This is a genomic window from Ensifer sp. 1H6 (genome assembly GCF_001976035.1).
Taxonomy (GTDB): Bacteria; Pseudomonadota; Alphaproteobacteria; order Rhizobiales; family Rhizobiaceae; genus Ensifer; species Ensifer canadensis.
In genome coordinates, this window is record NZ_MOAI01000040.1 from 1 (window position 1) to 52,361 (window position 52,361).

Consider the following 52,361-nt stretch of genomic DNA (forward strand, 5'->3'; position numbering starts at 1 on the left):
CGGGATAGAAAGTTACGTCGTCGATCCAGCCTCGATAGCAACCTCGCGCAGGCGCCGGCGAGCGAAGACGGACAAATTGGATGGTGAGGCGCTGGTCCGAGCGCTGTTGGCTTTCAAACGCGGAGAGTCGCGGCCCGACCGCGTATCGTATCCGGTGGCGGCATCCGTGCCGCCACCTTCCATCTGAAGACAGAAATGCCAATGCGGCCGGCCCACATGTCGCCCGCAAGAGGAATACCCATGCCCCAGCCATCCGTCGTCGCCGCTCTTGCAGATATAGTCGAAGAGTTGAAGCCTGAATTCGCAGCGATGAGCGACGCGATCTGGGACTATGCCGAACTGAGCTTTCGCGAGCACCAGTCGGCGGCGACGCAAATAGCGATGCTGGAAAAGCACGGGTTTCGCATCACGCGGGGAACGGCCGATATCGAAACCGCCTTTACCGGTGAAGCCGGCGCGGGTGGCCCGGTCATTGCCCTTCTCGGTGAATTCGACGCGCTTGCGGGCTTGAGCCAGATCGCCGGCGTCGTCGAGGCAAAGGCGCTTGAAGAGGGCGGCACCGGACACGGCTGCGGGCATAATCTGCTCGGCACCGGCTCGCTGCTGGCTGCAGTCGCCCTTGCCCGTTATCTCCGCGAGAACGATCTGCCAGGCACCGTTCGTTACTATGGTTGCCCCGGCGAAGAGGGCGGCTCGGGCAAGACTTTCATGGCGCGCGCCTGCGCCTTTGCCGATGTCGATACCGCACTCACCTGGCACCCAGCACCCTTCAATGGCGTGCGCTCGACCAACAATCTCGCCGTCCTCGAAATCTACTATCGTTTCAAGGGGGTCGCCGCCCATGCCTCGAACGGCGCCCATCTTGGACGGAGCGCCCTCGATGCGCTGGAGCTGATGAATATCGGTGTCAACTTCCTGCGCGAGCACATGCCGCAGGATTGCCGCGTGCACTATGCGATCACCGACGCCGGCGGCAAGGCGGCCAACGTCGTCCAGGCCCGCGCCGAAGCGCTCTACCTTGTGCGTGCACCGCAAATGCCTGAGGCGCTTGCGCTGGCTGCCCGCATCGACAAGGTCGCCAGGGGCGCTGCGATGATGACCGAGACGGAGGTCGAGATCGTCTTCGATCGCGCCGCCACCAATCTTTTGCCGAACATCACGCTCGAGACGGCGATCCACCAGAACATGGTCGCGCTCGGACCGGTTCCCTTCGACGAGGCAGACCTCGAATTTGCCCGTGAGATCCAGAAGACGATGACGCCGGAGGCGATCGCCAGCAGCATCCGGCTTTACCAGATCAAGGGCGACGTCTTCTCCAACAGCCGCATGGACGGATCGAGTGGTCTCCACCTCGGCCTTCGCGATTTCGAGGGCCAATCGCATTTCCGCGCCGGCTCGACCGATGTCGGCGATGTCAGCTGGGTGACGCCGACGGCGCAATGCTGGGCGCCCGCCTGGGCGATAGGCACCGCGCCGCACACCTGGCAGGTGGTAGCGCAAGGCAAGAGCCCCGCGGCACACAAGGCTTTCGCCCACGCGGCCAAGTCGTTGGCGACGACCGGTCTCGATCTCATCCTCGATCCGGAACTGCTGGCGCAGGCAAAGGCCGAGTGGCGGGAAAAGACCGAAGGCAAGCCCTACCAGTGCCCGATCCCCGATCATATCGGTCCCAAGCTCTGATCCTTCGACGGCAATCGCGTTCACGCGACGTCACGACGAGCCGCCGCCCTTGGGCCGGCGGCCTTTTTGTCTCTTCCGTCTCGCAAGCGTGCAGGATCTTGCCGGCCGGGATGTTCGAATTCGGCTCGATGCCTTGACGCGAATCATTGTCTGCGGCATCTCTGTTACGGAATTTTGTGAATATGTGCCGTTTAGGCGTATCTGAATTAAATCTCTGTTAGTGCATCCCGGTGTCAATGGTGCGGGAAAGCGCGCAAGGAGCATGGCGGGAATGGACATGACGGTAACACAGACGCGATCCGGGACGGACCCTTCCCACGCCCGCCAGCCAGCCGACGAAGCGATCGCGGCCGATGCGCGCGCCCTTTCCGAACAGCTGAAGGCGATGCGCGAGCGGCTGTTTCCGCCAACGGCGATGAAGACGCTTCGCAGCTTCACCTCAGGCGAGGCGGCCAAGCTGATCGGCGTTTCCGACGGTTACCTGCGCCAGCTGTCGCTTGCGGGCGAGGGGCCTCAACCCGATACCGGCACCGGCGGTCGCCGCTCCTATTCGCTGTCCGACATCAACGCGCTTCGCCGCCACCTTGCCGAGCAGGCACTTGCCAAAGGCAATGCCGCCAAGGCGCGCAGCTACCTGAAGTGGCGCGACCGCGAGCGCGGCGAGCACCTGCAGGTCATTTCCGTCACCAACTTCAAGGGCGGTTCCGGCAAGACCACATCGTCGGTCCATATCGCGCAATATCTCGCCATGACCGGCCACCGGGTTCTCGCCGTCGACCTTGACCCGCAGGCGTCGCTTTCGGCGCTCTTCGGCTACAGCCAGAGCTGGACCTCACCGGCAACGACACGCTCTACGGCGCCATCCGCTACGACGCCGAAGCGCGGCCGCTGAAAGACATCATCCGTCCGACATATTTTGACGGGCTCGACCTGGTGCCCGGCAATCTGGAACTGCAGGAATTCGAGCATACGACGCCGCAGGCACTCAGCGCCCGCCACAGCGGCTCCGATGCCGGCCCGCTGTTCTTCGCACGGGTGCAGTCGGCACTGGCAAGCGTTGCCGACGATTACGATGTCGTCGTCATCGACTGCCGCCGCAGCTCGGTTATCTCACGCTGTCGGCGCTTTGCGCCTCGACGTCGGTTCTCGTCACCGTGCATCCGCAGATGCTCGACGTCGCGTCGATGAACCAGTTTCTCTACATGACCTCGGACCTCCTGAGCGTCGTGCGCGAGGCGGGCGGCGAACTCAACTTCGACTTCCTGCGCTATCTCGTCACCCGCTTCGAGCCGAACGACGGGCCGCAGGCGCAGATCGTCGGTTTCATGCGCTCGCTGTTCGGAGACCGTGTCCTGACCTCTGCGATGGTCAAGTCGACCGCCGTTTCCGATGCCGGTCTGACGAAGCAGACGCTCTACGAAGTGGGTCGCGAGAATTTCACCCGCGCGACCTACGACCGCGCGATCGAATCCTTGAATTCCGTCAACGGCGAGATCGAAGCTCTCATTCATGCGGCCTGGGGGCGCTAAAATACATGGCTGGCAACCGCAAGAACGAACTGCGCGCACTCTTTTCCGGAAACGTAGCGCCTGCGCCTGGCGCCGAACCCAATGCGACGAGCTCCGCTGAGATAACGACGCTGACGCCTGCCGCACCTGCTGCCGATACGCCGCGTGCGGCCTCGGGCGCCATCAAGGCCATGGGCCTTTCGCTTGGCAGCATCACCCGCGAGGCAGAAGAGGCGCGATCGCTGCGCGAGGCGCTGCATCAGGGCGAGCGCGTTGTCGAACTTGATCCGGATCTGGTCGACGCCTCGTTCGTCGGCGACCGCCTGACCGATGGTGAGCTCGACGATCCGGACTTCCTGGCGCTTGGCGACAGCATCCGCGAAAACGGCCAGCAGTCGCCGATCCTCGTGCGCCCGCACCCGGAAAAGCAGGGCCGCTATCAAACTGCCTATGGCCACCGCCGGCTGAACGCCGTCCGCAGCCTCGGCATCAAGGTCAAGGCCATCGTCCGGTCCCTGACCGACGACGAACTTGTATTGGCGCAGGGCAAGGAAAACGCCGAACGCCGCAACCTGTCTTTTATCGAGCGGGCGCTGTTTGCCTCGGCCCTGGCCGAGCGCGGCTTTGATCGAAAGGTGATCGGCGATGCGCTCGCCGTCCAGAAGAGCGAGTTGTCGCGGCTGATCCAGGTCGCCGAAAGCGTTCCAATGGCAATCGCACGGGCAATCGGTCCGGCGCCCAAGGTCGGTCGCGAACGCTGGATGGCGATCGGCGGCCTGCTTGAGGGCGAGCAGGCGCTGCAGAAGGCGCAGGAAGAGATTGGTCTGAGGCGTTTCCTCGAGGCTGACAGCGACCAGCGCTTCCAGTTCGTCTTTGCGCGTCTGTCGCGTACCGAAAGGCAGGATCCGGCCAAACCCGAGGTTCTCACCGACGAGAACGGCCAGGCCTTTGCCAAGCTGAGACGAGACGGAAAGAGTGCACGGATCGAGTTTTCGGCCAATGTCAGCCCGGCGTTTGTCGATGAAGCGATCGAGCTTCTGGCCAGGCATCACGCGGCTTTCGTCGCTGCGCGCCGGAGCTGATCGCTCGGGAATTTGCCGAGCCTATGGCGGTCATTCTCGCGCGTGACAATGTCACGCCGGCCCGATTCGTTATGGTCCGTATCTCCGACCGAAGCGGTTGCCCCTGCTGCGCCGCGACGTGCCAAAATGACAATCCGGAAGAAATATTTTCGGCCAGGTTCTGCCAGCGACAGAATGGCGCGATGCCCTTGAGCGGGATGGGGATTGCGGCCGTTTCACCGACTGTTTTGCTGGATTGAACGGCGCGCCTGTTGTCTTTCAAGCGGCCTTTGGAAGGGACTTGTTAACCTTCATTTTCTATCGCTTAGCAGGCCCCTCGGCGATGTCTCTAGCTCTTCCAGGACCCATGCGTATTCCCAGGACAAACTTCTCTCAGGCAGCTTTGCATGATGCAAACCAGGCGGATTACTATGACGATCCGCAGGACGGTGCGTTGAGCGATATGCCCACCCATGACGTGGATCCAGTCGATCCCTACCAGTTGTACGAGGCGCCTGCCGCGCCTCGCAAACCAGCCAACCAGCAATCGGACGCGACGGCGCATGTCGGCCGCGCTGCCCGGCTCTATGGCCAGGGCACGGCCTATGCGCGGCCCAGGTGACGACGTCGACCGACGAGCCGCTGCCGACCCTGTCGGAGATCGCTGGCCACTACGGCGATTCAACGTGGGAGAGCCACTTCTTCCTGGCGCCGAACGTGCGGTTTACCCGCACGCCGGAACGGGAGTTTACCAAGCGCCGCGCGCCTTCGGACAGCGACAGCGATGTCGCATCTGAGGAACAGATTGCCTCAAGCGAAAATGTCGTCGCCGCGGCAGAGCCCGTGGAAGCAGCGTCTGCGGCCATCGAAGCCGTCGCCCCCGTCGAATCGCCGGACATGGTCGATGTCGTTCCCGTGCGTATGCCCGCACCCGTGCCTGAGCAGGCCCTGCCTTCCTACAGCCCCTCCGAGCTGCTGCGCGTTCTCACGAGCCAGCTGCCGCATTGGTCGTCGGCGCCAAAGGCAGGCGCGGCCAACCTGGCGCCCAACGCTACCGTTGCTGGCTCTGCAATCGGCCCGAGCCTGCCGGCACAGTCCGCGAACGAGGCGCCTGTGGCGATCGCAATGCTGGCTGCACCCGTTGAACCGACGCAGATAGTCGAGCCAGCGGCGGCAGTAGAAGCCCCGGCCGACACGCGTCTGTCGTTTCTGTCGGACTTCGCCTTCTTCGAGTTTGGCCCCTCCACCCTGGATGACGGCCCGGCAGAGGCAGCCATTGTGCAGCCGAAGCCATTCGTCGACACAGCGGTGCCCGCTTCCTTCACGCCCGCAGCTGTCGTGTCGATGCCGGCACCGGCCCCGGCCCCGGCCCCAATTCCCGTCAAGGCAGTCGAAATCAAGCGCATGCCGCCGACGGCGATCACGTCGCTGTTCCGCGTTGTCGAATGCCGCCCGGCAGCTGAGGTGCCATCGGTGCCTGCCGCCGTTGTGCCCGCACTAGCAGAACCCGTATCGATGGAACCCACGCGCGATGCGGCGGAGCCGATGATCGTGCCGTCCGAAATCGCGTCCGTGCCACCTGTTGCGGTCGAACCGGCCGAGATCACATCACTTATGGCCGAGGAAGAGCCTGTTCGCACCGTTGCGACAGTCTCAAAGGCGGCTATCACCATGCCCGCCCAGGTCTCGCGCGCACCTTCGCTTCTGCCGCCGATCGGCGCGACCGAGCGTTTCGCGCACGCCGACGGCTATGAATTTCCGGCCGAAGACCTGTTGCAGGAACCGCCGGAAGGCCGCGGCTTCTTCATGTCGCAGGAGCAGCTCGAACAGAATGCCGGGCTGCTCGAAAGCGTGCTCGAAGATTTCGGCGTGCGTGGCGAGATCATCCATGTCCGGCCAGGGCCGGTTGTTACGCTTTACGAATTTGAACCGGCGCCCGGCGTCAAATCCTCGCGGGTGATCAACCTGGCCGACGACATCGCCCGCTCGATGTCGGCACTATCAGCCCGTGTCGCTGTTGTGCCCGGCCGCAACGTCATCGGCATCGAACTGCCGAATGCGACGCGCGAGACGGTCTATTTCCGCGAGCTGATCGAATCCGTCGATTTCCGCAAGACGAACTGCAAGCTGGCGCTTTGCCTCGGCAAGACGATCGGTGGCGAGCCCGTCATTGCAGAACTCGCCAAGATGCCGCATCTGCTCGTTGCCGGCACCACCGGTTCGGGCAAGTCGGTGGCGATCAATACCATGATCCTGTCGCTGCTCTATCGGTTGAAGCCGGAAGAGTGCCGCCTGATCATGGTCGATCCGAAGATGCTCGAACTCTCCGTCTATGACGGCATCCCGCATCTGCTGACCCCCGTCGTCACCGATCCGAAGAAGGCCGTCATGGCGCTGAAATGGGCGGTGCGCGAGATGGAGGACCGCTATCGCAAGATGTCGCGCCTCGGCGTTCGCAATATCGACGGCTATAACCAGCGTGCTGCCGCTGCCCGCGAAAAGGGCGAGCCGGTGATGTGCACGGTCCAGGCCGGCTTCGAGAAGGGCACCGGCGAGGCGCTGTTCGAGCAGCAGGAAATGGATCTGGCGCCGATGCCCTATATCGTCGTCATCGTCGACGAGATGGCCGACCTGATGATGGTCGCCGGCAAGGAGATCGAAGGTGCTATCCAGCGGCTGGCGCAGATGGCGCGTGCTGCCGGTATCCACCTGATCATGGCGACGCAGCGCCCCTCGGTCGACGTCATCACCGGCACGATCAAGGCCAACTTCCCGACCCGTATCTCCTTCCAGGTGACGTCGAAGATCGACAGCCGCACCATCCTTGGCGAACAGGGGGCCGAACAGCTGCTCGGCCAGGGCGACATGCTGCACATGCAGGGCGGCGGGCGGATCGCCCGTGTCCACGGACCGTTCGTTTCGGACCAGGAAGTGGAGCACGTCGTCGCCCACCTGAAGACGCAAGGCAGGCCCGAATACCTCGAGACCGTTACCGCGGACGAAGAGGAAGAGGAGCCCGCGGAAGAGCAGGGCGCTGTCTTCGACAAGACGGCGATGGCCTCGGAGGACGGCAACGAACTCTACGACCAGGCCGTCAAGGTGGTGCTGCGCGACAAGAAGTGCTCGACCTCCTACATCCAGCGCCGGCTGGGTATCGGCTATAATCGTGCGGCTTCGCTCGTCGAGCGCATGGAGAAGGAGGGCCTTGTCGGCGCTGCCAACCATGTCGGCAAGCGTGAGATCATCCATGGCAATCGTGACCATGCGATTGCGCCTGATAACGACGACATGGATTGAGAAGGCGCCCGCACGGCGCAGTGTGATGTGCCGTGCGTCTCTACTCTGAATATCGATGAAGAAGGCCGCGAAGGGAATGCTTCGCGGCCATTTTTCATTCGTGGGATTTTACCTGGCTGCAAAGGTCTACTGCCGGTTCCCTTAAATCCTATTCGATTTAAGGACAAAACATGCAGCCATTCAAAGTGCTACAGCGACCTTTGCGCGTCCAATGAGACGCGCGGCGCTGTAGTCTTCGGCGGGTGTTGATCCGCAAGTCCTTTGGGTTCCGCTCCGGCGCAAAGCACACCTTCCTGGCCCATTAGGCAGTCTTGGTAGTAATTTCTTTGACGTCGAACTTCTCCCCATATGATAATAAAAACGTTTTTATTTTTCTTGAAAACGTTTTTATTGACTGTTACGCATATGTTCAGAGTGAGCCAACGGCCTGGGAGGGTGCATGGCGGCGCATATGCACAGAACCCGGCGTACACCGGTGCCGACGATCAAGACACTGGCCGAGATCACCGGCTATTCCATCGCGACGATCTCGAAAGCGCTCAGGGATTCGCCCGTCGTTGCGCCTGTTACCCGCGATCTCATCTTCAAGGCGGCGCGCGAAGTCGGCTATCAGGCCAATGCGCGCGGCATGGCGCTTCGCACCGGAAAGAGCTTTCAGGCGGCAGTGCTGATGCCGGTTACCGCGGCACGCGATTACGAGTGGGACGGCGTCGAATATACCCAGATTTTGAGCGGCGTCAGCCAGGCGCTGGATGGTACGGACTACCGCATGTCCGTGCATGTCATCCGCGATGCTGCCGACGGCGCGGAAACGGCGCGCCGCATCGTCGATCAGGGTCTGGCCGACGGCTTGATCTTTTCCGGCATTCTTGCCGACGACCCGCGCATCGATCTGCTGGTCGACCACCATTTCCCATTTGTCTCGATGGGGCGTTGCCGCAAGGATCTGGATTACGCCCATGTCGATATCGACAACGAGTGGGCAGCCCACGCTGCCACCGCCCGCTTGCTTGCCGGCGGCCATCGCCGCATCGCGCTCGTCAACCCGGAGCGTCTGCTCTCCTATGCGTTGGACAGGCTGGACGGGTTTGCCCGCGCCTTCCGCGAAGCCGGCGTTACCGCCTCTGCCGATCTCGTTGTCGAAGGCGATCTTTCGACCCATTTTGGCCGGCAGAGCGTGATCGACCTTTTGCAGGTGGCGGAGCCGCCGACTGCCTTCGTCTGCATCAACGAATCGACGACGCTCGGCGTCCTTTCCGGTCTCGGCAGTCTCGGGCGGCAGGTTGGCGTCGATGTCGACGTGATCGCCTATGACGACATCAACGTCAGCGCCTATTTCACGCCGCCGATCACCACCTTCTATCAACCGATCGAGGTCCTCGGACGGACGCTCGGGCAGTTCCTGCTGAAGCGCATGGAGGGTGAGGACCCGAAGGCGCTCCGGCAGGTCTTCAGGCCAACCCTGATCGAAAGGCAGCCGGACAATCTCGGCGGCAGGCTGGCATGAACATTCATCATCCAAGGAGGAGAACCATGAAAAAACTGATTATTGCCCTGACATTTGCGGCTCTTTCCGCAAGTGTGTCCCACGCTGCCGATCTCGGCGGAAAATTGCTCAAGGTTGGATCCGACACCACCTCGCCGCCGATGGAAAGCGTCGATCCGGCCAGCGGCCAGATCGTTGGCTTCGACGTCGATGTGGTCAATGCGGTCTGTGCCAAGATCAACTGCCAGGCCGAGTTCATCACCACCGGTTGGGACGGCATCTTTGCCGCACTCGATCAGGGCAATTTCGATCTCGTCGCCTCCGGCGTCTCGATCACCGATGAACGCAAGAAGGCGATGGACTTCTCCGACCCCTATATCGTCAACAGCCAGGCGGTGCTGATGCGCGTTGAAGACCAGGACATCACGCTCGATCGCTTCAAGGAGGCCGGCAGAAAGCTCTCCGCCCAGGCCAATACCACCGACGCTCAGGTTGCCGAAGGTGTGGTCGGTAAGGAGAACGTTGCCGCCTATGACACCTTCAGCGCCGCCATCATCGCGCTCAAGAACAAGGACGTCGACGGCGTCGTCATCAATGGCGCGAATGCGGCGGCTTACGAGCGCGAATTTGCCGGCGAACTGGTGGTGGCGATCAAGGATCTGGAATCCGATCCGCTCGGCCTCGTCTTCCGCAAGGGCGACGAGAATGTCGCGGCCTTCAACGAGGGCCTGAAGATGATCAAGGACGATGGCACGCTCGACCAGCTGGTCAACAAATACTGGGGCCTGAAATAAGCCTTCCGCAATTTCCCCGGAGCGCCGAGGCGGCCGCTCCGGGGGCTAGCCTTTTCAACAGCAATACCCCGGAGGAATGAATGTCGTTCCTGAGAAGCGTGCGTCCGAGCAATCTCATCATCCTGACCGCGCTGCCCTTCATCATCTATCTTTTCGTATCCTCCGGAGACTACCAGCGGTCGCTTCGCGCCATTCTCGGCGTCGAGAACGGCTCGTCTGCCTTCGTGCCCGGCTTTCTCGCGCTGGCGATCGCTTTTTCGGCGGGCCTTTGCGTGCTCCTGTTCTCGCGGGCCAAGGCGAGCCGTCCGAAGTGGGCGGTGGCCGCGGCCATACTGAACCTCGGCGCCGCCGTCGTCCTGCTGCTCGGGCATAACATTCACCCCTTCATCGCCTCGGTCGTGGCAAACGGCGTCGATGCGTTCAAATCGGACCTGATCGTCAAGGGCGTGACGCCGCGCCAATTGACAGAGGCCGCCGATCTCTGGCTTCGTGGTGTCGAGTCCTGGCTGTTCCCGGGATATCTGGTGTCGAGCACCCTCGGTCTCGGGCTGTTTTTTGCAGGCGCACGTGGCGGCGAGCCTCTGGACAGTCCGTTCAGACGTGTCGGGCGCTGGATCCTCGGCGTCGTCAACGGCGCCGGGCTGGTTTTCGTTCTCTTCTTCGCGCACATCGCCTTTGCGGCGGGGGTGGCGACCACCATTCGCGCCGCGATTGCCGCCTACATCCTGGCGGCAGTGCTTGGTCTCGTCTGGGTCGGCCTCCTGCAATTGCGCTCGACGGTGCGCACCAGCCTCTATTTTGCGGTCGCGACCCTGGTTCTGGCGCTCGTCGCCGCCTGGTTCCTGCTGCAGCCGCGTGACACCTACGTGCTTGCCGGTTCGCTCGAGGGCAAGGTCGGCATCGTCACCAACACGCCGGCGGGTCTGATCGGTGCGGTGCGGTTCGGCCAGTATGACGGCGCGCCGCAGACGGAAACGCCGGTTCGCACCTTTGTCGGCCCGACCGAAGCACTCGCTTCCATGGCCAAGAACGAAGGGGTCAGCGCCGCCCTGCTGCCGGCCGCCTCGGCGCCTGCCGATCTGCCGGTGCTCTGGAAGACCGAAGCGCTCAACGACCGCGATCGCGCAACCGGCATTACGGTTGCGGTGCTGGCGATTATCCTCGGGCTTCTGACCTTCGGCGGCTACCTGCACCAGCGCCACCCGCTGGCGGTCGGCTCCGAATTCATCGTCGATACCATTCGCGGCATTCCGATGCTGGTCATCGTGCTCTATGTCGGGTTGCCGCTCAGCGGCGCGTTGAAGGACGCGACGCAAGGCGTGCTCGACCCACCCAATCTGGTGCGCGGCATCGTCGCCATGGCGCTTGCCTATTCGGCCTACCTCGCGGAAATCTTCCGTTCCGGCATCAACGCCATACCGGTCGGCCAGGTCGAGGCGGCGCGCAGCATCGGCCTCAATCGCTGGCAGACAGCGCGCCTCGTCATCCTGCCGCAGGCCTTCAGGATCATCATTCCGCCGCTCGGCAACGAACTGATCGCGATCCTCAAAGACACCTCGCTGCTGTCGATCCTGTCGATCCGCGACATCACCCAGCGCATGCGCGAGTTCCAGTCGGCAAGCTTCCTGCCTTTCGCGCCCTATAACTCCGCCGCGATCTTCTACATCTTCCTGACGCTTGCTGCAGCCAGCCTCGTGAACATGGTCGAGAGAAAATATGACATCAAGCATCGATAAAACGGAGGTACGACGCACCGTGCTGATCACCGGTGCCTCGCGAGGTCTCGGGCGCGAGCTCGCGGCACTCTATGCGGCCGACGGCTGGCGGGTCATTGCCTGCGTCCGAGGGGAAGCGTCTTTCGAAGGTGCCATTGAAGCGCAATCGCTTGATGTCTCCGACCCCGCTTCGATCATGGCCCTTGGCAGAGCGCTCGAAGGTGTGGCCATCGACGTTCTGATCAACAATGCCGGCATCCGCGGCGACACGGGTGGGCTTGCGACGCTGGACAGCGATGATTTCCTCGAGGTGATGCGCGTCAACGCGCTCGCACCTTTGCTCCTGGCACGTGCGCTGCATGCGAACCTTCTGGCCGGTGAACGCTGTGTTATCGCCAACATCAGCAGTCGTGCCGGCTCGCTTGCCGAAGGCACGCTGGACGATGATGACGGCGACTATGCCTATCGCTGCTCGAAGGCGGCGTTGAACATGGCGACGGTGAAGCTGGCACAGGATTTTCGCAAGGACGGCATCACCGTCCTGTCGCTGCATCCCGGCTGGGTCAGGACCGACATGGGTGGCGGCGAGGCAAATGTTCCGGTGGCAACAAGTGCCGCTGGGCTGAAAGCGATTATCGACGAAGCGGACATGGCCGACAGCGGCAGCTTCTGCAGCTACGACGGACGACGGATTTCATGGTGACGGGACAAGCAGCAGGCATGGCACAGGAAGACTTGAAGGCTGAGCAGGAACTGGCGGCAATCCGGGCGCTGCTCATCGAGACCTATGGCATCGAAGGGGATATCTCGCCGCTGCCGGGCGAGCACGACCTCAACTATCGCGTTCGCGCGCAAGACGGCGAGCAATATCTCCTGAAGCTGCACGCGCCAGGCGATGCCGATGAACTTGACATGCAAGTCGCGGTGCTCGACCACCTCGCAAAAACGGCAGTCGATCTGCCGGTCTCGCGGCCAGTGCCCGGTCGCGCCGGCGCGTCAACCGTGAAAGCGATGGTGCGCGGCGAGCGCACCGCGCGGCTCCTGACCTGGCTACCCGGCGATATCTGGGTGAAATCCGCGTCCCGCGGTCTGACGAGCGCGGAAACGCTCGGGCACCTGCTCGGCCAGCTCGACCAAAGCCTCAAGGGCTTTGCCCATGCCGGCACGAAACGCGTCTATGCCTGGGATATCGGCCGTGCCGATATGCATCTGAACCACGTGGGTCTGATCGACGGCGACGACAAGCGGGAAGCGGTTCGCGCCATCCTCGAACGGTTCGCGTCGTCCGTCCGGCCAAGCCTCGAAAGCTGCCTGCGACAGGTCATCCATAACGACGCCAACGACTACAATGTGCTTTTGGACCACGAGGGACGCGTCAGCGGATTGCTGGATTTCGGCGATATGGTCGAAACGTGGCGCGTCGTCGAGATCGCTGTCGCTGCCGCCTATGCGCTGATCGGCACGGCGGATGCGGTCGGCACCATCGCAGCGCTCGCGGGCGCCTATCACCGAGCGAACCCGATCAGCGAGGCCGAGACGGCTTTGATCTTCGATCTCGTTCGCACCCGCTATGCCGTCAGCATGTGCATGGCGGCCAAGCAGATCCGCGACAACCCTGAAAACACCTACCTGCTTGTCAGCCAGGAAGACGTCTGGCGTGAGCTTCAACGGCTCGAACGCGAGAACCGCGCGATTGCGATCGCCCGCATCCGCGACGCCTGCGGCTTTGCGCCGATCGCGCATGCGGCGTCCGTCGTGCGCTGGCTGGAGCAGAACGCCCATGACTTTTCCGCCATCGTCAAGCCGTCCGTCGCCAAGCCCAAGGTCGCCGTCTTCGATTTCTCCGCCTCCAGTCCCGAAGCGGCACAGTGGGCGGCACTGGATGCCACGGCGGCAGAGGCGCTGATCGCCGCGCGTATTCGCGAGCAGAATGCCGACTATGGCATCGGCCTTTACGGCGAGGATCGCGCGATCTATCAGGGCGACGCCTACGAAACGGCAACCGCCGGTGAGCGCCGTTCAGTCCATCTTGGCGTCGATATCTTCGCGCCGGCATTGGAACCGGTGCATGCACCGTTCGCTGGCAAGGTCGCTTTCCTTCATGACGATGCCGTCGCCTTCGGCTTCGGCCCGACCGTCCTGCTGGAACATGTCACCGATGCCGGGGATATCTTCTGGACGCTTTACGGCCATCTGTCGCGCGAGACGATGGCGAAGTTGACGGTCGGCCAACCGATCGCCACGGGCGAAAGCTTTGCGAGCCTTGGTGCCACCCAAGAAAACGGCAACTGGGCGCCGCATCTGCATTTGCAGCTGGTGACCGACCATCTGGGGCTGGTGGGCCGCATGTTCGGCGTCGGCGTGCGTGATCAATGGCAGGTCTGGCGCGAGGTCAGCCCCGATCCGAGCGTTGTGCTTGGGCTGCCTGTGCCGGCTTCGGTGATCGTCGCCCGCGACAAGGATTTTCTGGTGCGTGAGCGTCACCGGCGCATCGGGCGTTCGCTCAGTATCGCCTATAGCACAGCGCCGCTGAAGATCGTCGGCGGCGAGGGCGCTCATCTGATCGACGAGGACGGCACGCGCTGGCTCGATATGGTAAACAATGTCTGCCACGTCGGCCATTGCCATCCGCGCGTCGTCAAGGCGGCGCAGATGCAGATGGAGAAGCTCAACACCAATTCGCGCTATCTGCACGATTCGCTGGTCGAATATTCGCGGCGGCTGGCCGCGCAGTTCCCCGACCCACTCAACGTCTGCTTCTTCGTCAATTCCGGCAGCGAGGCCAACGACCTGGCGCTCAGGCTGGCGCGTGCCTACACCGGAAACCGCGACGTCATCACCGTCGATCATGCCTATCACGGCCATCTGTCGAGCATGATCGACGTCAGCCCCTACAAGTTTGCCGGCAAGGGCGGAGAGGGCCGCCCCGCCCATGTCCAGGTCGCGGAAATGCCCGATCTCTATCGCGGCCGCTATCGCTATGGCGACGTCGATGCAGGCCGCAAATATGCCGAGGATGTGCGCAACCAGGTGCTGGCGCTTGCCGCAAACGGCCGCCGCCCGGCGCTGTTCTTCAGCGAGGGTATTCTCGGAACGGGCGGGCAGCTGACATTGCCGGAAGGCTATCTGCATGAGGCCTATGCCCATGTGCGTGCCGCCGGCGGCCTGTGCCTGGCCGACGAAGTGCAGGTCGGCTTCGGCCGCGTTGGCAGCCATATGTGGGCGCACCAGACGCAAGGTGTGACCCCGGATATCGCCACGATGGGCAAGCCGATCGGCAACGGACACCCGATGGCCGCCGTCGTCACCACCGAGGCGATCGCCGCCTCCTTTGCCAACGGCATGGAGTACTTCAACACCTTCGGCGGCAATCCGGTTTCGGCCGAGATCGGCCTTGCGGTGCTGGACGTCATTCGCGACGAACGGTTGATGCACCACTGCCGTGTTGTCGGCGACCGGTTGATGGACGGCGCCCGTGCGCTGGCCAAGCGCCATGCCATCATCGGTGACGTGCGCGGCTACGGTCTCTTCAACGGCATCGAATTGGTGCGCAGCCGCGAGACCCAGGAACCGGCCGCAAGCGAGCTCGACTTCGTCATCGCTGAAATGAAACGCAAGCATCGGATATTGCTCAGCAGCGAGGGGCCGCACCACAACGTGCTGAAGGTGAAGCCGCCGGCGCCGTTCAGCGCCGAGGATTGCGACCATTTCCTCAATGCGCTCGACGAGACGCTCGGACGCCTAAACCATTGATCAAGAAACGATACGGCCGGTCATGAACCGGCCGTATCGGTTTTGTGCCCTTTATCGCCCACAGCAATTTCTCAAGCACCGATTTTTTCGCTTTACAACAAAGTTAAACGTTTTTATCGTGCATATAAACGTTTAACACGAGCATGTGGTAAGGTAAGCGTTAAGCCGGCTGCCACAATGTTCGCCATCAGGGGAGGGCCCGTTGGCAGCTATCCGTATTGAAAATCTGCGCAAAGGCTTTGGTTCGCTCGAAGTCTTGAAGGGCATCAATCTCGATATCGCCGATGGCGAGTTCGTGTGCTTTCTCGGGCCGTCCGGTTGCGGTAAGAGCACGCTCCTGCGTTCGATCGCCGGTCTTGAGGAGCTCGATTCCGGTTCGATCCGCCTCGGCGATCGCGATATCACCGATCTGCGCTCGGCCAAGCGCGATATCGCCATGGTCTTCCAGAATTACGCGCTCTATCCACACATGAACGTGCGCAAGAACCTGTCCTTCGGCCTGGCGCTGAACGGCATGAAGCGCGACGAGATCGATCGCCGCGTCAACAACGCTGCCGACATCCTGCGCATCTCCGAACTGTTGCACCGCAAGCCCCGCCAACTCTCCGGCGGCCAGCGCCAGCGTGTTGCCATCGGCCGCGCGATTGTTCGCGAGCCGAAGCTGTTCCTGCTCGATGAGCCGCTGTCGAACCTTGATGCCGGCCTGCGTGTGACCATGCGCGTCGAGCTTGCAGCACTCCACGAGCGCCTTGGCGTCACGATGATCTATGTCACCCATGATCAGGTCGAGGCGATGACGCTTTCCGATCGCGTCGTCGTGCTCGACAAAGGCAAGGTCAGCCAGTTCGGCACGCCGCTCGAACTCTTCTATCAGCCGGCGAACCTCTTCGTTGCCGGCTTTATCGGCTCGCCGCGGATGAATTTCGTCACCGCGAACCTGGTCCGCCAGGACCGTTCCGAATTGACGCTTTCCGGCGGTGGTCTGGTTCGGGACCTGACGCTCGGAACGTTGTCATCCACCGTCGTCGCCAAGGACAAGCCGGTGACGATCGGCATCCGCCCGGACAAGCTTGAGCTGGTTTCGCCTGAGGAAGCGCACCTGATCGGCGACGTCCGCCTGGTCGAGCGGCTCGGCACCGAAAGCCATGTTCACATCGGCCTTGAGAATGGCTCCGACATGACCGCCGTCGTGCGCGGCACGCATCCGGTTGCCAACCGCGAGCGCATCCATCTGCGCATCCCCGCTGAGCATTGCCATCTGTTCGATGCCGACGGCAAGGCGATCGCGCGGGCGCTCGATCCCGAGACGCAGATGCTGATCAATCAGGAAAAAAGCAAAAGGGTCGCGTGACCCGAATGAGGAGGAGAAGCATGCAGAACAGGACGAAATCGCTCATCGGCTCGCTCATGGTCTTGGCCATGGCTGGAGTTGCCACGGCCCGCGCGGAAGAAACCTTGCGCTTTGCCACCTGGGACACGGATGAGAGCCTGGCGATCCAGCAGGCGATCGCCAAGAAGTTCGAGGAAAAGCACCCGGGCGTGAAGGTGCAAGTCGAGCCCTATGCCGATGGTTACGACCAGAAGCTGATCGCCGCCTTCGGCGCCGGCAGCCCACCCGACGTCATGTATATGTGGAATTTCCCGCAGTACTACACCTCGCTGATGCCGCTCGACGATCTGATCGCGCGCGACGCAGCCGAAGTGAAGCCGGACGATTTCCCTAAGGGCCTGATGAACACCACGCGCGTCGAAGGCAAGACCTACGGCATGCCGTCGGGCTTCACGACCCAGGTCGTCTTCTACAACAAGGACATGTTCGCCAAGGCCGGCGTCGAAGAGCCGAAGGATGGCTGGACCTGGGACGATCTGCGCGCCAAGGCCGCCAAGTTCCGTGACGAGAAGAACAAGGTCTACGGCTTTGCCGTCGACGCCAAGCCCGACCCTTACGACTTCGAGCAGTTCCTCTGGTCGAACGGCACCAAGTACATCTCCGACGATGGCAAGCAGATCGACGGCTACATGAACAGCGATGCGGCGGCCCAGGTGCTCGACATGTTCGGCGATATGGCCAAGACGCAGGAAGCGATCACGCTCAACCTCGGCGACGACACCTCGGGCAGCACGCTGTTCAAGGGCGGCAAGATCGCCATGTTCCAGAGCGCAATGTGGTCGAAGGCAGGCATCGACTCCTCGGGCATCAAGTATGGCGTGGCGCCGTTGCCGAAGTTCGGCGACAAGACCGCCCATTCGGCGCTCGGCGTCTCGGCGATCTCGATCGCCAAGGACGCAGCACACGCTGACCTCGCCTGGGAGTTCGTCAAGTTCTTCTCCTCGCCGGAAGCCGTTGCCATGCGGATCAACGACCTGCCGGTCCGCACCAGCGTTGCCGAAGAAAAGGGCATGACCACCGATCCGATCTACAAGCCGTTCTTCGACATTCTCGCGACCTCGAACACCGAAACCCACGCGTTCCTGAAGAACGCCAACTGGGGCAAGGTGCAGGACAATCTCGCGCGCGCCATCGAAGCAACCATGATCGACCAGGGCAACGCCAAGCAGCATCTGGACGATGCCGTCAGCCGTTCCAAGCGGTTGATCAAGTAAGCAAAGGGAGTACGGGGGATGGATATGACCTATGCCGGGGCAGAGCCCAAGGTGGCAAGGCGCAAGCGCTCAGCCATCGCGCGCTACGCAGCGCCCTATCTGTTCATCTCCCCGTGGATCCTCGGGTTCCTGTTCTTCACGCTCGGGCCGCTCGTCTTCTCCCTGACGATGAGCTTCTATGACTGGCCGGTGGTCGGTGAGCGGGCCTTTGTCGGTCTCGACAACTATAAATCGATGCTGTTCGACGATCCGCAGTTCTGGGAGAGCCTCTGGATCACGGTGAAGTTCGCGGCGATCTACGTGCCGTTCAACATCGTCATGTCGTTCCTCTTGGCGATGATGCTGCACAACATCACCTTTGCCAGCGGCTTCTTCCGCACCGCCTTCTATCTGCCGAGCGTCATTTCCGGCGTCGCGCTGGTGACGATCTGGAGCTGGATCTACAGCAAGGAATACGGCCTTTTGAACTTCATGCTGTCGCTCGTCGGCATCCACGGGCCGAACTGGCTCGGCGATCCGAATCTCGCGATCGTCGCGATTATCATCGCCAGCCTCTGGGGTCTCGGCGGCACCATGCTGATCCTTCTGACCGGCCTCAAAGCCATTCCGAAGGAGCTTTACGAGGCGGCCACCGTCTCGGGCGTTCCCGGCTGGGCACAGATGCTGTTCATCACCCTGCCGATGCTCGGGCCGATGCTGCTTTTTACCTTCATCACCTCGATCATCTCGGCCTTCCAACAGTTGACCATCGCGCTCCTCCTGACCAAGGGCGGCCCGCTCGGCTCCACCTATTTCTTTGCTATGTATATCTACGACAACGCCTTCAAATATTTCGACATGGGTTATGCCGCCGCCGGCTCCTGGGTGATGTTCATCATCGTTCTGGCGCTCAGCCTCGGCGTGATGCGCTGGTCGGCCGCCTGGGTCTACTACGAAGGCGAAGTCCGCCAGAACGATGGAGAAGGCCATGCGTAAGACGCTGCTCTATTCCGCGCTGATCCTGCTCTCGGCCCTGTTTATCGCGCCGTTCTACTGGACCTTCATGACGGCGATCAAAAGCACCGCCGATCTCTACCAGTTCCCGCCGGTCTTCTGGCCGTCGGAATGGCACTGGGAGAATTTTGCCGCCGCCTGGAACAAGCAGCCCTTCGGCACCTACCTGACCAACTCGGTCATCGTCGTCGTGTTTTCGACCATCGGGCAGCTGATCTCGAGCTCGCTGGTTGCCTATGGCTTTGCCCGCTTCCGCTTCCCTGGCCGCGACCCGCTGTTCATCGTGCTGCTCGCCACCATGATGATCCCGTGGGACGTGAAGATGATTCCGCTCTACATGGAATTCAACATGCTGGGCTGGATCAACACGCTGAAGCCGCTGATCGTGCCGGCCTATTTCGCCGACGCCTTCTTCGTCTTCCTGCTTCGCCAGTACATCATGACCGTGCCGATGGAGATCGACGAAGCGGCGCGCATGGATGGCGCCAACGCCTTCGACATCTATTGGCGCATCCATCTGCCGCTGATGATGCCAGCGCTGGTGCTGGTCGGTACCTTCCACTTCATGAACGCGTGGAACGACTATCTTGGTCCGCTGATTTTCTTGAACGACCAGTCGAAATACACGCTGACGCTCGGCCTTTCGATGTTCAAGGGCCTGCATGAAGTCGACGTGACCTCGATTGCCGCGATCACGGTGATCCTCTGCCTGCCGCCGCTGGCACTGTTCTTCGTCGCCCAGCGCTACATCATGGATGGTGCGGTCGGCTCGTCGGTGAAGGGGTAAACGATGCTGTTCGATATCGATCATATCCCCTTCAGCCGAAAAGGACGGTTTCTGACGCTGTCGATGATGAAGGTGCCGGGTGGCGACGGCGCGCGTGCTCTCTATCTGCGCTTTGTTGCCGGCGGTGACGAACGGCCCTCGCTCGGTCGCCTTTGCCGCGTCGAGTTCCTCGATGCAATGGGCAAGCCGGCGCAGGCAACCTTTGAGTTGACGCCGGAGCGGCTGGTTGCCCGCATCAATGCCGGATCGCTGACTTTTGTTATCGGCGAGGGCGAGCGGCTACATGTCCGCGGCGAGAATGCCGGCGTGCGCTTTCACCTGGAAGGATCGCGCTACGATTACGTCTATCGCACGCCCACCGGCGTCGATTGCCTCGTGGCAGCCGTCGAGAACGTGAAATTCATCCCGCGGGCTGTGTCTGGCACCCTTGACGTGTCGGGCGCCTGGCAGCGCGACCACTCGGCCGACGTTTCCTTCGCATTCACGGGCACAGGCATTTTCGAGGGCAATGTCGACTTCTTCCGCACCGTGCCGCCGACAGCGCCGCTTGAGAGCTTCGCGGACGCCCTTTCCGACGTCACTGTCGAGTTCGAAAAGTGGTACGGCAAGGTGCCGAGGGGCGCGCACGGTCAGGACGCGGCGCATCGGCTGGCAAGCTATCTGCTGTGGGCAAACGGCGTGCCGGTTGGCGGGCAGCTGACACGGCCGGCGATCTACATGTCCAAGAACCACATGATCAACATCTGGAGTTGGGACAACGCCTTTTCGGCACTGGGTGTGGCGGCCGTCGATGCGGACCTCGCCTTTGACCAGCTCGCAGCGATCTTCGACCATCAGGACGGCTCCGGTCTCCTGCCCGATTACATCAATGATCGTGACGTGCTCTTCGCCTTCACCAAGCCGCCGGTCCATGGCTGGGCGGTGTCGCTTATCGCGGCTAGGCACCCGGATTTCCTGACGGCGGAGCGCAAGAGCTATCTGCGCGACGCAATCGGCCGGCAGGTCGACTACTGGCTGACCTATGCGCGCACGGACGCAACGTCGCTGCCGAGCTATTTCCATGGCAACGATAGTGGCTGGGACAATGCGACCTTCTTTGCCGAAGGTGGCCCGGTCATCTCGCCTGATCTGCCGGTATTCCTCATTCTCGCTTGCGAGACGCTTGCGACTTTGCTCGAGAGCGATCCTGCGCGTGCTGCGGAATGGAACGCCAAGGCGGATGCCTTGCAGGCGTTGCTGTTCGCGCGCCTCTGGACCGGCGCAACGTTTGGCGCCCGGCTTGCGGGCGCACCGGACCGCATCTTGCCGGGCGAAAACCTGATCCAGTTCATGCCGCTGTTGCTCGGCACGCGTCTGCCCGCGGAAATGCGCGAAAAGCTTGTTGCCCGTCTCGTCGCTGGCGGCTTCATCACCGCCTGGGGGCCGGCAACCGAGAGCCCCAAAAGTTCGTTCTATGAGGATGACGGCTACTGGCGCGGCCCGATCTGGGCACCGACGACGTTGCTCCTCTGGGATGGCCTGCGCCGGCAAGGGGAGATTGAACTGGCGCGCGAAATCGCGGAAAAGTTCTGTTCACTTGCAAGCAAAAGCGGTATGGCCGAAAACTTCGATGCGCGGTCGGGGAGGGGCCTTCGCGATCGGGCATTCGCCTGGACATCCGCAGTCTATCTCCTGCTGGCGGCATCGCTCAGCGACGACAATCCATGACGAGCCGAGACGCCATGCAAAGACCAACGATCAAGACCATTGCGCAGGAAACGGGGCTGTCGATTGCCACCGTTTCGAAGGCCCTGAAGCATTCGCCTCAGGTTCGCCCGGAGACGCGCGCGATCGTGATCGAAGCGGCCGAGCGCGTCGGTTACGAACTGAACATGCACGGCGTGCAGTTGCGCACTGGCAAGACCTATCAGGTCGCGGCGATCATGACGGCGCCCGGCCCGAAGCAGAACGAGTGGGAAGGCGTGGAATACGCCCAGCTCTTGAGCGGCATTTCCTGGGCGCTGGAAGACAGCCCGTACCGGGTCTCGCTCTATGCGGTCAGGAATTTCGAGGAAAGCCAGGCCGTCATCCAGCAGATCGTGTCGCTGAAGAAGGCCGACGGCATCATCATCTCGGGCACGCGCGCCGACGATCCGCGCATCCGCACGATGCAGGCGGCCGACTTTGCCTTCGTCACCTATGGCACCAGCGTGCACAACGCGCCGCATGCCTATGTCGATGCCGACAACGAGCAGATGATCCGGGTTTCGATGGCGAGACTGGTCGACCGCGGCCATCGCCGCATCGCGCTGCTCAACCCACTGTCGGATCTGAGCTACGGCATAACCCGGTTTGAAAGCTACAGGCGCGCGCTCGAGGTTGCCGGCTTGCCGTTCGACCCGGCTCTGGTCGCACATGGGCGGTTGACGCCGGCCTTCGGGCGGGAAAACGTGCTGACGATGGCGGATCTCTCCAATCCGCCGACCGCCTATATCTGCGCCAACGAGGCCTCTGCCCTCGGCGCCTTCTCCGGTTTCCATGAGCGCGGCCTCGTGCATGGCCGCGACGCCGTCATCAATGCCACTGACGACCTGAACGTCAGTCAGTATTTCGCGCCACCGATCACCACCTATTACCTGCCGATCAGCGAGCCGAGCAGCCTGCTCGGCGCCTACATCCTTCGCCGGATGGAGGGCGAGCCGCCGGAGGCGCTGCAGACGCTTTTGATGCCGAAGCTGATCGAGCGCTGCGACGACCGTTTGACCCCGAACCGCTGAAGACAAACAACGACCCGACGACCACACGACTGCGCCTGATGATATAAACGTTTATATCCCTAAGAGCGCTCGCATCGAAGACGAAGTGCCGGGTGAAGCCGGCCGAGAGCATGACGAAGGACCCGATCTTGCATATGCCCCTGACGAGACCGAACCGTTTCAACGCCGACCAGCAGGAGACCGACATGCTCGAACTCGGCGTCTGCTACTATCCGGAGCAATGGCCGCGCGAGAAATGGGAAGAGGACGCTCGCCGCATGGTCGAGCTCGGGCTTGCCTGGGTGCGCATCGGCGAGTTCGCCTGGGCGAAGATCGAGCCGCGGTCGGGCGAGTTCCATTGGGAATGGCTTGATGACGCGATCGACGTGCTCGGCCGCGCCGGTCTCAAGGTCATCTTGGGCACGCCGACCGCCGCACCGCCGAAGTGGCTGATCGATCGTCACCCGGATATCCTGCCGGTCGACGTGAACGGCGTGGTGCGCAAGTTCGGTGCCCGGCGCCACTATTGCTTCTCCAGTCGCAGCTACCGCATCGAGGCCGCACGCATCTCGGAGGCCATGGCCGAACGTTACGGCAAGAACGCCTTCGTCCATGCCTGGCAGACGGACAACGAATATGGCGACCATGACACGATCTACAGCTATTCCGGCGAGGCCGAGCGGGCGTTTCGGCTTTGGCTCGCCGAGCGCTACGGCACGACCGACGAACTGAACCGCGCCTGGGGCACGGCGTTCTGGGCGATGAACTATAACAGCTTCGACGAAGTCGAACTGCCGAACAACCTCGTCGAAGAGCCGAGCCCGACCCATATCGTCGACTTCATCCGCTTCTCGTCCGACCAGGTGAAGAGCTTCAACAAGGCGCAAGTCGACATCATCCGCAAGCACTCGCCGGGTCGTCCGGTGACGCACAATTTCATGTCGCAGAACACCGACTTCGACCACTACAAGGTCGGCGAAGACATCGATATCGCGTCCTGGGACGTTTACCCGATGGGTGGGCTGTTGAACGGTCGTCTTTCACCGGAGGACAAGGGACGCTACCTGCGTGTCGGCGATCCGGACCAGCCTGCCTTCAACCACGATCTCTACCGGGCCGTCGGCCGTGGACGCGTCTGGGTGATGGAACAGCAGCCCGGTCCGGTCAATTGGGCGGCGCACAACCAGTCGCCGGCCGATGGCATGGTTCGGCTCTGGACCTGGCTTGCCTATGCGCATGGCGTCGACATGGTTTCCTATTTCCGCTGGCGGCAGGTGCCGTTTGCGCAGGAGCAGTTCCATGCCGGCCTCTTGCTTCCCAACAGCGAGCCCGACCAAGGCTATCTCGAGGTGGCTCAGGTCGCAGAAGAGATGAAGCGGCTGCCGAAAGGCGAGGCACGCGGCAAGGCCAAGGTCGCGATCCTGCTCGACTACAATTCGCGCTGGGCGACCCGCGCCCTGCCGCAGGGTCGGACCTATTCGGCCTCGGCGACGGCGCTCGACTGGTATTCGACCGTCTCTCGCCTTGGCGTCGACGTCGATTTCATCGGCCAGCATTCCGATCTCGACGGCTACCAGCTGGTGCTGGCGCCAGACCTTGTCATCGCCAACGAGGCCTTTGTCGAGAAGCTGGTCGCGTCGCAAGCCAGGGTCTTGTTCGGACCGCGCAGCGGCAGCAAGACTGAGGACATGCACATTCCCGAGGGATTGCCGCCGGGACCGCTCGCAGCACTTGTCGACGTCAGTGTCGCTCGCGTTGAATCCCTGCCGGAATTTCATAGCGAGACCGTGCTTTACGGCAATGAGACCTATCCGGCCGGCATCTGGCGCGAGACCGTGCGCACCAGCGAGGCGGTGCTGGCGACCTTCGAAGGGGAATACCGCAATGGCGCGCCGGCACTCGTCGGCAACGACAAGGCGCGTTACATGGCGGCGGCCGCCCGTGGCGACCTGCTGAAAAAGGTGATCAATGACGCCCTTGGCTGGGCTTCGGTCGAAGCGCTCGCTGATCTCGGCGATTTGCGCATCACCCGTCGCGGCAAGCTCAACTTCGCCTTCAACTACGGCAAGGAAGCGGCGGACGTGCCGGCTGGCGCTGGCGCTACCTTCCATGTCGGTGCCCGCAAGCTCGGTCCCGTCGACGTCGCCATCTGGACGGAATGAGAATTGGAACGTGGGCGGATCGCTCCGCCCACGGTCATTCCATGACTATTTGGCCGGTTCGGAGGCCAGGATTCCTTCGAGGCGGTCATAGCCGATGGCAATGCCGCTCTCCATCGGCGACTTGAGGACGGCATCGCGGGTCTCCGTCGAGGAGTAGATAACAGCCGTCGTCACCGTGGTGCGCCCACCCTCCTCGACGAAGTGGGTCGTCACTTGGGTTTGGCCGCCGGTCCAGTCCTCGTCAAAGAGTTCCTCGTGCACGATCCGGTCCGGCGCTTGGATCTCGCGATAGGTTCCGCCCATGCCCATCTCGACACCTTCGGCGCTTTTCCAGACGTAACGGAAGGTCCCGCCAGGTCTCAAATCAATCTCGCAAACGGGCAGCGACCAGCCGTCCGGGCCGGTCAGCCAGCGCTTGACGAGTGCCGGTTTGGTGAAGGCGTCGAAGACCAGCCGGCGCGGCGCGTCAAAGCTGCGGACGATGCGGATTTCCCGGTCGCCATGCGCCGTGACAACAAGTTTGTTGGATGCAGCATTCATGTCATTCCTCCTTCGTGGTGAAATTGGTGGGGAGTGCGGCCGACGCCTGTGATGCAGCCTCGGCTTTCAGCTCCTCAAGCAGGGTGTCGAGGCGGGCAAAATTCGCTTGCCAAAGCTTGCGATATTCCTCCAGCCAGTCGGCTGCCTCAGTGAGCGGATCGATCTCGATGCGGCAGGGACGGCGCTGTGCATCGCGGCTGCGCGAAACCAGCCCGGCGCGCTCCAGCACCTTCAGGTGCTTCGACACGGCCGGCTGGCTCATGGCGAAGGGCTCTGCAAGTTCGAGGACGGATGCTTCGCCCAGGGCCAGACGGGCAAGGATCGCCCGTCGTGTCGGGTCAGCAAGGGCGGAAAAGGTAGCGTCGAGGCGTTCGGATGGGGTCATTTGTATAACCAAATAGTTTTATAACTATTTGGTTATGTTGCAACTCGGCGCGAGAGTCAAGACTGCCCATGGGCAGGGAGCGCGCGACGCGTTTGCCGGCACCTTTTGCGAAGTGCATATTCGTCACACTGCAAGTTGTGGAAGAGACGCCTCGCGGCCTCGATCAACTTTGCTGGTGGGCTATGGCTGGACTGATGCCGGTAAGATTCGGCCCGGATCTTGGGCGTGCCGGCAGTGGACAGGAGTACCAGACCATGAAGATCATTCGGATTGCCAAAACCGCAGCCGTTGCTGCAATCGCCTTGTTTTCAACGCTCGTCGCCTTCGGCAACATCACCGACTACGCAACGAACTTCGCCTTCGTTCAGCATGTGATGATGATGGATACGATCTTTCCCGACGCGGCGATCAAATATCGCGCCATCACCAGTCCGGTGCTTCACAACCTGTTTTATGTCGTGATCATCGCGGCGGAAACGTTGACGGCGCTGCTTTGCTGGCTCGGTGCCTACAGGCTCGCCACTAACCTCAACGGTGGCGCCCGCGAATTCAACCGGGCGAAGACGGTGGCGATCGCCGGCCTGACGCTCGGCTTCCTCGTCTGGCAGGTCGGCTTCATGTCGGTCGGCGGTGAATGGTTCGGCATGTGGATGTCGAAACAATGGAACGGCGTTCCCGACGCCTTCCGCTTCTTCATCACCATCCTGCTGGTGCTGATCTTCGTGGCCCAGCGCGACGAAGAAACCGTGTGAATAAAAAAGGGGAGCCGTCAATGAACGGCTCCCTATCTGGCTTTCAGATGCGCTTACCGAGCATGCGTTACCGCAAAACCGCGGAGTGCTTTAGACGCGCTCGAGCGCCACGGCGATGCCCTGGCCGACGCCGATGCACATGGTTGACAGTGCATAACGTCCGCCGGTTTCCGCGAGCTCAAGCGCGGCCGTCCCTGTAATGCGGGCGCCGGACATGCCGAGCGGATGGCCAAGGGCAATGGCGCCGCCATTGCGGTTGACGCGGCCGTCGTCGTCGGCAATGCCGAGATCGCGCAGCGTCGCTAGTCCCTGCGAGGCAAAGGCTTCGTTGAGCTCGATGACATCGAACTGTTCCTGCGCCAGGCGAAGACGCGCCATCAATTTCTTCGAGGCCGGGGCCGGGCCGAAACCCATGATGCGCGGTTCAACGCCGGCGGTGGCCCCGCCGAGGATACGGGCGATAGGTCTGAGGCCGTATCTCCTGACCGCCGCCTCGGAGGCAATGATCAACGCCGCCGCGCCATCATTAACGCCCGACGCATTGCCGGCGGTGACCGTGCCCCCCTCCTTCTTGAAGGGCGTGCCGAGCTTGGCAAGTGCCTCCATCGTCGTGGCGCGGGGATGTTCGTCTCTTTCGACGACAGTCGGGTCGCCCTTGCGCTGCGGAATGGTGACGGCGACGATTTCCTTCGCCAGGCGACCGTTGGCTTGCGCGGCTGCCGCCTTCGCCTGGCTGCGCAGCGCAAAGGCGTCCTGGTCTTCTCGACTTACCTTGAAATCTTCGGCGACGTTTTCGCCGGTCTCCGGCATCGAATCGACGCCATATTGCTTCTTCATCAGCGGGTTGACGAACCGCCAGCCGATGGTGGTGTCATAGAGCTCGGCATTGCGCGAAAATGCGCTCTCCGCTTTCGGCATCACGAAGGGAGCCCGCGACATGCTCTCGACGCCGCCGGCAATCATCAATTCGGCTTCGCCCGCTTTGATGGCACGTGCGGCAGCGATGACGGCATCCATGCCCGAACCGCAGAGGCGGTTGATCGTGGTGCCGGTCACGCTCGCCGGCAACCCGGCCAGAAGCAGCGACATGCGCGCGACGTTGCGGTTGTCTTCGCCTGCCTGATTGGCGCAGCCGAAGATGACGTCATCGACCGCTTCCCAATCGAGCGAAGGGTTGCGTTCGATCAGCGCCTTCAGCGGTATGGCGCCGAGGTCGTCTGTTCTGACTGACGAGAGCGCGCCGCCGAAGCGGCCGATCGGCGTGCGGATATAATCGCAGATATAAGCATCGGCCATTTACGCGACCTCCTTGTTGCCCTGGTGGGCCTTCTTCGTGCGCGCGTTGATGTCACGAAGCGTCGCCAGTTCGATCTCAGTCGGCACCGGCGTCTCGATGACCTCTCCGGCGAATTTGATCGGCCAGCCGCAATTGTCGACGATCTGGTCACGTGTGACGCCGTGATGGATCGAAACAACAGCTAGTTCCTTGGTCACCGGATCGGGCTCCAGAATGCAGAGATCGGTGATGATGCGAGTGGGTCCCTTGGTCTTCATGCCGAGCCGTTCGCGATGATCGCCGCCTTCGCCATGACCCATCGAGGTGATGAAGGGCAGCTTTTCGACGAATCCACGCTTGGAGAGCGCCATGGTGATGAAGATGCGGCCGCAATTCGACGCGATCTCCGGAGCGCCGCCGCCGCCCGGCAGCCGGACCTTCGGATGGTCATAGGGACCGACGACCGTGGTGTTAAGGTTGGCGAACTTGTCGATCTGCGCGCCGCCGAGAAACCCGGTGGTAATGCGGCCGCCCTGCAGCCAGTAGCGAAACATCTCCGGCACCGAGACGGTGAAGAGGGCGGTATCGCAAAGCTCGCCGTCGCCGATCGACAAGGGGAGAACATCCGGCTTGGTGCCGACGGTTCCGCTTTCGTAGATGAGCGTAATGTCGGGGGCGTGGGTCAACCGCGCCACGTTGCAGGCCGCCGATGGCGCACCGATGCCGACGAAGCAGACGTCGTCGTTGGAAAGCTCGCGTGAGGCTGCGATGGTCATCATCTCGTTGGGGGTGAAATCCGTCATCGTCGCCTCCTCAAGCGGCCTTCGCCGGCTTCCTGCCGGCGTGTCGTGCAAAATCTTCAGGCCCTGCGTCGAGCACGTTCTCCTTGATCCATGCGGTAAAACTCTCGCGGTCGCGGGCGATCTCGTCCCAGCCGATGTAGAAGGCGTTCGAGCGCGGATAGTAGCCGTGGGCGTAGGAGGGGAAGGCGCCGCCCGGCACCTGGCTGACCGCCGTTACTGCCCAGGTGGGCAATACGACCGAGTTGGGCGACGGTGGCGCAAGCTCGTCGACGATTTCCTCGACCGTGATGATCGAGCGCTTGGCTGCAAGCACCGCCTCTTTCTGCACGCCGACGATGCCTTCGATGAGCACGTTGCCCTTCCTATCGGCCCGCTGGGCGTGGATGATCGTCACATCCGGCCGGATCGCCGGAACGGCGGCCAGCACTTCGGACGTGAAGGGGCAGGTGATCTGCTTGATGTTCGCGTTCACCTTCGGAAGGTCGGCGCCGATGTAGCCACGCAGCATCGCAAACGGCAGGTTCGCCGCACCCGCCTCATAAGCGTTGGCCATGGCCGCATGAGAGTGTTCTTCGATTTCGAGCGGCCGCGGCCACTGGTTTTCGACTGCGTCGCGGAAGCGGTGAAGCGAGCCGACACCGGGATTGCCGCCCCAGGAGAATTTCATGCCGCGGGCAGCACCCACGCCGATCAGCTGATCATAGAGGATGTCCGGCGTCATGCGCACGAGAAACAGGTTCTTGCGACCCTGGCGGATCACTTCATGTCCGGCAGCATAGGGGATCAGATGGGTGAAACCCTCCATGGCAACGGTGTCGCCATCCCTGACATTGTCGCCGATGGCCTCGGCGAGCGAAACGATCTTCGCCATGTTTCCTCTCTTCTGATTTGAGCGTTGCCGCCAATCGGCGGGCGCATGGTTATCTGCAGGCGGTGGGAAGAGCTGACGCGTCGTCTTTCGCGGTCCATGGAGTGCGGGCCGACAAGCTCCCTTTGCCTGTATTGGCCCGAAATAGGCTCTCAAAAACAGTGAGCGTCAAACATTTTGTGCGATATTTGACATTTGTTCGTATATCGCACAGATTAATTGCCGGTAGGAACGAGGATGAGCCATGAGAGAAACCGATTTCGTCAGCGGTTTTGCCCGCGGGCTGACCGTCATCGAGGCTTTTGGTGAGACACAGCAGAAGCTGACGATCACCGAGGCGGCGAAGATTACCGGTCTGGACCGGGCGACCGTGCGCCGCTCGCTGCTGACGCTCTCGGAGCTCGGCTACGCCGACTATGACGGGAAGTTCTTTTCTCTGACCCCGAAAATCCTGCGGCTCGGCCACGCCTACCTCTCGGCGACACCTCTGCCGACGATCGTCCAGCCCTATCTCGACCAGCTCTCGGAGCGGGCAGGTCAAAGCGCTTCCGCCTCGGTTCTCGACGGCACTGAGATTGTCTATATCGCGCGCGCCTCGCAAAGGCGGGTGATGTCGATCAGCCTGATGCCGGGCTCCAGGCTTCCTGCCTATTGCGCATCAATGGGGCGCGTGTGGCTCGCCGCCTTGCCGGAACAGCAGGCGAGGGACGTGCTCGCCCGCTCGGATCTCAAGGCAAACACACCTCATACGAGAACCGACACGGAAGAACTGATGGCCGAAATCGGCCGCGTGCGTCACCAAGGCTATGCGATCATCGACCAGGAGCTGGAAATCGGTCTTTGCTCCATCGCCGTTCCGCTTCAAAACGATCGCAACCAGATCGTCGCGGCACTCAACATCGGCGCGCCGGCCGCACATGTGCCGGCTGCTGAAATGGTCGAACGTTATCTGCCGCTCCTGAGGGAGACGCAGGCTGCCTTGCGGATCGTGCTGCGCTAGAGACAGCTCCCGTCTCTGATGCTTGACGGAAACCGCGACGGGTCTTCTAATCCGCGCGGACCGGAGGAGCACCCGATGACCGACGAAGAACCCCCAACGGAAACCAAGCTGACGACGACGAAGCGGCGTTGGGCGGCGGCCGGCAAGTTCCTCACCGGGCGCGCAGTCCGGCCTGAGGACGAACGATTGCCACCGGGCCAGCACCTTGTTCGGGATTGGCCGGTGCTGGACCTCGGGCAGCAGCCCGCGATCGGCGTGGAGCGCTGGCGGCTGGATGTGACCGGCCTCGTCGAACAGCGCCTGTCGCTGGATTGGACAGCGTTCAAGGCATTGCCGCAGAGCGACAGCCTCTCCGACATCCATTGCGTCACCACCTGGTCGCGCTACGACAATCGCTGGCAAGGGGTCTTGACGCACGACCTGCTCGACCTGGTCATGCCGAAGCCTGAAGCGTCTCATGTGATGCTGACGAGCTACGATGGTTATACGACCAATCTGCCGCTCGCCGATTTTGCCTCGGAACACGCGATCCTTGCGACCGATTGGGAGGGCAAGCCGATCAGCCGCACCCATGGCGGGCCTATGCGGCTTGTCGTGCCGCATCTCTATTTCTGGAAGAGCGCAAAGTGGCTGACGCGCATCGATTTTCGAGCCGGCGACGAGGCCGGTTTCTGGGAGCGCAATGGCTACCACATGCGTGGCGACCCTTGGCTTGAGCAGCGTTATTCCGCTGACTGACGGCCGGGCGTGGCTTTGGATATTGCCGGGAAAATGTATTCTGCGTTGCCCGCCGCGATCTGCCGGCGGGCAACGCAGCTGATGCTATTTCATCAGGTCCATATGCTGTTCGGCCCGCGCCTTGATCAAAGGGTCGAGGTCCGACTTGTAAGGCCCGTATTTCGTAAACATTTCGTGGGCTTCGAGCGGCGGAATGCCGGATGCGCGGATGAAATCCTCCAGATCATACCGGACCTCGCCGTTGGCGACGCCCTCTGTAAACTGAAGTCCCGTCTCGGATGTGGACATTTGAATCTCCGTTATCCCGAGCCCGCAACGACGGTGTTGGTTCCCGTGGCAGCAGGCGTTGATAGGTGGCTTCGCTTGTTCACGAAAATGGCGCCAGATGCAGAACGCGGCGCGATGGTTTTGAACGCGTCATTGTGGCTTTTCAGAACGCGGGGGCATGCTCACAGCACATTTGCGCGGGATTCACGCCGCAGAGGCGCCGAATGCATGTATGGGCTTCAACAGGCTTAAGGGCCAACAACGCCGCCCTCCATGCGCCGGGCAGGTGGCGGACCGCTCCCCTTGGCCATTCAGCTCCGGCCGGTGAAAGATACACTATCAAGCCGCCGGGCCAAACACAGGAATGGTCCTTGCGAGGCCTTGTTGCAAAAAGTGACCTTGGCTCCGGCGCCGGGCGAAGCCGCCATACGAGCAAACGGATTGCGGCGATCAGGCTTCGGTGGGCGAGCCAGCAGCTTGAAAGCGGGCCTCGAACTCCCGCCGTAGGTTTTTCCGCACCTCCGCCGCGCGCTGGCGTCGCTTTCGGATGCTGGTCACGGGATTGTAAGTCGGAACGGCGGTCGGACGCCCCTCGGCATCGACGGCCACCATCGTGAAATAGCAGGAGTTCGTGTGCCTGCGCTCGCCGGTGCGGATGTTTTCGGCTTCGACGCGGATCCCGACTTCCATCGAGGTCCGCCCGGCCTGATTGATCGAGGCGCGAAAGGTCACGAGTTCGCCGACATGGATCGGCTGCCGGAAGACGACCTGGTCCACTGACAAGGTCACCGCATATTCCTGCGAATAGCGCGAGGCGCAGGAAAACGCGACGCGGTCGAGAAGATTGAGCAGGGCGCCGCCATGGACCTTGCCGCTGAAGTTGGCCATGTCGGGCGTCATCAAGACGACCATTTCAAGCTCGCTGGTGTCATGCCCGGCTTCCACGGCCACTCCTTCTAAGATGATCGCAGCCCTTCTGGACCGATACGCGGCCGACGATGCCAGTATTCCAAGCCATGGTCCAGCGGTCAGTGAGACGTCCGGCTCGGTGGGCGACCGTGGGACTGGCCAGGGTGCGGGTCGCCGGGAGAAGAGCCAAACAACGACTGCAGAGGTAAATGGTCGGACCTGGATCGGAATCTCTGGTGGCCCTGACGTCACCGGGTGCCGACTTCACGATCGTCGATAATAGTCTTGATGATGTTACACATTGTTTGCATTGCTTCGGCCACCTGTTTGTCGGCAACTTGTTCAACGTCGTCGCAGATCGATTGGCACCTCATGACATGATCGACCGTGTGCATACTCGGTAGCGTCCCGTTGAACCGAATCGTCTCGACATATGGCGCATTATTTCTTGAGTAGATCGGAGCGTTACTCTGCTTTGTAATCGATGCCCAGTTCACGGAACAAGGCGGCCGTAGCAGCTCTATCTCCTCGGGACATGTACTCCATTCCGGCCCGGATCGCATAGCGCCAGGCCTCTCCCCTTTCCCAGGCTTCCTTGAGAGCATCCGACAGGTCACCGAGACGGTTGGAAGCATCGAGCGCGTCGAAGAGCAATACCGCTTGCCTCAAGTCCTTGTCGCGCTTTGCAGCCCCAATCGTATCGACTACGCGGCGGGAGGCCACGATCAGCTTGTGAACAGCATAGCGCTCCGGAGCCGGGACAATCACGGAGATTCCGCTTTTGTGTAGCAGGACGGCTCGCACGGGCTCATAGATGAGGAAATCCAAAAACCGCAGCGGATCGGCGCTTGCCCCACCCAGGGCGGGCATGTCGGCCGGTTGATCTTGATAGTCATCACTACCCCTATTTCCGGTCAAGAATTCCACATTGTAGCCCGCCCGGTTCTTGAATGCCGATGATCGGGTTGACCCTGAGCGATGCGGGATCGGCCGGAAGGTCGGATCGACGCCTTGTAGGATTTCAAGAATAGGTGGAAGCGAGTCCCCTACTTCGGAGCTGATCGCGTAGTCCTGGGCGAAATCAGCATCACCCGTGGTCATCGAGGCGGCAGGAAGACGGACGCCAAGATGGCCCGCATAGGTCGAGAACGCTACCGTTCCTACCAAGCAGGCCCGCAAGCGGAAAATGCCAGCCTGGGCCAGCGCCTCGACGACATCGCCGGAAAACGGTTCGGGAGCTGGTAATCCAGCCTCGCGAACAAGGGTGGTGACCAGCTTACGGCGGGCCTTGGCGTCATCCTTGATCGCGCGGAAGTCCTTTACCCGCCTGTTGATTTCGGGATCATCGGCCGGTCCAACATACCGGCGTTTCTGTCGGTGGCCCTCGCCTTCGTCGGGCTGGTCGAAATACCAGTATTTGCGGGCTTTGACCGTGACCGGCACGAAGCGGCCTTCAACCGGGAAATCGGCCGAGAAGCTGGCGTCGAGCAGACGTTGACCGAGTTCGGCGGTCATCGTGCGATACATCAGGTCGATCTGCCGCATATCTGCTCCCGTTATACTGAATTGCGAAAATTAGTATAACGGTCGGAAACTCCGATGGGCTGGCGTTATACTGAGTTTGTGAATTTAGTATAACGGCACTAACCTTATTTTCAAGAACAATCGACGACGGCGGCCCAAGGGGTGGGTAAGGTCGGAAGCGTTGACATCAAGATCGGGCTTCGGGTCGCCTGGAGCAAGAGGATCCAGCGGCCTGATCACTGATGTTGAAAATTGCCTGGAAGCGTTGATCCGCGCTACCGGTTTGCCGATGTCCATTTGTGCCCACAGGCGAGGGCAGAAGTCGCGACACCAAAATTAGCCACGAGTGCACGCGCATTGAGGTATTGAAGCTTGTTCTCGTCCAGTCCGTTCAACGTGGCTGCGGTGGCACGACGTGGCGGCGGTTGATGGTCGCTGGACGGCCCTTGATGGACAGGGTCGTATCGCGCTTCTCACGTTCAGCCACGACCTTGCCCTTCGCGACGACACAGAGCCGCTCGGCGCGCAGGCGCACCGCCTCGATGGGGTTGTCCGCATCGAGCACAACGAGGCTTGCCGATTTGCCGACGGCTAGACCGAGATGATCGAGTCCCATGATCTCGGCATTGACCTTGGTGCCATGTCGAAACAGGTACGCATGTCCGCGGGCGAGGACATCTGGGCGACGTGCAATCGCATGAAGGCGACGTCGAGCATGTCGGCTGTGCCGAGGCGCGCCACCCCTGCAGCATGATGCCGATCAGCGGATTGGGGCCGCCGAGACACCGGCTTCTGCAATCAGCGGCAGCAGTTTCGAGACGTAGTAGTTGTCCATCGAATGCATCGAGGTAAGGTGCGAGCCAGCCACCCGGCCTTGCAGGGCAGCTTTGCTTCTTTCAGAGCGTCCTCAGCACGTCGCCGAGTGCGTCAACCAGCATGTCGGCGTTCTCGCGGGAGAAGACGAGGGGAGGGCGGATCTTCAGAACGTTAGCATTGGGACCCGAGGCGCTGATCAGGATGCGCCGCTCGCGCAGGCCGTTGACGATGCGTGTCGACAGGGCCGCGTCAGGACGCTTTGTGGCCGAGTCCGCGATGATCTCGACGCCGATGAAGAGCCCAGACCCGCGCACGTCGCCGATCGCCGGGTGCGTAGCTGAGAGGCTTTTCACCCTATCCATCAGGTGGCGACCAACCACCAGCGCATTCTGCTGCAGGCCTTCAATCTGGATCGTGTCCAGCACGGCTTTGCCGGCGGCGGCCGCGACTGGATTGCCGCCGAACGTGTTGAAATAGCGCGCCCGAGGACCGAACTCGGCAATGACCTCCGGGCGCAGAACGATGCCGGCCATCGGGTAGCCGTTGCCCATCGGCTTGCCGATCGTCACCATATCGGGCGCGACGCCGTGGCGCTCGAAGCCCCACATGGCCTCGCCGGTGCGGCCGAAGCCGGGCTGTACTTCATCGGCCACGAAGAGACCGCCGGCCTCATGGATGGCGTCGACCGCCGGCTTCAGAAAACCTTTCGGCCCCTCGAAAATACCGTCGCTCGAAAAGATCGTGTCGGTGATCAGCATGGCCGGCTTAATGCCGTGGCGCTTCAAGTCAGCAATCGCCGCGCGTACGTCGCGGCCGAACTTTTGCACCATTTCTTCGGCGGAATGACGGTAGCTGTCCGGAGCAGGCACGGTGCGTACATGCGGCCCCAGCGTCACGGCTTCGCCGAGGGACGGCGAGAATTCCGCGACGGCGCTTGTGAGACCGTGATAGGCAAGCTCCGTTGCGATGATGCCTGTGCCGCCGGTGACGAAGCGGGCGATGCGCACCGCAAGGTCATTCGCCTCGCTGCCGGTACAGGTGAACATGACCTGGCTGAGCGCCTCGGGGAAGGTGGCCGTCAGCGCCTCTGCATAGTCGACGATGCCTTCGTGTAGGTAGCGCGTGTGGGTGTTCAGCACGGCGGTTTGCCTGGTGATCGCCTCCACCACGCGCGGGTGGCAATGGCCGAGCGAGGCGACGTTGTTGTAGGCATCGAGATATCGTTCGCCGGCCGCGTCATAGAGAAAGACGCCTTCACCGCGCACGAGATGCAGCGGTTTTTCATAGAAGAGGCGGTAGGCGGGACCGAGCACTTTTTCACGGCGCGCTATCAGCGCCCGTTCAGCTTCGTCGAGCCGTTCGAAATCTTCGCGCGAGAAAGCGTTTACCATCGACATGATCAGGCCTCGGAAAGGTTGGGCACGAGCCTTTTCAGCCCGGCCGGCGTCAGATCGGATATGTTTTGAAGCCCCCGCCAGGCGGTGGCGTGGTTGCGCAGGATATAGTCGCGGTTTTCCGGGAAGCGTGCGGAGCGCCATTCGGCGATGATGAGTGACATCGCCAGCCGCGACCGGGTCAACACCGGTAGAAGTTCAATTTCGGCAGGCTCCAGCGCACGTGCCGAAAGGAACCCCTCCAGGAAGGAGCTGGTGCGCGCCGCCCAGTTTTCCGTCGCCAGATGATAGGAAAGCGCGACGGCAAGATCGTTGATGAGTGGCGCATGGACCATGTCGCCGAAATCGATAATGCCGACGACTGCGGTGGGTGCGGCCGGATCGAGCAAAACATTGTGCGGGTTGAAGTCGTTGTGGATGATCTGCCGTCGCTTGAGATTGGTGATGGCGGGAAGCGCCCGCTCGAACTCCGCCAGCACGGCCTTCGCCTGCGCCCGGCGTTCGGGCGCGACATGGTCGAGGACGGCAGTGAGATCGAGCGTGTGGGAAATGTCCCACATCAGCTTTCCCGCCGGCGGGCGTCCGTCATAGTTCTCAAGGCCGAGCCCGAGTTCCGCAAGCGCCCGGCCGACGTTGCGGCTCTGCGCCTCGGAGGCGGGTGTGCGGTACTGCAATTCTCCCTGCAGGAAAGTCAGCAGGCGCATGATGCGCGGGCCATCGGCGGTGGAAAGCGTGTGGCTAGGCTCTCCGCTTTTCGTGAGTATGAGCCGCGGCACCGGTACGGCGGGGGCGGCAGCCTCCAGATGCAGGAGCGCACCGTCCTGGAATTCCAGCGCGGCCGGGTCCTCGGCGGGATTGGCAATCTTGAGGATGAAGGCCGTTTCGTCCGAGCGGGTGAAAAGAAAGGTCTCGTCCCTTTCGCTGGAAAACCGCCTGATCGTGCCGCCCATGCCATAGACCTGCTTCACCGCGGCCTCGGCATCGGCAAGCGATGTCGCACTCCACGTCGCCGACATGGAATCGGCCTTCTTGGCGGTGGGCGATGGCTCCGTCATGCTTGCTCCGTTGGTGGGGTTGCCCGCATTTCCTTCGATTGTCCCTCCCGTCCGCTGACCACGGTGCCGACTAAATTGCCGCCGCAAGCCGTTTGGCGGAAGATGTCCGCGACATGTCATACTTGAAACACGCCGAAAAAGATGCATCAAGTATCTTGTTATTCGATTTTGCGGACCAGTTCCATGCCTCAATTTACGTCACTGGATCATGAGAACCTCAACAGCGCGGTTTATGGTGCGTTGTGCGATGCCCTGATCCAGGGAGGTTCCAGCCCGGCGACCGGCTGAAGATCCGTGATCTGGCGGAACAATTCGGCACGAGCGTCACACCGATCCGCGACGCCATCCTTCGGCTTGCCAATGACGAGGCGATCACCTTCCGCTCGCCGCGCGACATCCGCATCCCGGGTTTGAGCGAAAACCGCTACCGCGAGATCCGCGCAATCCGTGTCCGGCTGGAGGGATTGGCGGCGGAAACCGCCGCCCAGGTGGCGACGAGCACGGATATCGAGGCATTGGAACGCATCTTGCGCGAAAATGAACAGGCAATCGAGGCCGGCGACCGGCTGAAGGGCACGCAACTCAACCAAGCCTTCCACTTCCTGTTGCCGCAGATCGCTGGGCTGCCGGTGCTGAACGGCATCCTGCGGCGGCTCTGGCTGCAGATGGGGCCGCACATTTCCGATGCCTATATAGAGGGTGGACGTGCGATGATCGACCATCACTACCCGGTCGTCGAAGCCCTGAAACGGCACGATTCCGCCGCCGCCTCGATGGCGATCGTCGACGATATCCTGCTCGGCGGCAAGCCGATCCTCGAGCGCATCGAACGGGGAACGGAGCGGGAGGCGCGCAGGGCCTGACATCACTTGGAAGAGGAGGCTTGCAATTCATGAGCGGCCTATTACGATGTATCAAGCATCAACAGAGAACGCTCCCATGACCGAAGAATGCCGCTACATGTTGCTGACGGGTGCGAGCCGCGGGATCGGTCATGCGACGGTCAAGCTCTTCCAGTCGAAGGGCTGGCGCATTCTCACCGTTTCCCGTCAATCCTTTTCCGAGGAATGCGCCTGGCCCTCCGCCCGCGAAAGCCATATCCAGGCCGACCTCGCGGATCTCACGCAGATCGACCGCCTGGCAGCGACGGTGCGCGAGCGCCTGCCGAACGGCCGGCTGCACGCGCTCGTCAATAATGCCGGCATTTCGCCGAAGGGGCCGGGCAAGAGCCGCCTCGGTGTGCTGGATACGGATGCCGATGTCTGGACGCAGGTGCTCAACGTCAATCTTATCTCGACCGCTTTGATCGCCCGCGCACTCATGCCGGAACTGGAAGCAGCGAAGGGCTCGATCGTCAATGTTACGTCGATCGCCGGCTCGCGCGTCCACCCCTTCGCAGGCGTTGCCTATGCGGCGTCCAAGGCGGCGCTTGCCTCGCTGACCCGTGAAATGGCGCACGAATTCGGCCAACGCGGGGTCAGGGCGAATGCCATCGCCCCGGGCGAGATCGAAACGTCGATCCTGTCGCCCGGAACGGATGAACTGGTGGCGGCGGAAGTGCCGATGCGAAGACTGGGCGAACCGCGCGAGGTCGCGGAGACCATCTATTTCCTCTGCACCGAGCCATCGTCCTACATCAACGGCGCGGAAATTCACATCAACGGAGGTCAACACGTCTGACGATGGTCGACTGGGGGAAATCCCCGCTGACCGACAAGGACCGGAGTGCATCATACGGTCGGACAAACGCCCGGGGAGAAAGGGCGCGACGACCGGAAAGGCTGTAATCATCGCAATACGCCAAAGGGACGGGTCAGCAGTCCGCATGAGATCGTCAACGGGGGCCGGAGGCTGACGGCGGTTCCTTCACAAACGAAGAAAAGGGGAGTGCAATGAAGACTATCTTTCAAGCGGGTGTTCTGGCGTCCGCCGTCGTCGTGCTGTCCGCAAGCCTTGCCGCACCGGCATTCGCACGGGACCTGACCGTCGTCTCCTGGGGCGGCAACTATCAGGACGCGCAGCGCAACATCTATTTCAAGCCCTTCGCCGAAAAGACCGGCAAGCCGGTGCTCGACGAAGCCTGGGACGGCGGCATCGGCGTCATCCAGTCGAAGGTCAAGGCCGCGCGCCGAACTGGGATGCCGTGCAGGTGGAAGCCGAAGAGTTGGCGCTCGGCTGTGCCGACGGACTTTATGAAAAGATCGACTGGGACAAGATGGGCGGCAAGGACAAGTTCCTCGATTCTGCGGTCGATGACTGTGGTGTCGGCGCCATCGTCTGGTCGACGGCGATCGCCTATGACGGTGATAAGCTGAAGGAAGGCCCGGCCTCCTGGGCGGACTTCTGGAATGTCGAAAAATTCCCCGGCAAGCGCTCGCTGCGAAAAGGCCCGAAATATACGCTCGAATTCGCGCTGCTCGCCGATGGCGTCTCTAAGGACGAGCTGTACGACGTGCTTGGGACCGACGAAGGGGTCGAGCGCGCATTTAAGAAGCTCGACGAGTTGAAACCGCACATCGTTTGGTGGGAATCGGGCGCCCAGCCGCTGCAGTTCCTCGCCTCTGGCGAAGTGGCGATGACGTCGGCCTATAACGGTCGCATCACCGGCATCAACCGCACGGAAGGCAAGAACTTCAAGGTCGTCTGGCCGGGCAGCATCTACGCCGTCGATAGCTGGGTGGTGCTGAAGGATGCGGAAAACAAGGACGCCGCACAGGACTTCATTGCCTTCGCAAGCCTGCCCGAACATCAGGCGAAGCTGCCGGAATTCGTCGCCTACGGCCTGCCGAACAAGGAAGCTGCAGCCAAGGTTCCGGCGGAATTCGCCAAGGACCTGCCGACCGATCCGGCGAACATGACGGAGTCGATCTCGCTGAATGTGGACTTCTGGATCGACAATGCCGAAACGCTGACGCAGCGCTTCAACGCCTGGCTGGCCCAGTAAGAACATTCGCCGCGAAGGGCGCTCCGACGGGCGCCCTTCCTGCCTGGCCGGATGCGTTCTCACGGGTTTTCCGGATGGCGCATCCTTCGCCTCTAGCGATGGAGTCTTCCGTGGCCGAATTCATTCGATTTGACCGCATCACCAAATTCTACGGCCCGCTCTGCGTGGTTGAAAACCTGGCTCTCGGCATTGGCAAGGGCGAGTTCGTAAGCCTGCTCGGCCCCTCCGGCTCCGGCAAGACGACGATACTGATGATGTTGGCGGGTTTCGAGCAGCCGACCTCCGGCAATATCCTGTTGGACGGGACCGCGATCAACGACGTGCCGACCCACAAGCGGGACATGGGGGTCGTCTTCCAGAGTTATGCCTTGTTCCCGCATATGTCGGTCGGCGAGAACGTGGCCTTCCCGTTACAGATGCGTGGGCTGGGCAAGGCGGAGATCGCCGAGCGCGTGGCGCGAGCGCTGGACATGGTGCAGCTGTCGGCCTTCACCGACCGCCGGCCTTCGCAACTCTCCGGTGGGCAGCAACAGCGTGTGGCGCTTTCCCGCGCGCTGGTCTTCGAGCCGCGCGTCGTGCTGATGGACGAGCCGCTAGGCGCGCTCGACAAGCAGTTGCGCGAGCAGATGCAGCTCGACATTCGCGACCTGCACCGCCGCCTTGGCGTGACGATTGTCTTCGTCACACATGACCAGTCGGAGGCGCTGACCATGTCGGACCGCGTCGCCGTCTTCAACAAGGGTAAGATTGAGCAGATCGGCACGCCGCGGCAGGTCTATGACGAACCGGCGACGCGCTTCGTCGCGGAATTTATCGGCGAGACCAATCTGGTCGAGGGTGTCGTCGAGGCGGTGCAGGGGCAGGAGGCGACTGTGCGCCTGCGGTCCGGCGCGCATATCGTTTCGGCCGTTTCCGGCAGCGTCGCCTCCGGCCAGCCCGTCTTTCTCTCTATCCGGCCGGAGCGGGTCGATCTCAGCGAAACGCGCGGCGAAGCGCGCAATTGCCTGGAAACGGAAGTGACCGATTCCGTCTATCAGGGCGATCATCTGCGTGTGCAGTTGCAGAACGCAGCACAACCGCTGATCGCCAAGCTCGGTCGCCGGTCACGCGAATTCCCGCCGGGCACCAAGGTCTATGCGGCCTTTTCAGCCGGCGATTGCCGGGTCATCGCGCCATGAGTGCAGTCTCGTCCCGGACCGGGCGGTCGCTCGTTCTTCTTGCGCCGCTGCTTCTCTTCCTCATCGGCTTCTTCGTCTGGCCGCTGTTCAGCATGATGTCGCAGGCGGTGTCGGATCCAGCCGTGCTGCGCCTGCTTCCGCGAAGCGCCGAAGTACTGACGGATTGGGATCGAAAGTCGCCGCCGACCATGCCCATGCAGACGGCGCTGATGGAGGACCTGAAGGCCGTCGATGACGACCAGGCGCTCGGCGATATGGTCCGCCGCCTCAACAGCGCCCGTTCCGGCTTCCGCACGCTCATGTCCAAGACGATCAGCGCGCTCGACGACACGGCGAACCCGCCCGCCGACCTCGTGTCCATCGACAAGCGTTGGGAGAAACCGGAATTCTGGCTGGCCATCGCCGATGCGCTCTCGCCGCTCACCGATCGCAACCTGCTCGCCGCAGTCGATCTCGGCCGCAATGCCGCCGGCGATATCGAGCACCTGCCAGCCGACCGGTCCGTCAACCGCGTTATCCTCGTGCGCACCTTCTGGATCGCCGCACTTGTCACCTTCGCCTGCGCCGGTATCGGCTTCCCCTATGCGATGATCGCGGCTTCGCTGACTGGCTGGAAGCGCGACCTGATGCTGGCTGCCGTGCTGCTGCCGCTCTGGACTTCGCTTCTGGTACGCACCGCCGCCTGGTTCATCCTGTTGCAGGAAAAAGGGTTGATCAACGACCTCCTGCAAACGCTCGGTCTGATCGATGCGCCGCTGCCGTTGATCTTCAATCGCACCGGCGTCATCATCGCCATGACCCATGTGCTGCTGCCTTTCATGGTGCTGCCGATCTATTCGGTGCTTATTACCATCCCGAAGAACCTGATGCCGGCGGCCGCCTCGCTCGGAGCGCCGCCCTGGCGCGCGTTCCTGCGCGTGCTGCTGCCGCTGAGCCTGCGCGGCGTCGCCTCCGGCAGTCTGCTCGTCTTCATTTCTGCAATCGGCTACTACATCACCCCGGCTCTGATTGGCGGGCCGGGCGACCAGATGATCAGCTCGATCATCGCCTTCTACGCCACAGGTTCTGCGAACTGGGGCATGGCCGGGGCGCTTGGCGTCGTGCTGCTTGTCGCGACACTGCTGCTCTATAGTGTCTATGCGCGGCTCTCCACTGACGAGCCGGGGAGGCGCTAGGTCATGCCGATGAAGCTCACCAAGTTCGCTTTCGCCTCGCTGACGATCCTCTTCCTCGTCGCGCCGCTCATCGCCATCCTGCCGCTCGCCTTCACCTCGAGCGTCATCCTCACCTACCCGATCCCGTCCTGGTCGCTGCGCTGGTTCGAGGAATTGTTCACGGCAGATGCCTGGCGGCGGGCGATCTTTAACAGCCTGATCATCGGGACGGGCACGACGCTGCTCGCCACCGTGCTTGGCACCGCCGCCTCGCTCGGCCTGCGCAACCGCCTCCTCTTCTTCCGCGGGTCAATACGCACGCTTTTTCTACTGCCCATGGTGGTGCCCGCTGTCGTGCTCGGTGTCGGCATGCAGGTGCTGCTCGCGGGTTTCGGCCTGACGAACAGCTATGCCGGCGTGATCATCGCCCACACTGTCGTCGCCGTGCCCTTCGTCGTGGTCAGCGTCATCGGCGCGCTTGCCGGCATCGACGAACGCGTGGAACTCGCCGCACAAAGCCTCGGCGCTTCGCCCGCAACGGTCTTCCGCCGCGTGACCCTGCCGCTCGCCATGCCCGGCGTGCTCTCCGGCGCGGTGCTGGCCTTCGCCACCTCGCTGGACGAGGTTGTGCTGACGCTCTTTGTCGCCGGTCCCAACCAGCGTACGCTGGCCCGGCAGATGTTTTCGAGTATCCGTGAGAACATCAGCCCGGCGATTGCGGCAGCGGCCTTCCTCTTCATCGTCGCGACAATTCTGATCGGCCTCGCGGTTGTGCTGTCTCGATCTGTGCTGGCGAAGCGGCGTTAGACAAATTTGCGCGTCCGGGATGAAAAGATCGTTGAAGGCTTTGGATACGTAAAGGGATAGATAAGCGCGCTGATGCCGGCCCGAGCAGCCAATCGATCGGGTTTTTGAGGGCTGCAGGGAATGCTGCGAACATATTCAGGGCTCGAAATGATCAGCCCGTCACTCGCGGAAATTTTCTCGATGAACCGGATGACGCTCTCTGGGGTATTCGGCCCCTCCCGTTCTGTTCTCGTCCAGTCCGTTCAACGTGGCTGCGGTGGCACGATGTGGCGGCGGTTGATGGTCGCCGGACGGCCCTTGATGGACAGGGCCGTATCGCGCTTCTCGCGTTCAGCCACGACGTTGCCCTTCGCCACGACACAGAGCCGCTCGGCGCGCAGCCGCACCGCCTCGATGGGGTTGCCCGCATCGAGCACAACGAGGCTTGCCGATTTGCCGACGGCTAGGCCGAGATGATCGAGTCCCATGATCTCGGCATTGACCTTGGTCACCATGTCGAAACAGGTGCGCATGTCCGCGGGCGAGGACATCTGGGCGACGTGCAATCCCATGAAGGCGACGTCGAGCATGTCGGCCGTGCCGAGGGAGTACCAGGGATCGAGCACGCAATCCTGACCCCAGCCGGTGCGGATGCCGGCCTTCAGCATTTCGGGCACTCGCGTCAGGCCACGCCGCTTGGGATAGGTATCGTGCCGCCCCTGCAGCATGATGTTGATCAGTGGATTGGGGATCGCCGAGACACCGGCTTCCGCAATCAGCGGCAGCAGTTTCGAGACGTAGTAGTTGTCCATCGAATGCATTGAGGTAAGGTGCGAGCCAGCCACCCGGCCTTGCAGGCCGAGCCTCTGGGTCTCATAGGCAAGCTGCTCGATATGGCGCGACAGAGGATCGTCGGTCTCGTCGCAATGCAGGTCGACCATCAGGCCGCGCTCGGCCGCGATCTCGCAAAGTTCGGTAACGGAACGCGTGCCGTCGGACATGGTCCGCTCGAAATGCGGGATGCCGCCGACGATGTCGACGCCCATGTCGAGGGCGCGGATGGTGTTCTCGCGCGCATTCGCCGAGCGGTAGAGCCCGTCCTGCGGGAAGGCGACGAGCTGGAGATCGATATAGGGCGCGATCTCCTTCTTGACCTCGAGCAGCGCTTCGACCGCAAGAAGGCGGTCGTCGCAGGTATCGACATGGGTGCGGATGGCGAGGAGGCCCATCGAGACCGCCCAGTCGCAATAGGCCAGCGCGCGTTCCTTGACGGCCTCGTGGGTCAGGAGCGGCTTGAGTTCGCCCCACAGCGCGATGCCTTCGAGCAGCGTGCCTGAGGCATTGATACGCGGCAGGCCGTAGGACAGCGTTGCGTCCATATGGAAATGCGGATCCACAAAGGGCTGGCTGACGAGGTTGCCCGAGGCATCGACGACACGACCGGCCCCGGCATCGATACGGGGCTCGATCGCGGCGATCCTGTCGCCCTTGATGCCGATATCGGCGACGGTTCCATCGGGCAGCGTGCCGCCCTTTACGATCAGGTCGAAACTCATCTTTCGCCTTTCTGGTACGGGATCATCAAAGCTTTGGGATAGGTGGCGCGGCGTGCGACCAGGATCAGCGCCAGGATCGACAGCGCATAGGGCATCATCAGGAAAACCTGATAGGGCACGATACCGCCCGATATCTGCTGCAGGCGAACCTGATAGGCATCGAATGCGGCAAACAGGATGGCGCCGATCAGCGCCTTTCCTGGTCGCCAGGAGCCGAAGACGACCAGCGCGATGCAAATCCAGCCGCGCCCATTGATCATCTGGAAGAAGAAGGAATTGAAGGCCGAGATGGTGAGAAAGGCGCCGCCGACCGCCATCAGCGCGCTGCCGACGGCGACGGCGCCCATGCGTATGCCGGTGACCGAAATGCCTTGCGCCTCGACCGCCGACGGGTTTTCACCCGCAGCGCGAACGGCAAGGCCAATGGGGGTGCGATAGAGGATCCAGGCGACGGCTGCGACCGACACGAATGCGAGATAGGTCAGCGGCGTCTGGGTAAACAGCGCCTCACCAACGACAGGAATGCTGGACAGGCCCGGGATCGGCAAGGGCTGGAACGGCTCGATCTTGGGCGGCGACGTCACCTCGGGCAGCGCAAGACGATAGGTGAAATAGGTAAGGCTTGTAGCAAGCAGCGTAACGCCGATGCCGACGACGTGTTGCGACAGGCCGAGCGGTACCGTGAGCGTGGCGTGCAGCAAGCCGAACATGGCACCGACCAGGGCAGCGACCAGCACGCCGGCCCAAAGATCGCCGCCAGAATAGACGGTGAACCAGCCGGCGAAGGCGCCTGCCGTCATGATCCCCTCGATGCCGAGGTTGAGGACGCCCGCGCGCTCGCAGATCAACTCGCCCATGGTTGCGAAGATCAGCGGCGATGCTATGCGGATGGCGGCGACCCAGAAGGAGGCGGTGAAGAGGATCTCAATCGCGTCCATGTCACCTCCACCTTATCCGGAATCGCGTCAGAAGGATCGCGACAACCATCGTCAGCAGCGAGGTGGCGACCATGACGTCGGCTATGTAACTCGGCACTTTGGCCGCACGGCTCATGGCATCGGCGCCGACGAAAATGCCGGCGACGAAGATGGCCGATGCGATGACGCCGAGCGGGTTGAGCATGGCCAGCATCGCGACGACGATGCCGGAGTAGCCGTAGCCCGGCGACAGGTCGAGCGTCAGGTTGCCCTTGAGCCCCGAGACTTCTGAAAAGCCGGCAAGTGCGGCCAACCCGCCCGAAAGCAGCGCCGTCTTCATGAGCGTGCGGTTGACCAGAATGCCGACAAAGCGTGCGCCCTCGGCATTGAGGCCGACGGCGCGCATTTCGTAGCCGAGAACCGTCTTTTTCATGACGACCCAGACGAGAACGGCCGAAGCAAGGGCAATGACGAAACCATAGTGCAGGCGCTTGCCCTGGATGAGGCGTGGCAATTGCGCTTCGGCGATCACCTTCTGCGATTGCGGCCAGCCGAGCCCCATCGGATCCTTGAGCACACCTTCAAGCAGCATCGACACGAACAACAGGACGATGAAGTTGAGCAGCAGCGTGGTGACCACCTCATCGACGCCGAAGCGGGTCTTCAGCACGGCCGGGCCAAGCAGAAGCATTGCGCCTGCGGCCATGACGGCGGCCATGATCACCGGGATCAGAATGACCGAAGGTAGCGGCAGCGCGCCGGTTCCCAGCACCACGGTGACGACGCCCCCGATGTAGAGTTGCGCTTCTGCGCCGATGTTCCAGAGCTTGGCCCGGAAGGCGACGGCGATCGCCAAGCCCGTGAAGATCAGCGGCGTCGCGCGGGTCAAGGTTTCCATGAGCGCGAACTGCGAGCCGGCCGCACCCTTGGCCACAAGATAGAAGACGGACAGTGGCGAAGCGCCAGCGGCAAGAACCAGCATCGACGTCAGCAGCAGCGTGGTGGCGATGGCTGCCAGCGGAAACAGCAAGGTGACCGTCAATGACGGTGCGGGCTTCGGCTCAAGCCGCATGATCGCTGGGCTCCCCGCTGTGGCCTGCCATCAGCTCCCCCAGTTCCCGAATGCTGCGTTCACCGCGCGAAGACGGCGTCGATAAGCGCCCCTTGGACATGACGATGATGCGGTCGGACAATGCCAGGATTTCCTCAAGGTCCTCCGAAATCAGCAATATCGCCGCGCCCCTTTCCCGCGCTTCAAGCAACATGCGGTGAACATAGGCGACGGCGCCGACATCGAGGCCGCGGGTCGGCTGGCTTGCAAGGATGACCGCCGGGTCGGGATCAAGGGCCCGGCCGAGGATGAGCTTCTGCATATTGCCGCCCGAGAGCAGGCGTATGCGGGCCTCGGGCGAGGGGCATTTGACGTCGTAGTCGGCAATGAGTTTCTCGGCGAAGCGGCCGGCGGCTTTCCAGTTCAGGAAGCCCATGCGGTTGAATCGCGGGCTCCGGTAGCGTTCGGCGATGACGTTCTCCGCCACACTCATGTCGCCGATGCTGCCGATAGCGTGGCGGTCTTCCGGAATGCGGGCCACGCCATGGGCGAGCGCAGCGCGCGGCGACCAGTCAGCGACTTCCTGCCCGGCGATGGAAATGCTGCCGCCGGTTGGACGCCGGATGCCGGCGATGAGGCCGGCAAGGACAGCCTGACCATTGCCGGCAACGCCGGCAAGGCCGGTGATTTCACCAGCTGTCAGCGTGAGCGACACCTTATCGAGGCCGGCTCCGTTATACGGCGCTGTTGAGACGCCCTCGAGCGCCAGCAGCGGTGCGCCCAGTTTCACCGGGCTGACCTCCGCCGGCTTGACCTCCTGGCCAACCATGAGGGAGGCCAGTTCTTTGCGATCGGTCGAGCCTGTCTCGCGCTCGCCGACGAGCTGGCCGGAGCGCAGAACCAGTACACGATCGCTGACAGCCATCACTTCGTGCAACTTGTGGGAGATGAAGATGATCGACAGGCCTTTGGCGACGAGCAGTTTCAGCGTCCGGAACAATGCGTCGGTCTCGGCGGGGGTCAGAACAGCCGTCGGCTCGTCCAGGATGAGAATGCGGGCTTCGCGATAAAGGGCCTTCAGGATCTCGACGCGCTGGCGTTCGCCGACCGAAAGGGTGGAGACGGTGGCCGCGGGATCGACGGCGAGGCCGAAATCGGTAGACAGTTGCGCGATGCGCCGCCGCGCTGCGGCCCGGTCGAGCCGCATGCGCCAGAGGCCCTGCGTGCCAAGCGCGATGTTTTCCTGCACCGTCATGTTGTCGGCGAGAGTGAAGTGCTGGTGGACCATGCCGATGCCGGCATCGAGGGCTGCGCGCGGATCTCCCGGCGGAAGCGGCTTGCCAAAGGCCTCTACGGTTCCTTCGTCTGCGATGTAGTGGCCGAAGAGAATGTTCATCAGCGTCGTCTTGCCGGCGCCGTTCTCCCCGAGAAGCGCGATGACTTCGCCCCGCTTCAGGTCGAAGGAAATGGCCTCGTTGGCTCGGAGCGGGCCGAAACGCTTGCTGATGCGTGAAAGACGAAGGGCGGGATTGCTTGACACATCGGTGACCGGAAGTGGCGTTGCGGGGGAGGCTTCCTTTCCCGTCCAGGGAGGGAATGGTCGCTGCCGGCGAAGGGTAATCCCTCGTCCGGCATTGCCAACCACCTCTCCCATGAACGGAAGGAGAAGAGGGCTAGCTCGATTTTGGCTCGGCGTCGTTGATCTCGACGGCGAACGAGCCATCCTTGATCATCTTTTCCTTCTCCGCGACCTTGGCCTTGATGTCGTCCGGAACCTTGCTGTCGAAGGTGCCGAGAGGCGCGAGCGAACAGCCGCCGTTCTTCATGAAGGAATAGACGCCGTAGTCGTCGGCCTTGAAAGTGCCGGCCTTCACTTCGGCGATAGCCTTGTCGAGTGTCGGTTCGAAATGCCACAGCGCGGAGACGACAACGGTGTCCGGATAGTCCGCCTGGGTATCGATGACATTGCCAATGGCCAGGACTTTCTTCTCCTTGGCGGCGTCGGACACGCCGAAACGCTCGGCATATAGAAGGTCCGCACCGCCATCGATCTGGGCGAATGCGGTCTCCTTGGCCTTGGGCGGATCGAACCACGAGCCGATGAAGGCGACCTGGAACTTGGTGTCCGGGGCCACTTCATTCACGCCAGCCATGAACGCGTTCATCAGCCGGTTGACCTCCGGGATCGGATAGCCTCCCACCATGCCGATGTTCTTGGACTTGGTCATTGCGCCGGCGACCAGGCCGGACAGATAGGATGCGTCCTGGATATAGTTGTCGAAAACCGAAAAGTTCGGCACGGCGGCATCGGGCTTGAAGCTCGAGCCCATCAGGAAGGCGACGTCAGGATAGTCTTTGGCGACGGCGCGGGCGGCATCCTCGACGCCGAAGACCTCGCCCAGGATCAGCTTGTGGCCGGCCTCGCAATATTCGCGCATGACGCGCTCGTAATCGTTGTTCGCGGTGTTTTCAGAATAGACATATTCGATGTCGCCGCGCTCCTTGGCGGCATTAGCTGCCTTGTGGATACGGCTGACCCACTGCTGCTCGACCGGGACGGTATAGATGGCCGCCACCTTTATCGGGTCCGCAGCAAACAGACGGCTCGGCAGACCCGCCGCGGCCACCACGGCGGATGCGCCAGCAACTTTCATCAGGGTTCTTCTGGAAATGGCGGAATTGAAGGAATTGCTATGCATTAAATTCCCCTCTGGTTGATTGCGCGTTTTGGAACACGTCTTTTTTACCACTTGGTCAATGTAGGTGAAGTTGGAGGTTGCAGCAATTGGGTGCCGCGGAAAGTTCGCCGCAGGCAATGGAAGCAAAACGCGGGATCACGAAGGCCGCTCGATCGTGAATTGCGGGCGTGAGCCCATCGCGGCGCTGAGCAAAGGCCTGCCGCTATTCTCCGAAATCGCCGCGCCGACGCTTCTCAAGCTGATGAGCTCGAAGGCTTTTCCGGGGGTGGGGGGGTGGCGCAGATCTATCGGGTGGCGTGAACCCGTCGCCGAAGGGTCGGTTGCCGGGGCAACACCTTTCCCGGATTGAGGATCGCGGACGCATCGAGCGTGTCCTTGACCCGATGCATCAGCGCCAGCTTGACCGGGTTCGATGTGGCTGACAGTGACCCCACTCTCTTGGTGCCGATCCCATGCTCGGCAGAGAATGACCCGCCGATCGTAACTATGTCCCTGTAGAGCACCTTCTCAATGGCTTTCGCCTTTTCGCCTGCAATGTCACTGCCAGCCGCGTTGAGGACGATATGGAGATTTCCGTCAGCAAGATGGCCGAACACGTAGGGATCGAACGTGGCATCCAGTCCCCTGATGTCTGCAAGACAGCGATTAAGATAAGACCCGACTTGCGATAGAGGAACCGAGACATCGTAGGATGGTGCGCTCGGATGCTTTCGGTAGATGAGGTCCGTGTCTTCGCGCAGTCGCCAAAGATCCATCTCCTGCGCACCTGAGGATGCAATGACGGCTGAGGCGTCGGGGTGATCCTCGATGACGTCTTCATAGATACGTCCCAGTTCCGATTGCAACGCTCCCTCCTCGGCCCCGCTTAGTGAAACCAGCAGGTTGACCGGATGCTCGGCATTGTAGTCCGAGACAGACCAACGATGATGGCCGGATGTCAGACGAAAATAGGTGTTCCAGATCGCTTCCGCAGCGCGTAGTTGACCGTACTCGGCGTCGAGACCTCGACGAACTGTCTCGAGCGCTGCATCAACTGACGGTAAACCGAAGAGGACAGTGGCCGTGGCAAAGGGCTGGGGCTCAAGCTTGACGGCAATACGCGTTATGATGCCGAGTGTTCCTTCGGCTCCCACAAAGAGATGTTTCAGATCATAGCCGGCCGCGTTTTTCACGACCCGTGTAAGATCGGAATAGATCGAGCCATCCGCGAGCACGGCCTCCAGGCCAAGAATGCGATGCCGCATGACCCCAAACCGAAAGGCTGCAATACCCCCGGCATTCGTCGAGGCCATACCTCCGATCGTTGCCGAACCGCGCGATGGCAAATCGATCCCTGTTTCAAGTCGATGCTCCGCGGCCGCCACTTGCAGCGCTTGCAGTGTCACGCCGGCCTCCACGACCGCAACCCGCTCGATTGGTGAAATATCCAGGATTCGATTGAGGCGGGCGGTTGAAAGCACCAGTTCGCCCGGCCGAGACATCGCCCCGCCTACGAGCCCGGTTCGTCCTCCATGGGTGACGAGCGAGATCCCGTTGGCGAGGCAACATTTGACGACGGCGGCAACCTCATCGGTCGTTCTCGGGTAGACCACGGCGCCTGCCCCGAGATTTTCAGGTGCAACTCCGTGGTCGACCGTGGCAATGGCCTCCCCGTCCTTGAGATTTTCGTCACCAACAATTCTACGAATTTCGTCTTTGAATTCGGGCTGTAGGCGATCCATTCGATGTTACCTGTTGGTGGATGTCGAGAACGGTGAGATGTCTGCGGCAGACTTGTTCAGGCAGTTTCGGTTTTGAGCGCGCCACTCTTCTTTGCCGTCCAGGTGGCGATGAAGTCCATGAGCCCAGGGTTGAGGCAGTCATAGGGCTCAATACCAAGCTCTCGCAGGCGGGCACGTACGCCATCCATCTTTGCCGGATCGTATCCGCTTTCGATGATCGAAGACACGAAAGCCGCAAACCCCGGCTTCGCCCAGCCCGTTTCCTGGAACCGCTCAGGATGCAAGAAGGAAAGCCCCTTGAACGGATGGTCGCGTTCGACCGGGCCGTACATGTGCACGCCGCAGTCCTTGCAGGCGTGGCGCAGAATAAGAGCGGTCGGGTCCACGACAGCGAGCTTGTCGCCGTTTTCGAGTATCTCGACATTGTCCGTCGGCGCGACGGCGACGACCGAGAAGACAGTACCATCGGGCTTCCAGCACTTGGTACAGCCGCATGCATGGTTATGGGCAATGTCGCCCCTGATCCGGATCTTCACAGGGTTGCTCGCGCAGTTGCACACAAGTGTGCCGCCCGAGAAGGCTGCATCGGTCGCCTGGAAACCGGAATCGAGGGATGGATGTATCGCAACGCTTGGCATGGGCTTCTCCTCCTTCATGGCCGGCGCGGTATGCCCGGCAGATCATTGGCATCGCCGGGCGGACGCTTGGCGATGTGATGAACGGATTGCATTCGTGATGCGGTCTTGAACCCGCGCTCAGTATACCACGACGCTGCGGATGCTTTCGCCGGAATGCATCAGTTCGAAGCCCTTGTTGATGTCTTCGAGCGGCATCGTGTGGGTGATCATCGGATCGATCTCGATCTTGCCTTCCATGTACCAGTCGACAATCTTCGGCACGTCGGTGCGGCCGCGGGCGCCGCCAAAGGCGGTGCCCATCCAGCTGCGACCGGTGACGAGCTGGAACGGACGGGTGGAGATTTCCTGGCCAGCACCGGCAACGCCGATGACCACCGACTTGCCCCAGCCGCGATGCGAGGCTTCGAGCGCCTGGCGCATCACCTTGGTGTTGCCGGTGCAATCGAAGGTATAATCGGCGCCGCCGATCTGGTCGGCCCCGCGCTTCGTCATGTTGACGAGGTAAGGCACGATGTCGTCGCCAACCTCCTTCGGATTGACGAAGTGGGTCATGCCAAAGCGTTCGCCCCAGGCCTTCTTGTCGTTGTTGAGATCGACGCCGATGATCATGACGGCGCCGGCAAGCCTGAGGCCCTGGATGACATTGAGGCCGATGCCGCCGAGGCCGAAGACGATCGCGGTCGCGCCGATCTCGACCTTGGCCGTGTTGATCACCGCGCCGATGCCGGTGGTGACGCCGCAGCCGATATAGCAGATCTTGTCGAACGGCGCGTCGGGATTGACCTTGGCCAGCGCGATCTCCGGCAGCACGGTGT

General features: G+C 62.1%; 39 protein-coding genes and 7 pseudogenes. 26 read left to right on the forward strand and 20 right to left on the reverse strand.

Annotated elements, in window-relative coordinates; all coding sequences use genetic code 11:
- The 17 genes and pseudogenes from BKP54_RS30690 to BKP54_RS30770 form a co-directional block, all read left to right on the forward strand.
- Window positions 1-133: pseudogene (locus BKP54_RS30690) on the forward strand (IS110 family transposase); the annotation flags it as partial.
- 107 nt (window positions 134-240) lie between these two features.
- Window positions 241-1,680: a M20 family metallopeptidase gene (locus BKP54_RS30695; RefSeq protein WP_057209771.1), complete on the forward strand. Its 1,440-nt coding sequence runs from the start codon at window positions 241-243 to the stop codon at window positions 1,678-1,680.
- A 277-nt stretch (window positions 1,681-1,957) separates the two neighbouring features.
- Window positions 1,958-3,209, forward strand: a pseudogene (gene repA, locus BKP54_RS30700) (plasmid partitioning protein RepA).
- A gap of 5 nt (window positions 3,210-3,214) precedes the next feature.
- Window positions 3,215-4,270, forward strand: a complete 1,056-nt coding sequence (gene repB, locus BKP54_RS30705) for a plasmid partitioning protein RepB (RefSeq protein ID WP_084815369.1) — start codon at window positions 3,215-3,217, stop codon at window positions 4,268-4,270.
- 346 nt (window positions 4,271-4,616) lie between these two features.
- Window positions 4,617-7,546, forward strand: a pseudogene (locus tag BKP54_RS30710) (DNA translocase FtsK).
- Window positions 7,547-7,985: 439 nt separating this feature from the next.
- On the forward strand, window positions 7,986-9,053 hold the full coding sequence (locus BKP54_RS30715; RefSeq protein WP_245317939.1) for a LacI family transcriptional regulator: 1,068 nt from the start codon (window positions 7,986-7,988) through the stop codon (window positions 9,051-9,053).
- Window positions 9,054-9,079: 26 nt separating this feature from the next.
- On the forward strand, window positions 9,080-9,826 hold the full coding sequence (locus tag BKP54_RS30720; RefSeq protein ID WP_025429204.1) for a transporter substrate-binding domain-containing protein: 747 nt from the start codon (window positions 9,080-9,082) through the stop codon (window positions 9,824-9,826).
- Between the two features lie 80 nt (window positions 9,827-9,906).
- On the forward strand, window positions 9,907-11,562 hold the full coding sequence (locus tag BKP54_RS30725) for an amino acid ABC transporter permease (RefSeq protein ID WP_025429203.1): 1,656 nt from the start codon (window positions 9,907-9,909) through the stop codon (window positions 11,560-11,562).
- 19 nt (window positions 11,563-11,581) lie between these two features.
- Entirely contained in the window at window positions 11,582-12,244 is a 663-nt protein-coding gene (locus BKP54_RS30730; RefSeq protein ID WP_025429202.1) for an SDR family oxidoreductase, read from the forward strand.
- A 17-nt stretch (window positions 12,245-12,261) separates the two neighbouring features.
- Entirely contained in the window at window positions 12,262-15,294 is a 3,033-nt protein-coding gene (locus tag BKP54_RS30735; protein ID WP_084815370.1) for an aminotransferase class III-fold pyridoxal phosphate-dependent enzyme, read from the forward strand.
- Between the two features lie 202 nt (window positions 15,295-15,496).
- Complete coding sequence (gene ugpC, locus BKP54_RS30740) at window positions 15,497-16,645, forward strand: sn-glycerol-3-phosphate ABC transporter ATP-binding protein UgpC (protein ID WP_025429200.1); 1,149 nt, start codon at window positions 15,497-15,499, stop codon at window positions 16,643-16,645.
- A gap of 20 nt (window positions 16,646-16,665) precedes the next feature.
- Complete coding sequence (locus tag BKP54_RS30745) at window positions 16,666-17,898, forward strand: sugar ABC transporter substrate-binding protein (protein ID WP_057209761.1); 1,233 nt, start codon at window positions 16,666-16,668, stop codon at window positions 17,896-17,898.
- Window positions 17,899-17,916: 18 nt separating this feature from the next.
- Window positions 17,917-18,873 carry a sugar ABC transporter permease gene (locus tag BKP54_RS30750; protein ID WP_057209759.1) on the forward strand — a complete coding sequence of 319 codons (957 nt, stop codon included), beginning with the start codon at window positions 17,917-17,919 and terminating at the stop codon, window positions 18,871-18,873.
- On the forward strand, window positions 18,866-19,678 hold the full coding sequence (locus BKP54_RS30755; RefSeq protein WP_025429197.1) for a carbohydrate ABC transporter permease: 813 nt from the start codon (window positions 18,866-18,868) through the stop codon (window positions 19,676-19,678). The genes BKP54_RS30750 and BKP54_RS30755 overlap by 8 nt, the downstream gene beginning before the upstream one ends.
- Before the next feature lie 3 nt (window positions 19,679-19,681).
- Complete coding sequence (locus tag BKP54_RS30760) at window positions 19,682-21,385, forward strand: trehalase family glycosidase (RefSeq protein ID WP_084815371.1); 1,704 nt, start codon at window positions 19,682-19,684, stop codon at window positions 21,383-21,385.
- A 14-nt stretch (window positions 21,386-21,399) separates the two neighbouring features.
- The gene (locus BKP54_RS30765) at window positions 21,400-22,434 is read left to right on the forward strand and encodes a LacI family DNA-binding transcriptional regulator (protein WP_084815372.1); all 1,035 of its coding nucleotides are present in this window, start codon (window positions 21,400-21,402) and stop codon (window positions 22,432-22,434) included.
- Between the two features lie 128 nt (window positions 22,435-22,562).
- Window positions 22,563-24,575 carry a beta-galactosidase gene (locus BKP54_RS30770; protein ID WP_198956893.1) on the forward strand — a complete coding sequence of 671 codons (2,013 nt, stop codon included), beginning with the start codon at window positions 22,563-22,565 and terminating at the stop codon, window positions 24,573-24,575.
- 45 nt (window positions 24,576-24,620) lie between these two features.
- Here BKP54_RS30770 and BKP54_RS30775 read toward each other — a convergent pair whose 3' ends face one another.
- Complete coding sequence (locus tag BKP54_RS30775; protein ID WP_025429193.1) at window positions 24,621-25,115, reverse strand: SRPBCC family protein; 495 nt, start codon at window positions 25,113-25,115, stop codon at window positions 24,621-24,623.
- 1 nt (window position 25,116) lies between these two features.
- On the reverse strand, window positions 25,117-25,500 hold the full coding sequence (locus BKP54_RS30780; RefSeq protein ID WP_057209755.1) for a metalloregulator ArsR/SmtB family transcription factor: 384 nt from the start codon (window positions 25,498-25,500) through the stop codon (window positions 25,117-25,119).
- A gap of 254 nt (window positions 25,501-25,754) precedes the next feature.
- Here BKP54_RS30780 and BKP54_RS30785 point away from each other — a divergent pair, with 254 nt between their 5' ends.
- Entirely contained in the window at window positions 25,755-26,252 is a 498-nt protein-coding gene (locus BKP54_RS30785) for a DUF2165 domain-containing protein (protein WP_025429191.1), read from the forward strand.
- A 90-nt stretch (window positions 26,253-26,342) separates the two neighbouring features.
- Here the strand turns inward: BKP54_RS30785 and pcaF are convergent, their stop codons facing one another.
- Genes pcaF through BKP54_RS30800 form a run of 3 tightly spaced genes read right to left on the reverse strand, consistent with a single transcriptional unit; the run spans window position 26,343 to window position 29,202 of the window.
- A complete protein-coding gene (gene pcaF, locus BKP54_RS30790; RefSeq protein WP_084815373.1) occupies window positions 26,343-27,548 on the reverse strand; it encodes a 3-oxoadipyl-CoA thiolase in 1,206 nt (401 codons plus the stop codon).
- Window positions 27,549-28,331, reverse strand: coding sequence for a CoA-transferase subunit beta (locus BKP54_RS30795; protein ID WP_084815374.1), 783 nt, complete (start codon window positions 28,329-28,331; stop codon window positions 27,549-27,551).
- Window positions 28,332-28,341: 10 nt separating this feature from the next.
- A complete protein-coding gene (locus BKP54_RS30800; RefSeq protein WP_084815375.1) occupies window positions 28,342-29,202 on the reverse strand; it encodes a CoA transferase subunit A in 861 nt (286 codons plus the stop codon).
- A gap of 241 nt (window positions 29,203-29,443) precedes the next feature.
- On the opposite strand from BKP54_RS30800, the gene BKP54_RS30805 reads away from it, so the two are divergent.
- Window positions 29,444-30,199 carry an IclR family transcriptional regulator gene (locus tag BKP54_RS30805; protein WP_025429187.1) on the forward strand — a complete coding sequence of 252 codons (756 nt, stop codon included), beginning with the start codon at window positions 29,444-29,446 and terminating at the stop codon, window positions 30,197-30,199.
- A gap of 75 nt (window positions 30,200-30,274) precedes the next feature.
- A complete protein-coding gene (locus BKP54_RS30810) occupies window positions 30,275-30,937 on the forward strand; it encodes a sulfite oxidase-like oxidoreductase (RefSeq protein WP_084815376.1) in 663 nt (220 codons plus the stop codon).
- 84 nt (window positions 30,938-31,021) lie between these two features.
- On the opposite strand, the gene BKP54_RS30815 is transcribed toward BKP54_RS30810, so the two are convergent.
- The 6 genes and pseudogenes from BKP54_RS30815 to BKP54_RS30840 form a co-directional block, all read right to left on the reverse strand.
- Window positions 31,022-31,225 carry a hypothetical protein gene (locus BKP54_RS30815; protein WP_025429185.1) on the reverse strand — a complete coding sequence of 68 codons (204 nt, stop codon included), beginning with the start codon at window positions 31,223-31,225 and terminating at the stop codon, window positions 31,022-31,024.
- Between the two features lie 429 nt (window positions 31,226-31,654).
- Window positions 31,655-32,116, reverse strand: a complete 462-nt coding sequence (locus BKP54_RS30820; protein ID WP_038578389.1) for an acyl-CoA thioesterase — start codon at window positions 32,114-32,116, stop codon at window positions 31,655-31,657.
- Between the two features lie 462 nt (window positions 32,117-32,578).
- Window positions 32,579-33,658 carry a GSU2403 family nucleotidyltransferase fold protein gene (locus BKP54_RS30825; RefSeq protein WP_084815377.1) on the reverse strand — a complete coding sequence of 360 codons (1,080 nt, stop codon included), beginning with the start codon at window positions 33,656-33,658 and terminating at the stop codon, window positions 32,579-32,581.
- A 370-nt stretch (window positions 33,659-34,028) separates the two neighbouring features.
- A pseudogene (locus BKP54_RS30830) lies at window positions 34,029-34,517 on the reverse strand (amidohydrolase family protein); the annotation flags it as partial.
- 16 nt (window positions 34,518-34,533) lie between these two features.
- The gene (locus BKP54_RS30835; protein WP_084815378.1) at window positions 34,534-35,850 is read right to left on the reverse strand and encodes an aspartate aminotransferase family protein; all 1,317 of its coding nucleotides are present in this window, start codon (window positions 35,848-35,850) and stop codon (window positions 34,534-34,536) included.
- A 2-nt stretch (window positions 35,851-35,852) separates the two neighbouring features.
- Window positions 35,853-36,902, reverse strand: coding sequence for a phosphotransferase enzyme family protein (locus BKP54_RS30840; protein ID WP_084815379.1), 1,050 nt, complete (start codon window positions 36,900-36,902; stop codon window positions 35,853-35,855).
- 183 nt (window positions 36,903-37,085) lie between these two features.
- On the opposite strand from BKP54_RS30840, the pseudogene BKP54_RS30845 reads away from it, so the two are divergent.
- From BKP54_RS30845 to BKP54_RS30870, 6 genes and pseudogenes are all read left to right on the forward strand, one after another.
- A pseudogene (locus BKP54_RS30845) lies at window positions 37,086-37,765 on the forward strand (GntR family transcriptional regulator).
- A gap of 76 nt (window positions 37,766-37,841) precedes the next feature.
- On the forward strand, window positions 37,842-38,582 hold the full coding sequence (locus BKP54_RS30850) for an SDR family oxidoreductase (RefSeq protein ID WP_025429178.1): 741 nt from the start codon (window positions 37,842-37,844) through the stop codon (window positions 38,580-38,582).
- Between the two features lie 212 nt (window positions 38,583-38,794).
- Window positions 38,795-39,846: pseudogene (locus tag BKP54_RS30855) on the forward strand (ABC transporter substrate-binding protein).
- Window positions 39,847-39,956: 110 nt separating this feature from the next.
- The gene (locus BKP54_RS30860) at window positions 39,957-41,024 is read left to right on the forward strand and encodes an ABC transporter ATP-binding protein (RefSeq protein ID WP_025429176.1); all 1,068 of its coding nucleotides are present in this window, start codon (window positions 39,957-39,959) and stop codon (window positions 41,022-41,024) included.
- Window positions 41,021-42,199 (forward strand): ABC transporter permease, encoded by a 1,179-nt coding sequence (locus tag BKP54_RS30865; protein ID WP_084815381.1) that lies wholly within the window; start codon window positions 41,021-41,023, stop codon window positions 42,197-42,199. Before BKP54_RS30860 ends, BKP54_RS30865 begins: the two co-directional genes overlap by 4 nt.
- A 3-nt stretch (window positions 42,200-42,202) precedes the next feature.
- Window positions 42,203-42,985: an ABC transporter permease gene (locus BKP54_RS30870; protein ID WP_025429174.1), complete on the forward strand. Its 783-nt coding sequence runs from the start codon at window positions 42,203-42,205 to the stop codon at window positions 42,983-42,985.
- A gap of 82 nt (window positions 42,986-43,067) precedes the next feature.
- On the opposite strand, the pseudogene BKP54_RS36875 reads toward BKP54_RS30870, so the two are convergent.
- From BKP54_RS36875 to BKP54_RS30910, 9 genes and pseudogenes are all read right to left on the reverse strand, one after another.
- Window positions 43,068-43,188: pseudogene (locus BKP54_RS36875) on the reverse strand (NAD(P)H-dependent oxidoreductase); the annotation flags it as partial.
- A gap of 39 nt (window positions 43,189-43,227) precedes the next feature.
- Entirely contained in the window at window positions 43,228-44,520 is a 1,293-nt protein-coding gene (locus BKP54_RS30875) for an amidohydrolase family protein (protein WP_084815382.1), read from the reverse strand.
- The gene (locus BKP54_RS30880; protein ID WP_025429172.1) at window positions 44,517-45,458 is read right to left on the reverse strand and encodes an ABC transporter permease; all 942 of its coding nucleotides are present in this window, start codon (window positions 45,456-45,458) and stop codon (window positions 44,517-44,519) included. Before BKP54_RS30880 ends, BKP54_RS30875 begins: the two co-directional genes overlap by 4 nt.
- A gap of 1 nt (window position 45,459) precedes the next feature.
- Complete coding sequence (locus BKP54_RS30885) at window positions 45,460-46,509, reverse strand: ABC transporter permease (RefSeq protein ID WP_025429171.1); 1,050 nt, start codon at window positions 46,507-46,509, stop codon at window positions 45,460-45,462.
- The gene (locus BKP54_RS30890; RefSeq protein WP_025429170.1) at window positions 46,499-48,028 is read right to left on the reverse strand and encodes an ABC transporter ATP-binding protein; all 1,530 of its coding nucleotides are present in this window, start codon (window positions 48,026-48,028) and stop codon (window positions 46,499-46,501) included. Before BKP54_RS30890 ends, BKP54_RS30885 begins: the two co-directional genes overlap by 11 nt.
- Before the next feature lie 133 nt (window positions 48,029-48,161).
- Complete coding sequence (locus BKP54_RS30895; RefSeq protein ID WP_084815383.1) at window positions 48,162-49,187, reverse strand: BMP family protein; 1,026 nt, start codon at window positions 49,185-49,187, stop codon at window positions 48,162-48,164.
- Between the two features lie 284 nt (window positions 49,188-49,471).
- Window positions 49,472-50,908: an FAD-binding oxidoreductase gene (locus BKP54_RS30900; RefSeq protein WP_084815384.1), complete on the reverse strand. Its 1,437-nt coding sequence runs from the start codon at window positions 50,906-50,908 to the stop codon at window positions 49,472-49,474.
- Window positions 50,909-50,964: 56 nt separating this feature from the next.
- Window positions 50,965-51,546: an S-(hydroxymethyl)glutathione synthase gene (gfa, locus tag BKP54_RS30905; RefSeq protein WP_084815385.1), complete on the reverse strand. Its 582-nt coding sequence runs from the start codon at window positions 51,544-51,546 to the stop codon at window positions 50,965-50,967.
- A 117-nt stretch (window positions 51,547-51,663) separates the two neighbouring features.
- Window positions 51,664-52,361: zinc-binding dehydrogenase (locus tag BKP54_RS30910; protein ID WP_143347947.1), on the reverse strand; the 698-nt coding region annotated here is incomplete at its 5' end.

Coding starts and splice junctions, on each gene's coding strand:
- BKP54_RS30695 (WP_057209771.1), top strand. CDS start 241: ATGCCCCAGCCATCCGTCGTCGCCGCTCTTGCAGATATAGTCGAAGAG.
- repB (WP_084815369.1), top strand. CDS start 3,215: ATGGCTGGCAACCGCAAGAACGAACTGCGCGCACTCTTTTCCGGAAAC.
- BKP54_RS30715 (WP_245317939.1), top strand. CDS start 7,986: ATGGCGGCGCATATGCACAGAACCCGGCGTACACCGGTGCCGACGATC.
- BKP54_RS30720 (WP_025429204.1), top strand. CDS start 9,080: ATGAAAAAACTGATTATTGCCCTGACATTTGCGGCTCTTTCCGCAAGT.
- BKP54_RS30725 (WP_025429203.1), top strand. CDS start 9,907: ATGTCGTTCCTGAGAAGCGTGCGTCCGAGCAATCTCATCATCCTGACC.
- BKP54_RS30735 (WP_084815370.1), top strand. CDS start 12,262: ATGGCACAGGAAGACTTGAAGGCTGAGCAGGAACTGGCGGCAATCCGG.
- BKP54_RS30745 (WP_057209761.1), top strand. CDS start 16,666: ATGCAGAACAGGACGAAATCGCTCATCGGCTCGCTCATGGTCTTGGCC.
- BKP54_RS30750 (WP_057209759.1), top strand. CDS start 17,917: ATGGATATGACCTATGCCGGGGCAGAGCCCAAGGTGGCAAGGCGCAAG.
- BKP54_RS30755 (WP_025429197.1), top strand. CDS start 18,866: ATGCGTAAGACGCTGCTCTATTCCGCGCTGATCCTGCTCTCGGCCCTG.
- BKP54_RS30760 (WP_084815371.1), top strand. CDS start 19,682: ATGCTGTTCGATATCGATCATATCCCCTTCAGCCGAAAAGGACGGTTT.
- BKP54_RS30765 (WP_084815372.1), top strand. CDS start 21,400: ATGCAAAGACCAACGATCAAGACCATTGCGCAGGAAACGGGGCTGTCG.
- BKP54_RS30775 (WP_025429193.1), bottom strand. CDS start 25,115: ATGAATGCTGCATCCAACAAACTTGTTGTCACGGCGCATGGCGACCGG.
- BKP54_RS30780 (WP_057209755.1), bottom strand. CDS start 25,500: ATGACCCCATCCGAACGCCTCGACGCTACCTTTTCCGCCCTTGCTGAC.
- BKP54_RS30785 (WP_025429191.1), top strand. CDS start 25,755: ATGAAGATCATTCGGATTGCCAAAACCGCAGCCGTTGCTGCAATCGCC.
- pcaF (WP_084815373.1), bottom strand. CDS start 27,548: ATGGCCGATGCTTATATCTGCGATTATATCCGCACGCCGATCGGCCGC.
- BKP54_RS30795 (WP_084815374.1), bottom strand. CDS start 28,331: ATGACGGATTTCACCCCCAACGAGATGATGACCATCGCAGCCTCACGC.
- BKP54_RS30800 (WP_084815375.1), bottom strand. CDS start 29,202: ATGGCGAAGATCGTTTCGCTCGCCGAGGCCATCGGCGACAATGTCAGG.
- BKP54_RS30805 (WP_025429187.1), top strand. CDS start 29,444: ATGAGAGAAACCGATTTCGTCAGCGGTTTTGCCCGCGGGCTGACCGTC.
- BKP54_RS30810 (WP_084815376.1), top strand. CDS start 30,275: ATGACCGACGAAGAACCCCCAACGGAAACCAAGCTGACGACGACGAAG.
- BKP54_RS30815 (WP_025429185.1), bottom strand. CDS start 31,225: ATGTCCACATCCGAGACGGGACTTCAGTTTACAGAGGGCGTCGCCAAC.
- BKP54_RS30820 (WP_038578389.1), bottom strand. CDS start 32,116: ATGGTCGTCTTGATGACGCCCGACATGGCCAACTTCAGCGGCAAGGTC.
- BKP54_RS30825 (WP_084815377.1), bottom strand. CDS start 33,658: ATGCGGCAGATCGACCTGATGTATCGCACGATGACCGCCGAACTCGGT.
- BKP54_RS30835 (WP_084815378.1), bottom strand. CDS start 35,850: ATGTCGATGGTAAACGCTTTCTCGCGCGAAGATTTCGAACGGCTCGAC.
- BKP54_RS30840 (WP_084815379.1), bottom strand. CDS start 36,902: ATGACGGAGCCATCGCCCACCGCCAAGAAGGCCGATTCCATGTCGGCG.
- BKP54_RS30850 (WP_025429178.1), top strand. CDS start 37,842: ATGACCGAAGAATGCCGCTACATGTTGCTGACGGGTGCGAGCCGCGGG.
- BKP54_RS30865 (WP_084815381.1), top strand. CDS start 41,021: ATGAGTGCAGTCTCGTCCCGGACCGGGCGGTCGCTCGTTCTTCTTGCG.
- BKP54_RS30870 (WP_025429174.1), top strand. CDS start 42,203: ATGCCGATGAAGCTCACCAAGTTCGCTTTCGCCTCGCTGACGATCCTC.
- BKP54_RS30875 (WP_084815382.1), bottom strand. CDS start 44,520: ATGAGTTTCGACCTGATCGTAAAGGGCGGCACGCTGCCCGATGGAACC.
- BKP54_RS30880 (WP_025429172.1), bottom strand. CDS start 45,458: ATGGACGCGATTGAGATCCTCTTCACCGCCTCCTTCTGGGTCGCCGCC.
- BKP54_RS30885 (WP_025429171.1), bottom strand. CDS start 46,509: ATGCGGCTTGAGCCGAAGCCCGCACCGTCATTGACGGTCACCTTGCTG.
- BKP54_RS30895 (WP_084815383.1), bottom strand. CDS start 49,187: ATGCATAGCAATTCCTTCAATTCCGCCATTTCCAGAAGAACCCTGATG.
- BKP54_RS30900 (WP_084815384.1), bottom strand. CDS start 50,908: ATGGATCGCCTACAGCCCGAATTCAAAGACGAAATTCGTAGAATTGTT.
- gfa (WP_084815385.1), bottom strand. CDS start 51,546: ATGCCAAGCGTTGCGATACATCCATCCCTCGATTCCGGTTTCCAGGCG.